The organism is Lachnoclostridium sp. An169 (assembly GCF_002160525.1).
GTDB classification, from domain to species: Bacteria; Bacillota; Clostridia; order Lachnospirales; family Lachnospiraceae; genus Mediterraneibacter; species Mediterraneibacter cottocaccae.
Map to the genome: position 1 here is coordinate 1 of NZ_NFKT01000034.1, position 48,097 is coordinate 48,097.

Sequence of the window (48,097 nt, forward strand, 5' to 3'; positions counted from 1 at the left end):
CCCACGGGCAATGTCACATTAGTACAACATTACCCGAAAGAAATACCCGTGATATTTTTCTCTTTATCAACCCTGATTTCTTTAATAGCGGATCGCCAGAGAGTACGCTTTTCTTCACGGGTAAGCGAATTATAAATATCTTTGAAATCTGACTGCAAAAATCTTTCAACGCCGGACAGATCAGGAGGCGTTTCCTCAACCGGATCGGGTATCTGCTGTAAGGCAGCAGTATATATTTCAAAGTCCTTTTTATACTCTTCAAGGTCAATCAGATCGTTCACATACAATTCTTTCAGACGTGTCAGCTTGCCTTTGATGGCTGCAAGGTCCGTCCGATCGGCGCGGCGCTTCTTCCGGGCCGCCTTTACTTCCCATTCAAGTTTACAGCGGTCGATCTCTTCTGCGAGATGATCAAATAGCCACTGTTCCACGCGATCTTCCCGGACAGAACCGTTATGATCACACCGGCCGCGCTGGAAATACTGATTGCAGCGGTAATAGTAATAATCACGCGTCATATAGCCTACAAGTTTATGTCCGCACTCGTGGCAGGTCAAAATAGAAGTAAATATATAGATCTTGCCGGACGGAGCAGAACGGGAGTTCCTGCTTGTAAGGACCTGCACACGGTCAAACTGTTCTTTACTGATCGCAGCAGGGCAGAAGTTTTCGTTATACCGTCCGTTCCTGTCATATACGCCGATAGCCAGTTTATCATGGAGCATACGGCGGAAAGTAGCGTCACACCAGTTCACGCCGTATTTCTCACGGATATATTTGATCGTCGCCCGCTGGGAAACGCTTGATTCATAATAATCAAAAGCGTCCTGCAAGATCGCCACTTTTTCCGGTATGAGTTCCAGGCGCTTTTCTTCATTTACCCTACACCAGAACGGGCAGCTGCCGGAAACAACGGTTCCATGAGCAATCTTACTGTCAAACACAACAGCGATCCTTTCTCCGTCGATATCAGCTTCATTCTGAGCGATCGAAAGTTTAATATTGATGTACAGCCTGCCGTTCGCTGTCGTAGTGTCGTATTCCTCGTCTGTACACATCCATTCACAGTTATGTTCTTTCAGAATTTCCGTGACCTTATAAAAGTCAGCCACGGACCGAAACCAGCGGTCCAGGCGGCAGAAAAGAAGCACGTCCACTTCATCCCGCTTCACAGATTCGATCATCCGAAGAAATTCCGTCCGCTTATGAAGGTTCTTCCGGGCGGTTTTCGCTTCATCTATGTATATCCCGACGATTACCCAGCCGCGTTCAAGAGCATACGCCTTTAAACGTTCCAGCTGTGCCGTGACGGAGAGACCTTTTATTTTCTGTTCTTCCCCGGAGACACGCACATAAAGCGCGACACGGATAAGCTGGCGGGAAACCTCTTTATTTTTCATAGTCAACACCTGCAATTTCCTTTAATTTCCCGCCCGCATTTGATATAATGACAATGCAGACGGTATGTTGTATCTGGTATGATATATCTTTGCACAGCGGCGGCAGTATTCCCAGTACGGCCGTCGCAATTCATTTAATCAATAATATAACGGTCATAGTATCTTAAAATCAGTTCTCTGTTGTCATATACAGTAGTCGGATATGAAACATATCTATATTTCCTACATAAGCGTCGCGAAAGGTCGGGCAGTTTATGGACAAGATAAGACAACATCGCGAGTTTCGTAGTAGAAGAATTCAGTTCAATGTCAATAGGATAACGATAGGTAGACAGCGAAGTAAACAAGTCCCCTCTGGAGTAATGTTTATCTAAAATCCTAAAGTAGTCAGTTTCGGATTGAGCAAGCCTTAACAGACCGAGTTCTGAAAACAATGAAATGTCAATACCAGACTTAACCCTGAACAATCCACATCCGGGATTGTTATGCAAAAGAAATAGAAAATCAGATAAATCAGGGTAAACCAAACTGTCAATAGCACTCTTTAAATCTTTAGGTATTCCAGAAATATCCCATGAAGAAGTAATAATATTTAATTCAAGAGCGAGCCTATACATGTGCTTACACGGAACTTTCCTAGTAATAAAATCAGAGCAAGTGCAACCAGACAAAGTAGTTTTATATATTTTATTTATATCCTTTGAACTACGAATTTTCATGCAAAATCTCTTTTTGTCAAGAGAAAAGACAGAACCTATTTTATCAATAGATAAAGCCTGCAAGAAACGAGAAAATTGTTCATCAGAACAATGAAAGTCCGTGCCGTACCCGTTAATAAATTTATCAGAAGCGGAAGAAAATTTTTCAGCAAAAGCAGCCTGCTTCTGCAATTCATATTCACGCCCCGAACGTTCAAAATCATCAAGCGTCGAATTGATTTTTGAAATAAACGATTTTAAATCCATATAAATTTCTCCATTTTATAATACCCGGCAGAGAAGAACCCTGCCGGGTTTTTCAGTGGTTAACAGCCTTATCACTGCCGGTATCTTCCGCCGGATCGTCTCCGGTAGTATTCGAGGCAGATAAGCCCGCGTTCTGTGCAGAACCGGAGCGACTTTTTATATATGCCGCCTCTGCCTCTTCAACCGCGGAAGGTGCCGCGGTTTCAGTGCTGGCGGCAAGATGTTTCTTGAAATGCTCAACAAGCTGTCTTCTTACGTCCGGTTCCAGTTCAAAATACGCTTTTACAATATTAAGTTCCAGATCGGTTGCACCGCGGTTCCTCAAAAAGTCGTCAAGGTTAAAAGTTGGTTCTTCTATGTACATAGGTTCCGCGCCGGTCCGCAGCCATTCTTCATTAACGTTATAAGCCATGCTTATTGATTTAATAGCCCGATCAGTAACAACCGCTCCGTCCTGCTCAAGACCGCTTATTCCGGTTTGCGCCATTCCTAAATCCTTTGCAAATTGCCGCTGATTCAAATGAAGAACTTCTTTTCTCAAATACCGTATACGTTCATTGATGGTCAATTATTTTCGCCTCCTTTCTTCAATGTAATTTTAGAATAACGCTGAACGTTCAAAAAGTCAATATAAAAATCAAAAATGACTTGACAATGAACGCTGAACGTTATATATTAGACTCATAAGAACGGCAAACGTTCAAATAATTACCGACAGACGGTAAAGGAAGGAGGGGAAAGTGGAAAACCAGATCATAAGAACAAAGATCGTACAAAGGGAAAACAACAAAGAAACCTGTGCGGCGCTGGAAATGACAGAAGAAGAGTTCCAGAAGATCATAAGCATATACGGAAAAGGGGAACCCACGATAAGGGAACTCAAACCATACAGCGAACGGCTACAGGAGGCACAGAAAGCAGCACTTCCGGGAGAAGAACTGAAAGAACAGAACTTTGAAACGGTGGACACTGACGGCTTTGAAAAAACCGTGATCCTTTTGTGGGGATGGATAACAACCCTGCAAAGAGAACTTACGGGAGACAAGGGCCTGCGGATCGAAATTAAATACGATCCGAAAGCCCTAAAGACTCAACTTGCAGTATACACACCTACGAAAGACGTGTCAGACGGCAAGCAGACGGGATTTTGAGGTTATCAATATTATCCCCATCCTCAATGAAGAACACACAGGATTGAAAGCTGTCATTCCAGTGAACGCCGTTATAGGTAAGTTCTTCAAGACGGGAAAGCAAAGACGCTCTTTCATCCGCGGAAAGCGAGGAAAGATCAACCCTATATTCATGCAAAGGCATATTCACACCCCCTTTCATACTGGATTATCAGCTGGCGGGCCGATAAGTCCAGTATAGCAGGGGAGAAGAGGGAAAGAAAGAAATATCATACCAGACGCGCCGCCGCTGGGAACGGCAGCGCACAGCAGACCGGGAGCCGGACGGGGCAGCAGGCGGGAAACCTGCGGGGCGGGTCCGATTCCCGCCCGGTCAGATCAGGGGGAGCCACACCCACAAAATACGCATTGCGAAAGGGGCAGCGGGCGCGCCAGCTATAAAGCGCGTAGTCGTTCAACAAGTTTTACCACTTTTTAATGAGAAAAGGGAACCGCAATGCGGAAAGGAGGAAAACGGCATGGCTGAAAGAATGGAAACAGTAATTGACAGGAAGAACACGGAAGAAGCAGCCGAAATTCTTTGCTTTGTGCAGGGGCTTGAAGAAGAAAACCAGAATGATTTTTTTCAATTTTTGCAGGGCGTGAAATACGGGCTGAACCTTGCAAAGAAAAAGAGTGAGGCGGCGAAACTTGCGTAGTAAGCACCCGCCCCGCGCGGGTGCGTCATTTTAAGGAGGGAAAGGCGCATGGAAAATGGAACAGTCGAACCGATCGTGAACGGGTCTTTCCCGGCACAGAGGTTTTTTGACACGCTGGCGCTGATATTATCGCGCCGGGAGAATATGGAAATCACGGTAAGGGTAACGAGCCTGCCGGAAGAACAGGGAAAACAGCAGCAGAAAGAGGCTGTTTAAATAAAAACATACCAGATACAAGGAGGAAAACACAGTGGAGATCAAAAAGAAAGCAGTGATCGTAAAGGATGAAGCAGGGCTTCCGAACTACATGACCATGTTTTATATGACACCAGAGGACCGGCAGCAGAACCCGGAAGGAGCGCCGGAAATGTTCAAGATCGGACATTATGCAGGGAATACCCGTCTTGCTGTCCTGATCTCACAATATACAAACGTGGTGCTAAATGATATTCCGGCTTCCCTGCCGTACCAGAAGCCAGTGGAAGGAATGACCTTTGATCAGGCAATAGAGGCTTGCATGAGAAAAGGCGAGAACTGGCATTTAATGACAAACACAGAATGGGTTTATCTTCTGGAAGAAGCGGACCGGTTGCGCCATACGATCGGGGGAAATACAAATTACGGGAAGGACGCAGACAACCCGGAGCAGAAAGCATGGTGTTATGACGGATATACCGTATTAACGGGAACGGAACCGGTGGAGTGGAGCCACGACGGAACCGCAGAAGGAGTTTTCGGGCTGAAAGGGAACTTCTGGGAGTGGGTTTCAGGTCTGCGGCTTGTCCGGGGAAATATCGAGTACATACCGCACAATAATGCGGCGGTCTGCGATTTAAGACCGGGGGCGGCTATGTGGAAAGCTGCCATGTACGAAGGAAAACGCCTGAAACTGATCGCAGACAACGGAGAAGTGAAGCTGACAACGGGAGAAAGAAAAGACGGTTGGACAGGCTGTCATATGTCAGAAATGAAGCTGGAAGGATTGGAAGAAGTACCGGAAATTGCCTATAAACTGGGAATCGTTCCCCGGAACTGGCAGAGCAGGAAAGATGGAATATGGACGGACAGCGAACTTGAAGAGGCAGTGCCTATCCGCGGTTCGAGTTTCCGCAACACCAGCTACGGCGGAGCCGCCGCGCTGAACTTGAGCAGCCCGCGGTCGAGCAGCAGCAGCGGCATTTCGTTCCGCTCCGCTTTATGGTTGGATGACTGGGAACTGATCACTGACATACTGGAACGGAACGCGTAAGCGGTCCGAAAGAAGGGATAAATGAAAAGCCCTTTGCACGGGAATACAAAGGGCTTTTCATTCGTCAACATATATAAATACACATAAATATTATACCATGTTGACGGCGTGAAAGCAAGCATGAACAGGGCGTTTTTCAAGCGTTTTCCCTGAAAATGTTGACCGGGAAGGACCCGGTAAACGGGCTTGTATGGGGTATTAACATTCCTACGAAAGAGAGAAATATAGAAATCATAGGATATAGCCGCACATGGTATAGAGACAGAGAGGAAGGGGGATAGAACACCCTCTTGCATGATACCCCTTTACGCTTCAACAGGTAGGACAGGAGCGCAGATGTTTTACAGGGAAAAGAAGACAGACTGCGGCGCTTACCGGGAGGCAGACATAATACCGAGAACAGATAATGCAGAAAGGGCGGTAAAAGGAAAGAGAGGGAAGAAGAGGAAAGCCACAGAGCCAAAGCAAAAGGACCTGAACGACAAGAACGCAAAGAGATACCTTGTACAGTTGGGGAATGGCAATTTCGGAATAGGCGATCTTCATGTTTCCTGTACATACAATGCAAAGAATTTACCGGATAGCGTCGAAGAGGCAGAAAGAATAGTGAGTAATTACCTGCGGCGGATAGCGTACAGAAGAAATAAACTGGGGCTTCCACCGCTGAAATATATCCTTGTGACGGAATATAAGTTCGCAAAGGACGGAGAGCAGATCAAGAGAATACACCACCACATAATCATGAACGGCGGGCTATCCCGTGACGATGTGGAAATGATGTGGACAAAAGAGCGCATAAACTGGCGGAAGGTGGAGAAAGACCCGCAGTACAAAGTAAGCCCGTTGGGGTATGCAAATGCGGACAGGCTACAGCTGAATGAAAACGGGATTGAAGCCCTATGCAAATACATCACGAAGGACCCGCAGGGGAAGAAACGGTGGTCAAGCAGCAGAAACCTTGAAAGACCGGTGGAGCAGCCGCCAGCAGATCATAAATACAGCCGCGCACAGGTGGAACGTCTGGCGAAGTCGGATGATTACGGAAAAGAATTTTTTGAAAAGCAGTTCTCCGGGTACACAATCACGGAGATAAAGCCGGAGTATTACGAAGAAACCGGGTGGCACATTTACTTGAAGATGTGGAAAAAGAAAAAACCAGAGCGAAAAGGAGGAAGAAAGAGAAATGAGGGTAACAGAAGAGGAAGCAAGAAAAAGAAGAAGACGTAAGATCATGCGGGCAATCTGGAAGCGTTATCAATACACGCTTATGCTTGCGATCGCTGTCATTGCGGCGGTTGTAATCGCGGCGATTGTGATACTTGCAGGAGGAACCGGGAAAGAGGCGGAAAAGGTTCAGGAGAACACTACAGCGGCGGCAGAAGCAAAGGATATTGCGATTGACCCGGAAGAGGGCGGCGACGCGGCAATGATGGACCCGGATAATTTCATTGAACCGTTCAACCGTATGTCCTGCGACTGGGGAGCCGGAGACACCGACGGGCTGACATTGTACCAGATACCGGAAGAATACAAGCGGACCGGCGGGAAATTTCCGCAGGTAGTACAAGTATATACATACTGCCTCTGCCGGGAATATGAGATTGATTATAACGTCATTCTTGCCATGATCGAGGTGGAAAGCGGGTACAAATGGAGCGCTGAAAGCGGGAGCGCCTATGGATATATGCAGATCGTACCGGAATACCACACGGAAAGAATGGAACTGTTGCACGTTGCGGATATTACGGACCCTTACGGAAATATTCGGGTTGGAATAGATTATTTTGCAGAATTGGTCTGGAAGTACGAGTGGAGTTATACAAAGGCTCTGACGGCGTATAAAAACGGGGAATATGGGGCAGAGACAGAGTATTTCAGCAAAGGGGAAGATACCTGCGAATATGCGGAAAGAGTAATGGAGATCGCAGACAGGATAAGAGACAGGGAGGCGTAACGATGGAAACGGGAATGAATTTAGGTCAGATGATGAAAGCGATAGTACCCAGTGACCGGGTTGTTGTGATCAATGCGGCAGGGCAGGTCATTTACAGAGGTTTTGCGGCGAACTTTGAACATACCGGAATAAGTGACGGAAGACCCGTAAAGTCTTTCGGCCTGGGAATGGAGACATACAGGAAGACGGAAACCATGTTTGACTGGAAAAATGTCAGGGAACTTCCCAGACAGGTTCCGGTTGAGCAGATGGAAGAATACAGCACGAAAGATTTAAGCCACATTATCTACACCAGAATTATTTTAGAGAATTGAGGGAACGGGAATGAACATAGGGCTTGTGGACGTGGATTCACATAATTTCCCGAACATTCCGCTTATGAAGCTGTCAGCATATCACAAGAGAAACGGGGATTGTGTGGAGTTTGCCAGGGAAGGAATAATATATGACCGCCTGTATATGAGCAAGATTTTCACAGAGAGCAGAGAACCGGAAGGACTGGAAGCAAAAGAGATCATCAGAGGCGGGAGCGGGTATGATCTGGAAAACAGGCTGCCGGAAGAGATCGAACACACTTACCCGGACTACGGGCTTTACCCGGAACTGACAAAAGACACGGCGTATGGAATGTTGACAAGGGGTTGCCCGCGGAAAGACCACGGTTTCTGTATCACGCCAGAGAAAGACGGATGTATCAGCAGGAAGACAGCAAACTTGAAGGAGTTCTGGAACGGACAGAAAAATATTATCCTGCTTGACCAGAATTTACTTGCCTGTAAAGACAGATCGGATTTACTGGGGCAGTTAAAAGAATCCGGGGCAAGGGTAGATTTTCAGGGAGGAACGGACGTTAGATTTCTGAACGGGTCATTGATAGAGGAATTAAGGGGAATTAAAGTAAAGGATTTTCATTTTGCCTGGGATAACCCGAAAGAAGACCTGAAAGAAAAGTTCCGGCTCTTCAAAGAAAGCAAAATAAAGAGCGTTGACAGAATCGGCGTGTATGTACTCACAAATTATTGGAGTTCCGTAGAAGAAGACCTGTACAGAGTATATACGCTGCGGGAAATGGGCTTCCTTCCGTATGTGATGATCTACGATAAACAGAAGTTTGTAAATCAATACGGGAAATGGCGGGCAGGGGTTGAAAGGACATACACGCGGGAACAAATGATTCACTTTAAAACCTGTCAGCATATGCAGCGTTGGAGTTCTTCCCGATCAGTGATTAAGATATGCCCGGACTTCAACGATTATGAACCGTATGCAAAATGGAAACGGTCAGGCTGTCCGGTTCCGGGGGATAAAAAATGACGAAGACAAAGAAAAAAATAAAAATGACAAAGGAAGACCGGGAATATTTTAAGCAGGGAATGAAGACGGCGAACCCGATAGAATTTTTAATGATCACGGATTTCTTGAATGAAGCAGAAGAACTTTTCACAGCAGAAGATTTAAAATTCATGCACTCATGCGCCGGGAAGCGCGCGGAAAGACTTTTAAAGAATGTTGTGGAAAACCTTTCGTTTGAAGATAAACCAGATACAACAGGAGGCGAGTTCTTATGACCAGAGAACAGGCGCAAGAGAAGCTGAAAAAGCTGAAAGCCCTTGCGGAAAGGGGAGTGGGAGGGGAGAAAGAAACCGCAATGAAGCTGCACCGGGAACTGATGAAAAAATATGAAATTGAGGAAGAAGAGATTCTTTCAGAAACCTTGAAAGTTCATTGGTTCGGATACAGAACGGAATTAGAAGAAATTCTGCTACTTAGAATTTTTTATAAAGTGACTGGGAGCAGAACATATCATGTGTACACAAAGAAATATAGCAGGAGAAAGAAAAGAGGCTGCGAGTGTACAGAGATCGAAGCGGCGGAAATAAAGTTGCTGTTTGAGTTCTACAGGAACGAACTGAAAAGGGAATTGGAAACCTTCATAGCGGCGTTTATCAGCGGGAACAGGATTTACCCGGATAAGACGGCCCGCTGCTACGAAGAAAGAAAAGACGACGACAGAGAACCGACACCGGAAGAAATGCGGCAAATGAAAAAGGCACAGTTTATGGCACTTATGATGGATAAAAGGAAGCCGCCGCGGGCAATGATCGGGGAATATGAGGAAGAAGGAGAAGAATAGAAGATGATTAAGAAAATCAGAAGAAGACTGAAAAAAGTGACCAAATCGGACATATTACGGCTGATGAAAAAAGCGGTAATGGCAGCAGGCAAGGCGCTGATCTATACGTTTTACGCAGTGGCGATCATGAACGTTATTCTGAACATGGTATTCATTACCTGCCTGACAATCCTTGAATGGATGGGGAAAGTCGTGATCATGCCAGATTATTTAAGGATTGACGGATATTTCACGGCGGTCATTATGCTTGCGGCAGTGGTTGTTATGCACCACAGAAGAAAAGCCGAAGAGGAAGAAGCAGAAATGATCAGGCAGAGCGAAGAAAGGCAGAAAAGAGCGATCGAGGAGGCAAAGATCAATAACCAGAACTGGAAAACGTGGTTCAGAATACAGATGATGAAAAACATAAATTATTTCCGGGTAAACAATCAGCTGACCGTAAGAGAAGAAAGGAAATTCAGAAGAATTGTAGATTACACAATAAGGGAACTTGACAAGGAGGCGAAGGAAAATGGAAAAAGCGCAGAAGCCGAAATGCATGAAAAGCGATAAACCCACACTGACCGGAAACCCGCCGCTGATGTTCCTGAATAGTTTCTTTTGTCCGGTATGCGGGAAGCACCTGTTTTCCTATTACGACGGAGACTTGAAGAGAAAAGACTATAAATTCAGAATTTCGCAGGATTGGAACTATTGCAGTAAATGCGGAACCCGTCTTGATCTGGACAAATGGAAAGAACAACCCGGCAGCAGGGCGGAAGAGGAAATAGACTGGGAGGAATGAAAGTGCGGTTCATTGATTTTTTCGCCGGAATAGGCGGGTTCAGAAGAGGGATGGAGCAGGCGGGGCATAAATGCGTTGGTTTCTGCGAATTTGATAAGTTCGCTGTTGCAAGCTATACGTCCATGCACCTACTTACTGATCAGCAGAGAGAAAAGCTGAAAGAAATTCCATCGAAGAAAAGACAGAAGGAGATTTTAAAAGATGAATACAGAAACGGAGAATGGTACGCAAATGACATTAGAACAGTGGTTGCCGCAAGCCTGCCCGCCGCAGACTGTTGGTGTTTCGGGTTCCCATGCCAGGACATCAGCGTTGCCGGAAAGCAGGCAGGATTCAACGGACACCGTTCTTCTCTGTTTTTCGCAGTTACAGGGCTTATTAGAGACACAGAAGAAGAAAATCGACCCAAATACCTGTTTATTGAGAACGTGGAAAACCTACTTAGCATTAACGGGGGGGGCGATTTCCTCAAACTTCTCATTGAGTTGGACGAGATCGGGTACAATGCGGAATGGCAGGTTGTCAACAGTAAAGATTTCAGAGTACCGCAAAACAGGAAGCGGGTGTTCATTATCGGACATCTTAGAGGAAAGCGTACCGGAAAAATACTTCCTGTCACGGGAGCAGGTGGAGAAAATAGCATTTCAATAATCGGACACCGGGAGGGGTACAGAAGAAATACACAGGTATTTGCACAAGACGGAATCACAGAAGCATTAAGCACCTGTCAGGGCGGCGGTAGGGAACATCACATTGCAATCCCGTTTTGTATCGACATGAATTACGGGGCGGGAATACATGAAACAGAGAGAGCAAGAGCATTACAGGCAAGATATTACAAAGGAATCAATAAGAGGTCAGGAGAAAATTCTTGCGTTGCAATCCCCGTACTGACACCGGACAGGATAAATAAAAGACAGAATGGCAGGAGGTTTAAGGAAGACGGAGAACCGATGTTCACACTTACCGCACAGGACCGGCACGGGGTAGCGATAGGAATTATTGATACACAGGGCAGGAAAGGAAAGAAAGCGGAGCCAAAGGGAATATGCCCGACACTACGAAGTGAAACACACGGAAATATACCGCAGGTGTGCATAGACATTACAGGAGAACCGGAAGGGCAGGAAAGAGAACAGGGGATTTTTGTTGAAATGCCGGAAGGCTTCGTGGTCTATGCGGTTTGGAGTGAAAAATATCATTGCTATCTGGCAATAAGAAAATTAACGCCGCGGGAGTGCTTCCGGTTGCAGGGGTGGGAAGACGAATACTTTGATCGGGCAGAATTTGTCAACAGTGACAGTCAGCTTTACAAACAGGCGGGGAACGGCGTGACAGTAAGCGTGATTAGAGCGATCGCAGAAAAGATGAAGGAGCAGGAGGAAAGAGCATGACACCAGAAGAAGCAAAAACCATATTTAAAGATTATTTCGGGTACATACAGAGGAAGGGGGCAAAGGAACTTCTGAAATGGATTGATCAGAAAGGATTTTTTGAAGCCCCGGCAAGCGCCGGACACCACGGAGCATATGAAGGAGGGCTTGCAGTCCATTCCGTGAACGTATTCCGCAGGATTTTAAGGATTTCAGATCATGAAAAGAAGAAACACCAGGAATACAACATAGAGACGCTGGCAATCGTGAGCCTGCTTCATGATCTCTGCAAGATGGACGCTTACACAAAGCAGGAAGACGGAACATACCGGGCAAGCAGGAAGTTCCCGGCAGGACACGGGGAAAAGTCAGTTTTTATTATTCTTCCGTTCATGGAACTGTCAGAAGAAGAAATTCTGGCGATCAGGTGGCACATGGGAGCCTATGACTTCTGCGCCAAAGGCGGAAGTTATGACCTGAACAATACCTTCAATCAGAGCCGCCTTGCGGTAATGCTTCACATTGCGGACATGGAGGCGACGCACTTTGACGAGAGGGAGGAAGACAGGCAATGAGTTACTACACCCGGCAGCAGGCAAGAAGGAGAAGCGAAGCGACGGAGCAGGAAGCGTTGATTACATGGTGCAGGATATTTGAAAACAGATACCCGGAATTAAAGATGATCTATCATATTCCAAACGGCGGCAGCAGGAATCAGCTGGAAGCGGCAAATTTAAAGCGGCAGGGGGTAAAAGCCGGAGTGCCGGACTTATGCCTGCCAGTTCCAAAAGAAGGGTATCACGGGCTTTACATAGAAATGAAATACGGGAAGAACAAGCCGACAGACAATCAGGAAGAATGGCTGGAAAGCCTGCGGCAGTATGGATATAAAACGGCAGTCTGCTACGGGGCAGACGAAGCAAGGGAAACCATAAAACAATATATCGGATGGAGGGAGACGAATTGACAGAAGAGGCGTTCAAGAAAGCGGAAAGAATCAAAGAGAACATAGACGAACTGGAAGACTTCATGTTCTGGTGTTCCGGCAGGAGAGAGGGCAGAAGAAAGATACCTGCAAGAATAGTTGTGTTAAAGCGGAAGATGATAGGCGGATTGAAAAGTAAAGAATTTACTATTTCGGAGAGATTGCAGCAGAGAATTTGTGATTGTGTGGAAGAGGAATTGAAAGAACTTAGAAAGGAACTGGAAAGTCTATGACACTGAAAGTCTATGAAAGCAGAAAAACAGTCACAGTAAAAGACCTGATCGGGATTCTTTCAGACCTTCCGCCGGAAGCGGCAGTGATCAACAGTCAGGAAAAGAATATAAAAATCTATCCGGGAAGAGACACAAAGACCGGGAAAGAAATTGTGATGATAGGTTGAGAGGTAAGGCATGAACAGCATGGAAAGGGAAATGAGGAAGCATATCCCGCATTACGGGCAGATGAAGAAAGTCGCGTCTACGATCGGAACAAAGAAACAGCGGACCGGTAACAGGAAGAAGAAAAGCAGATTAACGGAGATCAGCAGGGGAAGCGGAAAACCCGTACTCTGCCAGGGCGTAGGAGTTACCAGGGCGGCAAGGAAACTGTTTGAGTATGAGGAAACCGGACTGACCGCACAGGAGATCAGGGCGTTGCAGGAGAGGGAGAGAAACCTGACAGAACGAATTAAGAAGCTGGAAAGCTGGGAATGAAGGAGGCGGAAGCATGGGGCCGGAAAGATGTTTACTCTGCGGGGAACCGATACCGGAAGGAACACAGGTTTGCCCGGTGTGCATGGAGAAATACACAAAAGGGGAACTGGACGCACAAGTAGCACAGGAATTAAGAGACATTGCAGATATATTAAGCATTACGGCAAATACGGACGGAAATATAAAACGCTCAATGGAAGCGCTACTGCGGATTGCAGATAGGTTAAGCAGGAGGCAAGGGAAATGAGAAAAGACAGAAAGAAACCAACATATCTTCCGAAAGTCGCATTTGTCCGGCTTCACACAGGCGGGAAGGAAGTAAAAGAGTATCAGCAAGAGTTAAAAGGGCAGGGGTTTACATACAGGCAGTTTGAACACATGAAACGTTCGGATGAATATTGGAACGGACTGGAATTATGGGTAAGTATGTGGAACTATGACAATCACGAAAGCTGGCATTTATGGAACTGGAAAAAAGAAGATGATAGCAGGGTTATGCTAGCAATGTACGAAGCGGAGCAATACAATCCATTCCGCGGATACGAAAATAATTTTGAAAAGTTCAAGGCTGACTGGGAAGCGGGAACGTATGACCCAGGTTGCACCTATTCTTTTCCGCTGGAAGTAGTTGAAGTTCTGGAAGTGGTGCAGGAGGAAGAAGACAATACAGACCCAGAGGAAGTGAAAAAAGCAGTAAAGCAGGCAAAGGAAGCGGAGTATCAGAAACGCCGAAGACAGAGAATGAAAAAGAGAAACAGACATAGGAAAAGAAGTTGGAAACGGTGCGAAGTTCCAGATTGTAAAAATTGCCCGTTTCCGTTATGTGAAAATTGAAAGGAGAAGAAAGGAATGGGAAAGCGTAAGAACAGGCATTGCCAGAGCAAGCAGGAAGTTTTGCAGAGAGTATGGGAAAAGAAAAGAGGGCAGCAGGAACACCCGGCGAAAAGACAGCTGCGAACCATAAATCAGGTCAGACCGGCAATAGAGCGGGCAAGAAAGCAAATGCAGGAGAAAAACAGGAGGGAAAGCAGAAATGACGTGGAGTAGTATTGCGGAAGTATTTTCTGAAATATTGGCGGCCATATGGGTAGCGGTCAAGTTCGCATTTGCAGGAATCGGGATTCTGGCTTTCATAGGAATGTTGGGAATTATTTATATCCTGCTGCGGGAATTGTCCTGGTATGTAAGAGGGCTGTTAAAAGAGAAATTGAAGGAGGAAAAGAAAGACAATGAAGACAAGAGCATTTAACGCAGTATGTCCGCTGGAAATCGGGGATATGGTGGCGGTTACGATGGAAGAGAATGGAAAGAAGACGGCGTACTACATGCCGCAGGGAATAGTAATTGAGATCAACAGAGCCGCAAAGGTTCAGAAAGTGACGGACATTGCGGCGGTGCATTACTGCCGGAGTGGGAAGGTATGCTTCCTGTACGAACTGGACAACAGCGGAAGGTATGAAAGTCTCATGGTAAAAGTTCCGGTAAAGCAAATGTCGGATGAACTGGAACGCCGGGGAAGATAGTATGTCTGAAAGTTCCATTCATAGAGATTGACGGAGAAAAGATCATGGAATTTGAGAAAGGAAAAAGAAGCAAAGTACCGGGAGCCGCAGAGGGGCAGCAGGCGTAAAATCTGCGGGGCGGGTTCGATTCCCGCCCGGTGTATTACTGGGAAAATAAAAATCATACCAGATACAAGGAGGACAAGCCATGAAAACATTATCAATCATTAACCTTAAAGGCGGGGTAGCGAAGACCATTTCAAGCGTGAATATGGCACACATACTGGCAGCAGTACACGGTTATAAAGTTCTTCTGATCGACAATGACAAGCAGGGGAACGCCAGTAAGATTCTGAACCGGCACAATTACAGCAGGCCGGGAGTTGCGGAGATCATGACGGATCGCAAGGTTGACATGAATAAAGTTATCCAGAAGACAGATTATGAAGGTCTGGACATTGTGACAGCGAATATGACGCTGCTAAAGGCAAACTTAGAGGTTTTGCTTGATCAGCAGCGCCCACAGCAGATCAGATTTAAAAAGGCGTTGGAGCAGGTGGCAGGGAAATATGACTTCTGTATTATCGACAATGCGCCGGATATCAATATCAGTACGATCAATGCGCTTGTAGCCTCTGATGATGTAATGATACCCGTAACGATAGATGATTTCGCACTGGACGGGCTGGCAGAATTAAAAGAGCAAATCGACAATACAAGGGAAGACTTAAATCCGAATCTGACACTGAAAGGCTGTTTCGTGACACAATTCGACAGTTCCAATGAAGCGGACCGGCAGGGGGAAGAATACCTGCGGAGCATGGCGGAATACCCGGTATTTGAAACCCATATCAGAAGAACACCGAAAATGAAACCCAGTACCTTTGCGCGGGAACCGATCATTTTATATTCAAGCCGCTGCGGAGCCGCACAGGATTATAAAAAACTGGTAGAAGAATACCTGAAAAACTGACCGATTCGGACATATAGGGAGGAAGAACGATGGCAGGAAAATTTAATCTGACAGAACTGTTGAACCAAAGATCAAAGGAAAAAGAAGCAGAGCAGGAAGCCGGAAAACAGGAAGAAAAAATGGAAATTGAATATGTGGACGTTTACGATCTCATACCGTCAAAAGAAAACTTTTACCATGTAGACGAAAGATTAAAGAAGAATATTGAGATCATGGGGCTGTTGCAGCCGATACTTGTAAAAAGGCCGGTAGGCGGAAAATATGAAGTGATCGCAGGACACAGAAGAAGACTGGCGCTCATTGCGCTTGTGGAAGAAGGGAAAGAAAAGTTCCGGCAGGTTCCGTGTGTATTTAAACAGGAAAGCGCCGTGGACAGGCTGGCGCTTATCATGGCAAACGGTTTCAGAGACAAGACAGACTGGGAAAAGATGATAGAAACCGTAGAGACGGAACGCCTGGTTCTGGAACTGAAAAAAGAAAACCAGATCAAAGGAAACACGCGGGAAATGCTGGCAGAGGTTACGGGAGTGACAGAGGCACAGCTTGGCCGGTATAAATCCATATACAACAACCTGATACCGGAACTTCTGGAAGCGTTCAAGAACGACAATATTATTATTTCCGTAGCGGTAGAACTTTGCGGATTACCGGAAGAATGGCAGGAAAAGGCGGCAGAACGTGTCAGAGAAGGAGAAAAACTATCCCTTGCGGACGCAAGGCAGATGAAACGGCAGGAGGAAGAAAGCAGACAGATTCCTGGACAGATGGACATGGACACCTGCATGAATCCGCCGGAAGAGGAAGAAAAAGAAGACAGAGGGCAGCAGGAAGAAGAGAGAAGCCAAAAGAGCGAAGAAGCGTACATAGACCCGCAGCCGGAAGAGATCACATCTCTTTGCTATTCCTGTATGAATTATGAGACTTGCCATGAAAAGAAAGCGACGGTCCGGGAGTGCAACGCATACAAAAACCGCCGGGAAGCACAGAAAACAGAGGAAGAAAGATACAGCGAAGAGCAGGCGGCAATAGACCGGGAGACAGAAAGGAAACTGCGGGAAATGCGGCAGGAAGAAAAGATGAATCATCTTCCTTCCGACCAGGCACAGCCGGAAGAGAAAGTACATGAAGTGAAACTGGCCGCCATGTACTATGACGATGTAAAAGACGGGAAAAAGACATTTGAATTAAGAAAAAATGACCGGAATTACAAGGAAGGGGATAAATTGCATATGCTGGAATTTAAAGACGGCAGGCACACGGGAAGAACAATATCCGCAGATATTGTGTATCTTATGGAAGAGTACACGGGCCTAACAGAAGGGTACTGCATACTGGGAATACGAGTGACGGCGGCAGATTAGGAGGCGCAGGCGTGGGAGTAATGGCAGAAATTATAGAAATATTGGAAAAAGAGAAGATAGACACAGAGAGGGCAACGCCGGAAACGGTGCTTGCCCTTGCGGTGCGTAATGGAAAAGAAAAAGAGGGGCAGGGGGTTAAAAATGAGAAACGATAGAACGGAGGGTAAGGCAATGACGGCAGGGGAAATGAACAGAGAAAAAGTTGTAAAGCTGCTGAAATTATTCCCGGAGATTGATTCAGAAATTTCCGTAAGGCGGGGCATATTAAATGACCTTGAAAGATATTACGATACGAGCGGCGCAATCAATTATGACGGTATGCCGCACGGAATAAACCATATTTCAAACCCGACGGAAAAGACGGCTTTAAATGTGCCGGATTTTGTGCGGAAGGAAATTGAAAAATACACGGCAGAGATCGCAGAACTGCAAAAAGTGAAAGTAGAAATCCTGAAAGAAGTATCACGGCTTTCGCTAAAGCAGAAAAATATTGTTTTCGGTTTCTATTTCCATTCTATGAAATGGGAAAAGGTGGCAAGCCGGACGCATTACAGCGAGAGACAGTGCAAGAATATCAGAGACGCAGCACTGGACAGGCTGTTGTGTTTATTCAGGAAAAATACGGCGCTGACACGGTATGAAATAAAGGAATGAAAGAGTTTGCACGTTATTGCACTTTCTTTCCTGATATAATAGATAAGCAAAACGAAAATACGCGCATTTTTTAAACTTCCGCAAAAATCGGAAGACAGGATTTTAAAAACAAACGAAGAGAGGCGGAGGCATGGGAAGAGCAAGGAACCCGGAAAGGGATAAATCTTTACAACGCTTTCTGGAAAGCGGCGGGAAAATAAGCCTTGATGAACTGGCAGAGGCGGCAGGAGTACCAAAATCCAGAATAAGCAAGTGGAAATCAGAGGATAAATGGACAGAACAATTACGGGGGCGGCCTAAGAAAAAAGGAGGGCAGCCGGGTAATAATAATGCCAGGGGGAGAACCCCGGCGAAGGACGGGAATAAAAACGCCGTTACTCATGGGGCGTACGCAAAAGTGGGGTATGAGGATATACCGCCGGAGAAAGCAGAAGAAATAAAACGCCTGGGAGAAAAGGAAGCAGAGAACGGAGCAGACAGGCTCATGATAGAAGAACTGCAAAGCCTGATGATCAGAAAGGAATATCTTGAAGGACAGCTGAAATTATACACAGCAGAAGAAGTACAGGGAAGCTACTACATAGATAAGGTGGTGCATATGGTAGTGCCAAAGAGTGTAGAAGAGATTGTGCAGGAGCAGGACAGTGGCATAGAAGGACAGCAGGCAGAAGACCCGGAGGGCGGAAAAGAGCGGTTGAAAACTGCAATGAAAACAGTGATCAAGTCCAGCGCCTTTGACCGGGCAATGAAGATAGAGGCAGAGTTGAACAGGCTTCATGGACGCATTATAAAGCAGATCGACAGCATGAAGTCTTATGAAATGGAAAACAGAAGATTGAAACTTGAAGAACGAAAGTATCAATTAGCAAAGCAGAAGCTAACAGGGCAGTATGATATTGACGACGAAACAGGAGAAATCATTGACGAGATCATTGACGACGACTGACCGAAACGCAATCGGGGGATAGGTTCTTTCAGCGATTTTTGACTACTGCGGGTACGGCGACGCCCGACGCTTGCCTAGCCGCAAAATAGATTTTTTCGCTTCCGATTCCCCGGCAAATTTTTTTGTAAGGGGGTGTTTTTTTGAAGTTGTACACGTCGGCTGCCGTTGCAAGGCGACTGGATATGACGGAACGCAATGTAAGAATGTTAAGAGACAAAGGCGTTTTGACGGAGTACAGGCCGGGGCTGTATAACATAGACGAAGCAACGAGGCAGTATATCAATTTTTTGCGCAAGAAGAACCCGGAGGCAGAAGAAAAGGTAGATTACAACACGGAACGGGCAAAATTGGTCAGAGCGAAGAGGGAAGCGCAGGAACTGGAACTGCAAATGAGGAAAAATGAAGTACACACGTCAGAAGACGTGGAACAAGTCATGTCCGATATGCTGATCAGGTTTAAAACGCGGCTGATGGCAATTCCGGCAAAATTAAGCCCGATTATGGCAAAGAAAACAGATCAGACAGACATATTCCAGACGATGAAAACGGCGGTAGATGAAGCATTGGAAGAACTTTCGGACTTCAATACAGCTTTTGGGGAGGAAAGCAAAAAGAATGAGGAATAACACGAAAGCATTATTTGAAAAAATATTCAAAGTATTACAGCCGCCGCCGGACTTAAAATTGTCGGAGTGGGCGGACGAATACAGAAGATTATCTTCCGAAGCGTCGGCAGAGCCGGGAAGGTGGAGAACATCGAAAGCGCCGTATCAACGGGAAATCATGGACGCAATTACAGATATGACGGTAAAAAAGGTTGTGGTAATGTCTGCGGCACAGGTGGGAAAAACCGACGCAATGATTCTAAATCCGATCGGCTATTACATACACTATGAGCCGTCGCCGATCATGGTTCTTCAACCGACAATCCAGATGGCGGAAGCGTTCAGCAAAGACCGCCTTTCCCCGATGATCAGAGATACACCCGTAATAGCAGAACGGATAAACGATAAAAGCAGGACGAGCGGGAACACAATTTTGCAGAAAATATTCCCAGGAGGTCATGTTACGATGGTAGGGGCAAACAGCCCGTCGTCTCTTGCTTCACGTCCGATCAGGATATTGCTTGCGGACGAGATAGACCGATACCCGGCAACGGCGGGTTCAGAAGGAGACCCGCTGTTTCTTGCTGCGAAACGTCTTACAACATTCTGGAACCGCAAAGAAGTTGATGTTTCCACGCCGACAATTAAAGGACTGTCACGGATTGAGGTAGAATACCAGAACAGCAGCCGGGGAGAATGGAACGCGCCGTGTCCGTGCTGCGGGGAATTGCAGCCGTTAAAATGGGCGAATGTGGTTTTTGACAAGGACAATCTGAATGAAATAAATTATGTCTGCGAAAAATGCGGAGCAATTTCAAGTGAAGTGGAGTGGAAAGAAGGGTTCAAAAACGGAAGGTTTGTGCATGAGGACCCGGAAAATCCGGTAAAAGGTTTCCACCTGAACACGCTTGCTTCCACTCTGGCTACATGGCGTGAGGTTGTGGAAAAATTCCTTGTGGCAAACGAGGAAAAGAAGAAGGGGAACATTGAACTTCTGAAAGTGTGGACAAATACAGAACTGGGGGAAACATGGGAGGAAGACGGGGAGCAGGTAGAGGAAGACGAACTGATCAAGAGAAGGGAAAAATACAACTGCGAAGTGCCGGAGGAAGTATTGTATCTGACGGCAGGGGTTGACACGCAGGACGATCGTTTTGAAATCGAAGTTGTGGGATGGGGTCCAGAGTATGAAAGCTGGGGTATAAAATACGCCGTTCTTTACGGAGATAACAGCGATTTGGAAAAGCAGGTATGGAAAGACCTTGATACCTTTCTGGCACAGTCATTTGAAAAGCCGGACGGAACAAAAATGAAAATTACTTGTACCTGTATCGACAGTGGAGGACACCGGGCGAATCAGGTATATAAATTCTGCAAGAAGCGGTTCAACAGAAAAGTATTTGCAATCAGAGGTTCCAATGACAGTACGGCGGCGTATATCCAGAAACCGACGAAAAACAACCGGGAGCAGGCATATCTTTTCACACTGGGAGTTGATACAGGAAAATCATTGTTACTGCAACGGTTAAAGGTTGAGGAAGAAGGACCGGGATATTGTCACTTTCCAAAAGACGAACAGGGAAAGCCATACTCCCCGCGGGGATATGATGAAAAGTTTTTTGCAGGAATTACGGCTGAAAAGCAGGTTTTGACATATCGGAAAGGAAGGCCGGTATTTGAATGGAGACTGCGGGATTTAGGACAGCATAAAAGAAACGAGGCGCTGGATTGCCGGAACTATGCGACGGCGGCGATTGAAATTACCGGGCTGCCGCTGAAAAAACCAGAGCCGGAAGAAAGTAAGCCGACAGCGGCAAGGAAAAGAAAAAGAAGAATTAACAGAGGAGGCGTTATTTAATGGCAGGAATTAACAAAGAGACAGCGCAAAAACATTTAGACGCATGGCTTGAAGCAGAAATGGCGATTACGACAGGGCAAAGCTACACGATAGGAAGCAGAGTTCTTACGCGTGCCAATTTAACAGAGGTCAGAAACGCCATAACATACTGGGAAGATAAAGTAAAAAAGATTGAGAACATAGAAAAGAACGGCGGAAGAAATAAGATCAGGCGGGTTGTGCCGCGGGATTTATAAAAAGATTGCCCGGAATTGCCCGTTTTGCCTGTTTACTTCCCCCTATTGCCCGAAAAATAATGATAATATATAAACTGCGAAAAGTAGGAAGAAGCACCTGGAAGGGTGCTTTTTTCACGCCAAAAAGCAGGAAGGAGGCGAAAGGTTGAACGGACTTGCAAAAGCGATTGACAGGGCGATTGCAGCGGTAGCGCCGCAAGTGGCACTGAAAAGAACTGCCGCACGTCATAAGATGGAAATTCTGAACAGCGGTTACAGCCATTACGGGGCAAGCACTTATAAAAAGTCGCTGATCGGCTGGAATTATGCGGGAGGGTCCGCCAGAGAAGATATAAACGACAATCTTTCTGTTTTGCGGCAGAGGTCGCGTGATTTGTACATGGGAGTACCGATTGCGACAGGGGCAGTAAAGACAATGCGGACAAATGTTGTAGGGCGGGGATTGATGTTAAAGCCAACAATCGACGCGGAGGCATTAGGAATCAGCCCGGAAGACGCAAGGGAACTGGAAAAGAAAATATCGAAAGAATGGGCTTTATGGGCGGAAAGCCCGGATTGCGATATGGCAAGGCTTGACAATTTTTACGAATTGCAGCAGCTGGCGTTTTTGAACTGGCTTGCGTCAGGAGATTGCCTTGCGCTGTTGCCAGTAAAGCAGAGGATAAATCAGCCATACGATCTTAGAATACAGCTGATCGAAGCGGACCGGCTGTCAAGCCCACATAACTATGATACCTATGATAATCAGATTGTCGGAGGCGTTGAGGTAGATAAGGACGGCGAAGTGATCGCATATCACTTTTCAAAGCACCACCCGCTTTCTTATGCAGACGAACAGTACGAATGGCAGCGGGTAGAGGCGTACGGGAAAAAGACCGGGAGAAGAAACGTCCTGCACCTGATGAACCGGGAACGTATTGACCAGAGAAGAGGCGTTCCGTTCCTTGCACCAGTCATTGAATCCCTAAAGCAAATGGGAAGATACACAGACGCTGAACTTGTGGCAGCGGTTGTATCTGGAATGTTTACGGTATTTATCGAGAAAGAGAATAACAGTGATGATGAACCGATCGGAAGCGCCATACCAGAGGAAGTGCAGATAGACGCAGAAGACGAAACGACGCTTGAACTTGCGCCGGGAGCAATTCTTGACCTGGGAGAAGGGGAAAAGGCAAACGCAATCAATCCCGGAAGACCAAACGCAAATTTTAGCGGGTTCGTGGAAGCAATCTGCCAGCAGATCGGAGCAGCGCTAGAAATACCATATGAACTACTTGTGAAGCGGTTTACAAGTAGCTATACAGCCAGCCGTGGCGCACTGGAAGAAGCGTGGAAGATGTTCCGAATGTACCGGACGTGGCTTGCAACGGATTTTTGTCAGCCGATCTATGAAGAGTGGCTTTCGGAGGCGGTGGCGAAAGGGAGGATTTCAGCACCGGGATTTTTCAGTGACCCGCTTAGAAGGAAAGCATATTGCCGCGCACAGTGGAACGGACCGGCAAGAGGGCTTTTGAATCCGGTTCAGGAAGTGAACGCAGCGGCAACAAGGGTTGAAAATGGATTTTCAACAAGAAGCAATGAAACTATGGAAATGGCAGGGGGCGACTTCTTCACGAACTGCGAACAGTTACGGCAGGAAGAAGCGGCATTAAAGGAGGTAAAGGACATTGCCAGCAAACAGAAACAATCAGGGCAGCAGGAACCAGAACCAGAGCCGGGAAATGGAAAACAGCGACCAGACCAACGGGAAGGGGAACCCATTCGGAGTGACGGAAAATAAGTTCTGGAATTTCATTCCCGCAACCGGAACAAAGCCGCCGGAACTTTTGCTATACGGAGCGATCAGCAGCCGGGAAAGCTGGTGGGAAGACAGGGTAACACCTGCGGCGTTTAACAGGGAACTTGAAGAACTGGGAGACGTACCGGAAATTATTGTCAGAATCAATTCGGGAGGCGGAGACGTATTTGCCGCCAATGCGATCTATACAAGGTTAAAGGACCATTCCGCAAAAATCACAGTAAAAATTGACGGATGGGCCGCTTCCGCCGCCACAATTATTGCAATGGCAGGGGATACCATAAAGATTGCCAGGAACGGTGTTTTTATGATACATGACCCGGCAATGACGGTATGGGATACCTTCCGGGCAGAAGACTTTGAGAAGATGGCGGAAGAACTGAAAGTCATAAAACAGTCGATTGTAAACACATATACCATGAAAACAGGAAAGCCGGAGCAGGAAATTTCAGACCTGATGGCAGAAGAAAAATGGTGGACAGGAGACGAAGCTGTTGAAAATGGATTTTGCGATGAACTTATGTTTGAGGAAAGCAGCACGGTTATAGAAAATGCCAGCAGGATTGTTGTAAATGCCGTGCCTATTGATATTTCGCAGTTCAGAACAGTACCGAAAGCGTTGTTAAACAGCCCGAATCATACGGGAGGTATAACAAATAAAAAGCCAGAAGAAAAGGAGGAAAAGCAGATGGAACCGAAAAACACAAACCCTGCGATCACAACAGAAGACGCATTAAAAGCCGCATACCCTGATCTTGTGGCAAAGATTGAAAATGCGGCAAGAGCAGAGGAAAGACAGAGAATCAAGGCAATCAAGGATATGGCCCCAAACGGGTATGAAAGTATTGTAGAAGACGCAATGTTTGAAAATCCGATCAGTGCGGAAGCCGTAGCAGTAAAGATCATTGCACAGCAGAAACAGCAGGGAGGGGTATACCTGGCAAACAGAAAAGAAGACGCAGAGGACAGCGGCGTGAATAAAGTCGGCGCTGCGGCGGCAGTGACGGGAGCAGAGGAAGAGGACCCGTTTAATGCTGCGATTGATAAATTATTCCCGGAAAAGTAAGGAGGTAGGAAGCAATGTATGAGATCGAAACAAGAAGCCATGAACCCGTGAATTTGTTTGCAGGGGATTTCCCGACGGTCACGGAAGAAGGAGTGGCAGGGGCGGCAATCGCAGAAAGAACACCTGTAACGAAAGATTCAAACGGGAAAATTGTTGCAGTAGCGCCAGCAGGAGCAGGAGGAACACCGCCTGCGACAACGGGAGACGTGATCGGAATTACTGCGGCGACAGCCGAAAAAGACGGACCGGTTGTGTACTATCTCACGGGAGAATTTTTTGCAGACGCAATCAATCTTCCGGAGGGAATTGAAATTGCCGACATTAAAGACCCGCTTAGAAAAATTTCAATCTTTTTAAGATAAGGAGGAAGAAAGATAATGCCAAACGAAGTAAGCATTTACGAACCGCGGACAATGGGAAGGATTGTAACAAAACTTCCGCCCGTGAGAACTTTTTTTAGAGACACATTTTTCAGACATGAAGAAACATTCAACACAAAGTCAGTTGATGTTGATTTCGTAAAAGGAACAAGAAAGGTTGCGCCGTTCGTACACCGGGTAATTGGCGGAAAAACCGTACCAAACACAGGGCATGAAACGAAGACATACACGCCGCCACTGGTAGCGCCGGACAAGATCACAACGGTTGACGATCTGCTGACAAGAAGACCGGGAGAAAGCCTTGTGTCAGGAAGAAGCCCAGCAGAACGCGCAGTTCTGAAAATGTCAGACGATTTCAGAGAACTCAGAGACATGATTTCACGAAGAGAAGAACTCATGTGCGTTCAGTCTATTTTCACGGGGAAAATTCCGATCATCGGAGAAGGACTGAACGAGGAAATTGATTTCGGTTTCACAAATACAGAGACAATCTCAGCAGCAACAAAGAAATGGAGCAACGCGGGTTCTGACCCGATCGCAGACCTGAAACGCTGGCACAAGCAGGTACAGAAGACCGGCTTCACAAACTGTAATGCCTGCGTTATGGCGGATGATGTTGCAACTGCTTTTGTGGGGCATGAAAAAGTACAGAAAGTGCTTGATGTAAGAAACTACAATCTTGCAGTAATTCAGCCGAGACAGCTTCCGAATGGCGTTACTTACGTCGGAACTATCCACGAGTTGGGGCTTGACATTTATACATACAATGAGTGGTATCTTGACGACTGGACAGAACCGGCGACACCGGAAGAAAAACCGCTTGTGCCGGACGGTATGCTTGCACTGTTAAGCACTAACGCAAATTATTCCATGTATTACGGAGCAATCACACTGATCAACGAGGAGACAAAAGAGTTCACAACTGTTGAAGGAAAATATGTACCTGATACATGGGTAAAGAGAAAACCGGCAAGACGGTTCTTGCAGTTACAGTCAGCGCCGCTTTCCGTACCGCATGACGTTGACAGCTGGTTCACGGCAAAGGTGCTGTGATGGATTTTAAGGCGCAGATCATAAAAGACCTTAAAGTTTTCAACAATCCAGCAGAGTTCGCGGCAATGGTCAATATGTGGTATGACGGGAAAACCTATACAATACCAGCCGTCATTGACCATGAAGCGGCAGAAGAAAGGAAAAGGCTGAAAGATGATCACGCAGAAGGGATAAACAGCATAGAAGCGCTATTATATATCTCTCATGCTGATTTAGGTTTTGTTCCAAAACGAGGAATGGAGATAGAACTTGAAGAAGCAGGAGCCGTAAACGTCTATACGATCGCAAAAAGCGAATACGAAGACGGGGAAATCATTCTGGAACTGGGGGCGTATGCTGAATGATCGAAATAACAGCAGAAGCGGTGGAAAGAGTGGAAGCGATATTGGCAGGAGTGCCAAAAGGAGCAGAACGCGCGTTGTCGAACGCAATTAACCGCGGAATTTCCAGAGTTAAAACGGGAGCCGTAAAAAGGGTAAAAGAAATATACACGGTACAGACCGGTGCTTTCAACGAAGCGACGAGAATAAGAGTAAACAAAGCCAGCACGGGAAACCTTGTTGGTTTTGTTTCTTTTGCCGGGTACAAGATTCCGTTGTACAAATTCAAAGTAACGCCGACAGCACCGGGGGTAAAGAAACAGGTACGGGCGGCAGTGATGAAAGGAGGAATGACACCTTATGAAGACGCTTTTATTGCACAGATGGGGAGCGGACATATTGGAGTATTTGAACGAACTGGCGCTCAGGGAATTGCAAGCAGATTAGCAAGAGCGAAGAAGCCGAACAAACACACTGAAACAATAAAAGAGATACCGGGATTAGCAGCGGCGCAGATGGTAGGAAATGCGAAGGTTATTGAAACTCTGGAAGAAGAAGCGCAGCAACTTGTCAATCAGCGATTAGAAAATGAAATAGACCGGCTGTTGAGCGGTTACGGAGGTTAAGAGCATGACACCTATTATTTTATTGGACCGGCTGGAAGAATTTGTAAAAAAGGTCACGGGAGATATTAAGCTGCAAGTGAAAGTCAGAAATTTGAACCCGGAAGAAGAAAAGGAACGCGCGGCGAACGTGTACAAAATGAGGCTTCCAAAAAAAGAAGATCAGGTTCAACAGATTCCATACATCCTTTTACAGTTCATCAATGGAAAGGACGACAAAAAGGAAAAGGAACCGGAAGAAAGCATGTGCGCCGTCAGGATTGTAGTTGCAACATATTCGGAAGATGGCGGACAGGGGGCATATGACCTTCTGAACGTGATATTGAGAATACGGAGCGAACTTGAAAAGGCGGGAATTATAGGAGGACAGTTTGTGCTTCAAAAACCGCTGGAATATATCGTATATCCAGACAGCACAGAGCCTTATTACTTAGGAGAAATGATCACAAACTGGTCAATACCAACAATCAAAAGGGAGGTAGAAGAAATATGGCAGTAAGAAGCGCGCAGAAAGCCGCAGAAACGGAGGAAAAGGCAAAAGCCGAGAATACCACGGTAAAAGCGGAAAAAGCCGAAACTGGGGCGGATAAGAAGGCGGAGGGAGCGGAAAAAGCAACGCTGGTTTATATCGGCCCGCAGCTTCCGAAAGGAAAGCTGAAAACAAATAAAATCATGATCGGAACAGAAGAGGAAATTAAAGCAGAACTCAAAGAGGTGCTGTCAGAATATCCGTTAGTTGAAAAAATGCTTGTTCCGGTTGAACAGCTGGCAGAAAAGAAAGACCGCGCAAAAACGCCGGGAAATATCATGAACAAATATTATTCAGATATTATGGCGACGATCGCGGCGAATGAAGCAAAGGAGGCATAAAAGATGGCAACAGTTACACATGGCATAGGAACATCTAAGCAGGCAACGAGCGTATCAACGCCGAACGTAGCAGCCAGCGGGATTGTTTTTGCCGTAGGAGCCGCACCGGTCCAGACCGTTGGCGGGAAAGTAAATGAAGTGATTATGGCGAACTCATACGAAGAGGCCGTATCTGCTCTGGGATATTCTGACGACTGGGAGAAATACGGACTTTGCGAAGTCGTGTACACAATGTTTCAGTTGTACCAGCAGTCGCCAGTCTTCCTTGTGAATGTACTGGACCCGGCGAAGCACAAGAAGCAAACAACAGAAAGCTATACACCGGAAAATAACCAGATCAGACTTCCGCTTGAAGCGATCGCAAGCAGTATAAATATTGCAGAAAAAACAGCGGGCGAAGATTATGAAGTGTTTTACGACGAAACGGCTTGCGTAATTGAGTTCGCGGAAGACGTGACGACGGAAACGTCAGTAACGTTCGACGAAGTGGACACAACAAAACTGGCAAAAGCCGACGTGATCGGAGGATATGAGGTTTCGACACACAAGAACAAAGGGCTTGAACTGATCGACGACGTTTTCGCGAAATACACAGAAGCGCCCGACCTCATTATTTGTCCGAATTGGTCAAAAGACAGCGAGGTTGCGGCTGTAATGTCGGCAAAAGCAGAGAACATCAACGGGATGTTTGAGGCACACGCAATCATTGACGTTGACACAGCGGCGACGGGAGGCGCGACATATTATTCGGACGTTCCGGCGTGGAAGAAGTCAAAGAATATTATGAAAGCAAACGAATTACTGTGCTTCCCAAAACTGAAACTGGGAGATAGAGCGTTCAACTATTCTTCACAGCTTGCCGGACTGATCGCACAGACGGACAACACGGAAGCGCTGGGAGGAGGAACGCCGTGTGAAAGCGCGTCGAATAAAACTTTGCAGGCAGATAGCATGGTTCTGGAAGATGGAACAGAAGTTGTTCTGGATATTCAGAAAGCGAATTATCTGAATGACAACGGAGTAATTACAGCGCTGAACTTCTATAATGGCTGGGTAAGCTGGGGGAACTGGTCAGCTTGCTATCCGGCAAATACAGACCCGGTAGACTACTTCTACTGCATTTCAAGAATGTTCAAATGGGTTGCGAAAACAGTAACTCTTTCCTACTGGAATTATGTTGACAGAAAACTTACAAGAAGACTGATCGACACAATTTTACAGGGAGTAAACGACTGGCTGAACAGCCTGACAGCAGAAGAAATCATTCTGGGCGGAAGGGTAGAAATGAGAGAGGACGAAAACACAACAACCTCACTCATGGCAGGAAAAGTGAAATTCCATGTATACATTACGCCGCCGTCTCCGATGGTGCAGATGGAGTACACGCTGGAATACGACGTGTCTTATCTGCAAAATTTACTGGCAGCATAAAGGAGGGATAAAAAATGCCGAAAATAGATGAGATTATCACTAATTACGCGGTGTACGAAGACGCGACAGAGTATCTTGGAACGTCGGAAGTAACGCTGCCGGAGATCACAAACCTTGCGGAAGAGATCAGCGGGGCCGGTATCGCAGGAAATGTAGAGGCTGTAATTATCGGTCATATCGAAGCTATGACGCTGACACTGAATTTCAGGACAGTTACAGAAAACACAATCAAGCTGGCGGAACCCAGAGTTCACAAGCTTGACCTGAGAGCGGCACAGCAGGAGCAGAACACAAGGACAGGGCAGACGGAAGTTAGATCGGTAAAGCATATCTTAAAAGTGCGTCCGAAAAAACTTGCGCCCGGAAAACTTGCAGCCGCTTCCGCGTCTGATGCTAACGGCGAGTACGCTGTTACATATTACGCAATCTATATTGACGGAAAGAAGAAACTGGAAATTGACCAGCTGAACTACATTTTCTATGTCAATGGAAAAGATTACTTGAGCGAGGTCCGCAAGGCGTTAGGGAAATAATAAAAACTCTTGACTTTTGTCCGTACATATACTATGATTTATGTACGGACAAAAGAAAGGAGGATAATAGAAGTGTCGCCGAGAACAGGAAGACCAACTGAAGATCCCAAAAGCAAACGCTTTGAGTTGCGAATATCGGAGCGGGAAAATGAAATGCTTGAGTTCTGCATAAAGGAAACAGGCATGAGCCGAGCGGATATTATCAGGCGCGGAATTGAGTTGGTGTACAGAGAAATAACAAAAAAATAAAGAAACGGCGCGCCGTCCAAAGCAAACACCGTTTCTTTAACCAGAAGTTTCTTTCCGCAGTATATTTTATCACGGAAGGACGCTTCTTTCAACAATTTTAGAAAGGAGAACGTCTAATGGAGATTAAGCACATTCGGGAAAAAGAGGCAAGAGAAATGTACAGTGATTATTACCTGACAGCGGGGGCAGACAAATTCTACATAAGAGAAACACTTGCATTGAATTTATACAATAGTTATACAATGGGATTCACAGAAATAGCGAAGATTATATGCAAACGTGAATTAGTAAAACTTTTGGGTATTTGCGCCGCTTGGTACAAAGGGAAAATAAATAATGATACGTATGTAAATGAATTGATAAGATTCAAGGTAAAAAAGAGAAAATTTAAAAATGCCAAAACGAATTGATTTAACAGGAAAGCAATTTAATTTCCTAAGAGTGATTGAATATTCTGGAAATACAAGACACGGAGAAGCGTTATGGCTGTGTGAATGCAAATGCGGAACGAGAAAAAACATACCGGGAAGCAAAATAAGAAAGGGAGAAATTAAAAGCTGCGGTTGCATGAAAAAAGAATTATCAGGAATAGCAAACGTAAAGCACGGAATGAAGAAAACACGCATTTACAGGATATGGCAAGGAATTAAACAGAGAACAACAAATCCAAATAATGGAGAGTTTTCAGAGTACGGAGGAAGAGGGGTTGATATTTGTGTAGAATGGGCAAATAGTTTTGAGAGTTTCAAGCAGTGGTCTTTCGAAAATGGATATTCTGACAATTTAACGATAGACAGAATAAACAATCAAAAAGGTTATTACCCTGAAAATTGTAGATGGATAACTATAAAAGATAATTGCAGAAACAAAAGAAATAATCTCCGTCTAACACTTAAAGGAGAGACAAAAACAATAGCAGAATGGGCAGAGATTACAGGAATAAATAAAGCAACTTTACGAAATAGAATTATAAAAATGGGATGGAGTGCAGAAAAAGCACTAACAACAAAAGTTGGAAATCAGAACAAAAAGCAACCGTGAAAGGTTGCTTTTTTAATACAAAAAAGGAGGAATAGAACATGGAAAACATGAACAAAACAGCACAGGGAACCGCAGAGATCGTGGAAACACAGGTTTCGGAAGAAATCACAAAGGCACAGGAAACCGGAACTGTTGACATGGGAAGCAAACCGGAAAAAGAAAACGAAGGAAGCCTGAATTATACGCACCACTTCAAGAACCCGGTTGAGATCGAGGGAAAACAGTACAAATCAATGACTTTTTACTTTGAACGGCTGACAGGAGAAGACATTGAGGCGATCGAGGCGGAGTTACAGGACCAGAACAAGTATGTTCTTACGCCGGAGATTTCTTCAACGTTTCAGAGTATGCTTGCGGCGAGGGCAGCAGGCGTGGCAGCGGATGAAATCAGAAGACTTCCGATGCGTGACTACATGAAGATTAAGAATAAGGCAAGGGATTTTTTAATGGCTGCGGGCTATTAAAAATAAATCCCGCACAATATATACGGAAACAGGCTTACAGAATGGCAAGGGCTTCACATACACCCGTTCCATACTGGCTGTCACTTCCCGTCCGAAGCTTCTTCCGCTGGATAAATGCGGCGAATGAAGTAGAAAAAGAGGACGAGGCGGAAAGAAAAAGGCTGGTTAAGAAAACGTAGGGAGGTGGGAGAACTTGGCAGGGTCGCGAAAGGAATTTGAGTTACTTTTTCAGCTGAAAGCGTCGCTTGGACCGAATTTCAACAGTACATTCAAAAAAGCAGTAGAGACACAGAAACAGCTTCAAGAAAGTGTTAAAAACGTAAATTCCTTACAGTCTAAAGTAGATGGTTATACTAAGACTTCAACAGCGATAGATCAGCAGCGGGAAAAACTGGCAAGACTGCAAACAACACATGAAGAACTGTCGCAGAAAATCCAGAAACATAAGGGCTACGTAGAACAGCTTAAAAAGAAAATGGAAGAAACCGGGGACGCTTCCGGGGAATTAGAAGTACAGCTGATCAGAGAAAAAAACGAAGTTGATAATACCACCGAAAAGCTGAAAAAGAATGAAAGCCAGATACGACAGACCACTGCCAGAATATCAGATCAGGAAGCAAAGCTGGACAGCTTGGGGGCAGAACTGCGGCAGGCAGGAGTTGACACGGATAATTTAGGAGAATCAAACAACCGCCTGAAAAAATCCTATGATCAGCTGAAAAACTCACAAGAACAGCTTGCAAGGCTGAATACAGAACAAGCAAAAATTAAAGAAAGCATTTCAGGTACGAAGTCACAGCTGACGGGAACCGTGGCGACGATTGCCGCAATGGGAGCGGCTATCTATGCAGGTCCAGTTAAAGCCGCCATGAGTTTTGAAAGCAACATGGCAGAGGTCGCAAAGGTTGTGGACTGGCTGAAAGACGATACCGGGGCGATTACAAAAGAGTACACAGAGTTAAAGAACGAAATTCTTGACCTAAGTACAAAAATCCCTATGACGGCGCAGGAAATCTCACAGATTATGGCCGCCGCCGGACAAAGCAATGTTGCCGCAACAAACGCCGAACTTGTGAAGTTCACGGAAGACGCGGCGAAAATGGGGATTGCCTTTGATATATCAGCAGAACAGGCCGGAGAGTGGATGGCGAAATGGCGAACATCGTTTAAGATGTCGCAGGAAGAAGTTATCACGCTTGCGGACCAGATCAACTACTTAGGAAATACTTCTGCGGCGGGCGCGTCGGAAATATCAGCTATTGTAACGAAGATCGGTCCGCTGGGAGAAGTGGCCGGTCTATGTTCCGGGGAAATCGCAGCGCTTGGCGCAAGTCTTGTGGCGGTTGGCGTAAACGAAGATGTGGCGGCAACCGGAATCAAAAAGGTCATGACAACCATGACGGCAGGTTCAGCGGTCACGGAACGTCAAAAAGCCGTCCTGGACAGTCTGGGGCTGTCAGCTACGGAACTTGCACAGCGTATGCAGACGGACGCACAGGGGGCGATTCTGGACTTCCTGAAAGCGGTACAAAGACTGCCGGAAGCAGAACAGGCGGCAGCACTGAAAAACTATTTCGGGGAAGAAGCAGTGGCGGCGATTGCGCCATTGCTTACAAACCTTCCGTACCTGGAAGAGCAATTCAGGAAGGTCGGAGACGCTTCCCTGTATGCTGGAAGTATGCAGGGAGAATATGCGGCAAGAGCGGACACGACAGAAAATAAAGTACAGCTTGCGAAAAACGCAATACAGAACCTTGTCATAACGCTTGGAGACGTATTCCTTCCGGTAGTCGGAGAAGCGGCGGAAAAGCTGACGGAGATCATCACGAAGATTGCCGACTTTGCGAGGGAAAACCCGGAACTTGTAAAGACCATAACAAAAGTCGTTGGCTCTTTAATGCTGTTGAGGACGGCGGGGCTTGTCGGGAAACTTGGATTCCTGGAAATACAGAGCGGAGTAAAGACCGTACAGAAGATACTGGCGCTCTTTAAGGGAAACACGGCGGCGGCAGCGGCAACAAGCGTAGGACTTGGAACAAAACTGCGGACCGTTGGAAGCGGAATACTGACATACTTCAAAAACGTAGGCGGCGCGATGAAAGGCGTTGTTACTGCGGTAGGAAACGCCTTGTCAGGAAACGTCATTGTTTCTAAAATATCCGGTTTCGTAAGTTCCATAGCCGGAACGCTGTCAGCAGGGTTCAGCGGACTTGCCGGGAAACTGGCGGGAGTGGTTACGGGGGCAGGTTCTAAACTTGTAACCTTATTTCTGAATCCGTTTACGAACATAGGCGGGAAACTTGCCGGGGCGCTTTCTGGACTTGGCGGAATTATCGCAAGGTCGCCGCTGGGAACGATAGGAACTTTTATTGCTTCTGGATTCAGCAAGATCGGAACTTTATTTGCGCCGATTGGGAAACTTCTGACAACGGCGCTTGGACCGCTGGGTAAACTAGGAACAACCTTGTTAGGTCCGTTGGGAGGAATCGCCGGAAAATTCCTTCCAGTAGTCGGAGTGATAACCGCAGTTATTACAGCGGTACAGCTTTTAAGACAGAACTTTGATCAAGTCAGAAACGCAATCGGAAATATTTTCGGAGAAACCGGACTTGCTATTTTCGATAAAATCGTACAGATTGTAACGAATGTCGGGGAGACAATCAAGAACGTTTTTTCCGATGGGAATTTAGGCGCGGCGAGAGACAAGATCAATGAGATTTTCGGGGAAAGAGGCGTAGCAGTCTTTGACACATTTGCGGGCGTGTTCCAGAAAGTAGTAAGCGCCGCAGGCGAGTTTGTCAATTTTGTTACGGCGAATATCGTACCCGTGGTTGAACAGGTACTTAATTTACTTGTGACAACCATTATTCCGGGAATTATCAGCGGAATACAGGCGGCAGCGCCAGTGATCATGCAGATTTTCCAGTCAATCGCTGACTTTATCGGGGGTATTATCCCGATCATAGGAAGTTTTATAGCCGGAATTATGCCGATCATCAGCCAGGTAATCACATTCCTGCAAACGTATGTACTTCCAGTGATAAGCCAGATTTTCAATTTTATTGTATCAACCGTGCTTCCATTCATAGCACAGGGAATACAGCAGGTAGGCTCTATCATAACGACAGTATTACAGGCGGTGCTTCCGATTGTACAGACTGTATTTCAAACGATATGGAGCATAATTCAGCCGATTTTGCAGCAGATTTTATCTACAGTTCAGGCGGTGCTTCCGAATGTGCTTCAAATTTTCCGAACTGTATTCACTACAATCGGTTCATTGGTGCAGTCTATAACGCAGATTTTCTCCGGGCTGATACAGTTCATACAGGGCGTATTTACCGGGAATTGGTCGGCTGCCTGGAACGGAATCAAAAACGTCTTCCAGGGCGCTTGGGATGGGCTGGTTTCAATCGCAAAAGGCGTGATAAACGGCGTGATCGGCGTTGTAAACAGCGCAATTTCAGCACTGAACAGTATAAGGATTCCTGATTGGGTTCCGGTTGTCGGCGGAAAAGGTATCAATATCCCGACATTGCCGACATTTGCAAAGGGAACCAAAAATACGCCGGACACCTTTATTGCAGGAGAAAAAGGCCCAGAGTTGATCACAAATGCGCCGGGAAGAGTGGTTTACACGGCGCAGCAGACGAAGAATATTTTCCGGGCGCAAAACGCAGCCGCAAAAGCGGCGGAAGCAGCAACGGCGGCAAATGTCACAAATATAACCACAAACAATACAAACCAGAACGGGCCGGGAGTGCTGAATACATATAACAGTACCATGAAACCGCCGATTGTGGAGCAGCCGCCGGAAGTCGTGCGGACTGCCGGACAGGGAGGCGGAACGACGGAGATCAACATAAACAACAGCCCAACGGTAATTGTGAACGGAGATCAGCCGGACGATCTGGAAGAAAAACTGGAAGCAAACAACCGAAAACTGTTACAGGAGGTAGAAGACCTTCTGGACAAAAAAGAAGATGATGAAAGGCGGTCACGGTATGAGTAAGAAAACCTATACGACGGTATCAGGGGATATGTGGGATAAGATCGCATATGAACAGATGGGGTCTGTCCTGCACACTGACAAATTGATTCAAGCAAATATCGACTATGCCGCCCTCTTCATCCTTCCGGCCGGGATAGAATTATCTATCCCGGAACTGGAAGAGGAAGAGAATATGGAACTTCCACCGTGGAAAAGGGGGCTGCTGATATGAGCGACAAGAACCTTGCAAGGCGCGTGGAATTACGGCTGACATTTAAAAACGTCGATGTGCCGGAAGACTTAAACCTGCATTTGGTAAGTGCCAGTTACACGGACGAGGAAGAAGACAGCACAGACGATTTTCAGTTATCCTATGACGACAGAGAAAGGAACCTGCTGGGGGAATGGCTGGTTATAAAACCGACATTTGTAAAAACAACGAAGCAGGTAACAAAACAGGTAAAAAAGACCATATCAAAAGAAAATGTGGTCAATTATGTTGTAAAAAGGGGCGATACCTTATGGGCGATCGCTACAAGATACTTGGGAGCGGGAACAAAATACCCGCAGATTGCACAGGAAAATAATATACCTAACCCGGATTTGATCTATCCAGGGCAGGTGTTCAAAATAACAATCGGGAAAAAGACGGAGACAATTACAGAAAACGTAACGGAGACGGTGGAGACAATGGAACGGGTAAGGAACCCGAAACTTGTTTCTGCCGTTTTGGTTCAGAAAAATTGGAACGATACAGGAAAAGACGTGACGCTTGACTGCGGAACATTTGAGATTGACAGTATAGACGCGTCGGGTCCGCCCACAAAAGTTTCTGTCAAAAGCACGTCAATTCCGTACACTTCCGCCCTGCGGATAGAAAAGAAATCGAGGGCATGGGAGAAAATAACGCTGAAAGCGATCGGACAGCAGATTGCAAAGGAAGCAGGGCTGCAACTCATGTATGAAGGAACAAATAACCCGACATACAGGAGGAAAGAGCAGGTTCAAATTTCAGATATTAAGTTCCTGCAAAAGTTATGTAAGGCGGCAGGAATGGCACTGAAAGTAACGGCAATGATGATTGTTATTTATGACGCTGCGGAATATGACGATAAACCGGCCGTAAGAACCTTTGAATACGGGAGCAGCGACATTATTTCTTATAAACTGGGAACAAGCCTGACAGATACGGCATATACAAGCTGTCATGTGTCATATACGGACCCGGACACCAAAGAAACCATAGAATATACATACACGCCGGACAGCAACACAGGAACCGGGCAGACGCTTGAAGTCAATGAGAAAGTAACAAGCACGGAAGAAGCAAAAGAACTGGCAAAGAAGAGGTTAAGGGAAAAGAACACGCAGGAATATACAGCCAGTTTAAAGGTGGTCGGAGACGTTTCGCTTGTGGCAGGCGTAACCGTGAAGCTGAAAGGATTTCAGATTTTCGACAGAAAATATAAGGTCACACAGGCGAAACACAGTTTGATAGGGAGCGGCTACACGGTGGATTTATCATTGAAACAGGTATTGGAGGGGTATTGATGGCAGACCTTACAGAATTAAAAAACATTGTCAGGAAAGGAATTGTCCAGAGCGTAGACACAGGAGCCATGAAAGCCCGCGTAAAGTTCCCGGATAAAGGCGGAATTATATCAGGAGATTTACATATTCTGGCAAGACCGCGGGCGGTTGTTCCGGGAGGAAATGACAGGTCGGGAAACAGGACGGCAGGAACAAGCCTGACATATGATAAAAACGATACCGCAAGAACAGAAAGTCACAGCCATGCGGCATATATTACAAACTGGACGCCAACAGTAGGAAGTATGGTGCTTTGCCTGATGATACCGGACGGAGACGGGGAAGGGTACATTCTGGGAGGGATACAGTAATGGCAAAAATCGGAAGTTTTGGAGAACTTGCCTTTTCCGTATCTGATCAGACGGTAAGAACATTTGATGGTATGAGTTGGAATATCTCCGGGAAATATTCCACACATGACAGGCATTTAAAATCAGACCTTCAGGAGTTTTTAGGACCAGAGCCGGAAGACATTTCTTTTTCTATGGTTTTTTCCGTGTTTCTGGGAGTAAACCCATTGACGGAGATTGAACGCCTGCGGTCATATGTCAAAACAGGAAGAACGGAAAGGCTGATCATAGGAGGAAGGGTCTACGGCGATTATAAATGGGTAATACAGAAAATCAGCGCAGAACTACAGAGGTTCGACGGGAAAGGGAACCTATGGGCGGCGCAGGTAAAAGTAACGCTGAAAGAATATCCGAAAAGGTAGGGTGGTAAGCATGGAAATTATACGGGGAGACGGAACGCTTCTGAATGACATAGACCTTGCGCCAGAAAACGCACATCAGGAAGTGTTGCAGAATATCGCCGTAATTTTGGACACGATACAGAAGGAAGCCCCGATGTTACGGGATTTAGGGATTCCGGGGGATATTTACGGCAGACCTCTTCCGGTAGTGGAAAATATTTTAGTCGGATATATTTATGACCAGATTGAAACATACGAGCCGCGGGCCTTACTGGGAAACATTACGTTTGAAGTTGACCATATGACCGGAAAGATTACGCCGATTATTGAATTGCAGGGGGTAAGAGAAATTGAGCAGTGAAAGAACGTATCCTGACATAAAATTTCTGGAAACAGATACAGAAATCATAGAAAGCAATATGATAGCACTGTACGAATATCTGGTTCAGCAGACACCGGGAAGAGAACATTATAAATGTTATCCAGGTTCCCCGGAAAGGGTATTTATAGCATGGATGGCAGCAATCGTGGTACAGCAAAGGATTTTGATAGAAGATACAGCGAAAAAGAACGTTCCGCGTTATGCAGAAGGAGAGTACCTTGACAGTCTGGCGGAGTTATTCAAAGACATTGAACGGCTTCCGGCGACACCGGCAGTAGCAACATTCAGGTGTTACATATCAGAGGCACAGCCACAAAGCGTCATTGTGCCGCAAGGAACCCGGATTACATTTGACGGGAATATTACGTTTGAGACAACTAAAGAACTGGAAATAAAAGCAGGGCAGACATACGGAGACGTAACGGGCCAGTGCCAGACACCGGGAACAGTAGGGAACAACCTTGCGCCAGGGCAGGTAAAAGAAATCGTGGACGTATATGATTATTATTTGAAGGTTGAGAACACCACCACAACAACAGGAGGGGCAGAGGAAGAAAACGACGCAGATTATTATGAGCGTATGAGGGAAAGCATGGAGAGTTTTTCAACAGCCGGTCCGGTCAACAGCTATATCTATCATGCAAAATCAGTAAGCGCGGCGGTGGCAGACGTGACAGCTACAAGCCCGGAACCGGGAGAAGTGGACGTGCGGGTGCTGCTACAGGATAGCACACAGCCGACAGAAACCGTATTGAAGCAGATTGAAGAGGCACTAAACGCAGATGATGTAAGACCCCTGACAGACGTTGTGACGGTTTCAGCGCCGGAAGCAGTAGAATTTGAAATTGACCTGACATTCTACACACAGAGAAACTCACAGGCAAGTTCAAGCGTAATTGAGGAAGACGCACGGGCAGCAGTGGAAAACTATATCAGCTGGCAGACAAGCAAAATGGGGCGGGATATTAACCCGTCTTATTTGATTCAACAGCTGATGGGGGCAGGAGTAAAAAGGGTAGAGGTAAGGAAGCCAGTATTTACGACAATCGAGGAAACAAAGGTTGCCACATTAAAAAGAAGCACAATGAACGTACTGAATGGAGGCGTTGAAGATGCCTGATCAGAAAAGAATAAGGTCGCCCGGAAACGATATTTACAGCACAAAGTTTTCTGATTATCTTCCGGGCGCACTGAAAAAGGACCCGAAAATAAAATCACTTGCAGAGGCAGTAACAGAGCAGCTGTTGGAAGTGAGCGACAGCATGGAACTTGTGCTGATCTATTCCAGGATAGATGAACTTCCGGAAGACCTTGTGGACATTCTGGCCTACGATATGCACATTGACTGGTACGACTATTCCTATCCGCTGGAAGCAAAGAGAGATATGCTGAAAAACAGCATAAAGGTTCATAAGAAAATGGGTACAAAGTATGCGGTTGAAAAGGCTCTTGGCGCACTGTACCCGGAAAGCGAAGTAGAAGAATGGTTCCAGTACGGAGGACAGCCGCACCACTTCCAGGTAATTTGCGACGTATCGAAAAACCAGATACAGGCAAGTTATCAGGATATAGTCAACGCAGTGAAGATGTATAAACGGCTGTCGTCACATATGGAGGAAGTGACATACCAAAGCCGGATTTACTGCACAATTCAGACCCACGCAGATTGCTTTATATACATGACCCCGCTAACCGGAAGACTATCAGCAGGAACGTTCCCACAAAGGAACGTGAAAGGAATCCTGCATAACGGGCAGATCGTAATTGAAACAGATTCAGAAGAATTTGGTTACAGAACGCCAGCGGCAGGAACCATACCGGGAAGAAATACCATATTCAGGGGAACCGGGGCGGAAATATCCGCTGAAACAGATTCAGAGGGAAATATTTTCACGGTTCCGGCAGCAGGTACAAGCCCGGGAAGAAATATCATTTTCCGGGATTCAGAAACAAGAATTGAAGCCGACACGGAAAAAGAAGTCTTCCTGTACGAAGCCAGTGTGACAGGGAAAGAAAAAGCCGGAACACAGCCGGGGAGGAATACTGCTTTCCGTTCTTCTGACGCACAGATTGAGGCAGAAACAGCCTTTTACACCTACGGGTATAGAAATACACCAACAGGGAAGAAAAGGGCGGGAATGGAGCCAGAAAGAAGCGTCAGAGGGGCAAACGACAGCAGACAGGTGGAAGGAACTGTAAAGGCAGAAGTTTTCCATCATGAAAGCAAACTATGTGGGAGCAAAAGGCGACTATAAAGGAGGTGGAAACCATGCTGACACAAACCGCAATCAATGATTTTAAAGACTTCCTGGACAGCATTATTGCGTATGGGAAAGTTACAGTAAACGGAACACAGACACAGGTTCCTATACACCGGAGAGAGCGGCTTTCAGACGGGCGGGTTGCGGTGTATATGAATATTACGCCGCAGGTAAGCGGAACCGCAACAATTCAGAGAGTGCAGCTGTATAACAAAAACAGCGAGTTGTGGGCAGACAAAGCGGAAAATATAAAGCTGTCAAATGTGACAGAGGGCGCTTTATACCGTTTTGTATTTAAGTTTGTAGAACAGGAGGTGTAAAGGAAAATGTATGAATGGAAATACTGGATTGATCACGTCACAGAATTTGAAGACCGGTATGAGGAAACCGAAAATGACGACGGAACCGTAACGCATACCCCGGTTGAAGGGGAAGTGATTCAGCAGGGAACACCGCAGAACGCCGAAAACTTTAACCATATGGAAATGGGGATTGTGAACGGAGCGGAACTTGCAGCGCTGCTTGCAATCGAAGCGATTCACACGCGGCAGATGTTGGAGGATTTGAGCGGAGAAGCGATCACTGTAACGCTTACAAACAGTCAGACATACCCGTTCAATAATTCCATAAAGACCGTGCCGCTTTCAAAACAGAGGAACCATACAGACTATACCGTAAGCGCAGAGGTTATGGAATATTCAGGCGGATTTGTCGGGGATATTGAAATAACGGACAAGCTGGCAAACGGTTTCAAAGTCGCACATACAGGGAGCGCAACAAGCGTGAAACTGAAAATCCATGTGAAAGGCGGTTTTTACTAATGGCAAATGTGATCATCAAAAGAGAAGAAAGAAAACAGCATGAAGCGTATGTGATGAAGTCTTTCGGCGTGCAGGGAAGAGGAACGCCGGAGCAGAGGGAAGCTGCGGAGGTTATCGCAGCAAGGACCCGTGAGATTGTAAAAGGAGGGAAACGGTAATGGCGAAAGCAAGGAAAGCTGAAATCAATGTAGTCGAAAAAACGCCGGGAAACCACATTGCATATGTGGTAGACGGAAACAAGATCACGTTCGGGGAAGATGAACTGACAATCAACCTGGAAGCGAAGGAAAGAGACTATGAAGTAACACTGGACATTTGTATTGATACTGACGGGGGAATTGTGATCGGAACAGGCGGAAATGCACAGAAGTACGCTGCGGAGATCATTATTCCGGCAAGACGGTATGACATGATTGAGAGCGCAGAGGAAGACGAGATGGGAAATCCCAGGACGGTTCCAATGCCGATTGATTTTGATATGTCACTTTGCACACTTGTTTTATGGGGAATGGAGGTATAAAGAATGAGCAATTTTGATGATATGGCCCTTGCAGTAGCTTCCTACGGGGCGAATAACAGAGTGATCTTTGATGATCTGGGTATGCCGTCTATTATGGTCGGTGTTCCGAAAATGACATATGGAGACATTATCACAGGCGGAGGCTCTTCTGTCCTTCCGTGGTGGAAGATGAACGGGGAAGAAAAAGAAGTGATCTGGGTATCGAAGTTCATCAATACGGTTGTGAACGGACGGGCCTACTCACTGGCAATGAAAGACCCGCACTGTTATGTGAATTTTGACAGCGCATTGCAGTATTGCCGCGCAAAGGGGAACGGATGGCATTTATTACAGAACGGAGTATTTGCGGCGCTTGTATTATGGGCAGAGAAAAACGGAACCATTCCCCGCGGTAATACGAACTGGGATAAGAGTTATGAAAAATCGTGGGAACGCGGCGTAAATACATATAAGGACCCAGCCTATGAAGATGGAAGAGGCGGAAGAACTGCAACGGGTTCCGGGCCGGTTACATGGAACCATGACCATTCCCCGGCGGGAATCTGCGATCTTTGCGGAGATACCTGGGAATGGGTATCAGGAATGAGACTGAATGACGGAGAATTTCAGATCATCCCGGACGGAGACGCAATGAAAAATGATTGCAGCATGGCAGCAGGCAGCACGGAGTGGAAAGCAATCATGCCGGACGGTTCCCTTGTAGCGCCGGGAACTTCTGGAACACTGAAAATCGACGGAACTTCTGCGACAGGTACGCCGCGCATTAACACCACAAGAGAAGTTATCACAACCGACGACAGCGACAGCTATTTCAGAAATCAGTATTTCAAGAATGTTGTTGCGAAAGAAGGAGTTGACATTCCGAATATCATGATTGCCGCCGGACTTGCGCCAGCAGAGGGCATGACTTCTCCGGGTTGTTATTATGCGCGGAACAACGGGGAACGCCTGCCTTTCCGCGGTTCGAGTTTCAACAGCACCAGCGGCGGCGGAGCCGCCGCGCTGCGCTTGAGCGGCCCGCGGTCGAGCAGCGGCAGCGTCATTTCGTTCCGCTCCGCTTTTGTGGAATAACTGAAAACTGGAAACTGATACACTGAAAGGGCTTGCGACAGCAAGCCCATATAAAAAAATGACAAGGTGGAGAAAATGGCAGAAGAAAAAGAAGAAAGCCTGCCGGAACTGGAAGCGCCGAGGGATAATGCAACAGAAAATGACTTCAAGACGAAAAACAAAGTCTATGACCTTATGCTGTACATAAACCCGGAACTTGAACAGTTCCCGCGCGCACAGAGGCGGCTTGCAGACGAGATAAGGACAACAATGCTTTCTATTCTGCGGTTGGTAGTAACTCTGGAAAATAAGCATTATAAAAAGACCACTTTAGGAGATTTGGACAATGAAGTTGACGTACTGCGACACCTTGTAAGGCTTGCCGCAGACCCGGCGCTGACAAGAAGTAAAAAGCCGTGTCTTCCGTTGAGAAAATATGAAAATATCTCAAGGAAAACCAATGAGATTGGGCGGATGATCGGTGGCTATTATAAATCATTGAAGAAATAAGCGGGCAGGTGTCCGCTTTTTCTATTGGGGAAAAGCCGTTATAGAGGACTTTTGCAGTGCCTATCCGCGGTTCGAGTTTCAACAACACCAGCAACGGCGGAGCCGCCGCGCTGAACTTGAACAACCCGCGGTCGAACAGCAACAACAACATTTCGTTCCGCTCCGCTCTACCCCTACTTGCCAGAAGTCCGGTCCACAAGTGGGCCGGTCCAGCGCGTTTGGGTTAAAGGGGTTTTTCTCCATTCCAAAGGAACCGGGGAACCGGAACCGTAGGAAAAAGATTGAATTGCCGTGAAGACAGTTAGTACCCGCACAGCCGGAGAAAGTCAGCGAATAAGCTGAATAATATGTCACGTTTGAAACGGAAGAACCGGAGTAGATTTGCACGGCGAATAGAAAAACAGGAGGTTAAGGCTTGAAGAAGATTAAGAATTTATTCCCGGCGATCTATGATTTTGAGAATCTTTTTTACGCATATAAAGCGGCAATCAAAGGGAAGAGATACAGAGCGGATGTGATGAAGTTCACGGACCGGCTGGAAGATAACCTGATTATCCTACAAAACGAATTGATCTGGGGAACGTATGATGTGGGAAGATACAATATTTTCTATGTGTACGAACCGAAAAAGCGCCTGATCATGTCATTGTTATTCAAAGACCGGGTAGCACAGCAGGCGATATACAGGCAGCTAAACCCACTCATAGAAAAACGGTTTATTCATGATAGTTACGCTTGCAGGGTAAAGAAGGGAACACATAAGGCTATTGACCGCCTGCAATATTGGTTAAGGCAGACAGAGCGAAAACCAACAAGATATTACTACCTGAAATTAGATGTATCGAAATATTTTTACAGAATTGACCATGACATACTGAAAAGAATTTTATCTGACATGATCGACGATAAACCGCTTCTGGACCTACTGGCGAAGATTATAGACTGCGAAGATACAAAGTTCGGTCTGCCGATGGGAGCGGATATAGGAGACGTGGCATTTGATGAAATGCTTTCAGATGTTGGGCTTCCGATCGGGAATCTTACATCACAGATGTTCGCAAACCTGTACCTGAATGAACTTGATCAGTTCTGCAAACATAAACTGCACCTGCATTATTACATACGCTACATGGACGATATTATCATACTTCACAATGATAAGAAGGAATTGGAGCGTATTAAACGGGCGATCGCTGACTTTCTGGGAGATAAGCTGAATTTGCAGTTAAATAAGAAAACCTGTATCAGACCGGCAAGCATGGGAATAGAGTTTGTCGGTTATCGTGTATGGTCCACACACAGGAAACTAAGGAAGAAGACTGCAAAGAAGTTAAGAAAGCGCCTGAAATACCTGTTTCACGCATACGCAGTGGGAGAGGTTGACAAAGAAACACTTGAAAGAAGTGTAGCTTCATACCGGGGAATTTTAAAACATTTCAACAGTTACGGTCTGCGGCAGAAATTGAATGAAATGTACAAGAAGGAGGTACAAAAGGAGTGGAACCATTTATAAAAGTGTTCGGGGAAATATCGCTGGCGACAGCTGTTTATTTTATTGCCGCAGCTGTTTTCTTATGGGCTGTCTACAGAAAATGCAGAAAAGAGATCATTAAGCAGTATGCGAAAAAAAAGAAAGAAAAAGAGCAGCTGCAAAGAATACTTGCACAGGTAGAGCAGTACCCGAAGTGGCGGGAGCAATCCATTGAAATCCAGAAGCAGTACAATAAAGAAATTGCAGAACTGAAAGAAAGACAGGAAAAGAACATCCAGAACGTGAAAGAACTTCAAGAAGAATTAAACAGGCGGGAGGCAAGCAGTTTGAGAAATCAAATGCTGACACTGTACAGGTATTATTCTTCAACAAAGAAAAATCCCATGCAGGCATGGTCAAAGATGGAATCCAAAGCCTTTTGGGATATGTACGAAGACTATCGGAGGGCAGGAGGAAACGGGCATATGGAAACAGTAGTAAAGCCGGTCATGAATACTCTGGAAGTAATAGAAATGAAAGATACGGAAAGATTGAAAGAACTTATGGAAACAAGGGCATAGGAGGACAGGAAGAGTGAAAGAAATTTTATGTTTTGCCGCAGGTTTTGCGCTTGCGGCAATTATTATGATTATCCTGAACCGGAAAGCAATCAGGGCGGCGAGAAAGAAAAGAAAACAGGAAGTACAGAAGGACCCGGAAAAGAAGATACAGGCAACTAAAATCATTGTATTTTCAATCATGGTCACTTATTACGCCGCCTTTATCGTGGCTGTATGGGTTGTGATCGCACGGGATATTTACCAGTTATCATCCCTTCTGACATTCACAGGCGGCGTGTCTGCTTTTGCGGTAGCGTTCTACTGTTGGAAGTCAAAGGCGGAAAATCTTGAAAAAATCAAGAAAAATAACCCGGAGATCATAGCAAGCCTGACAGATTTTTCGGGAATGAGTTCACAGTGAGGTATAAAAGAATGAACAGTGCATTAAAAAGTGAAGTCGTGGCGGCAGCCGCGGCTATTATTTTCGGGAACGAAGGAAATTACACTTCTGTAAATGCAGACGATAACGGGGCATTAAGCGTGGGGAAAGTGCAGTGGCACGGAAACCGCGCTTTATCTCTGCTCAAAGAGATCATCGAAGAAGCAGGACAGACAACAGCAACGACAATCTTAGGCGCTGATTTATGGAAGGAGATCAAAGAAAGTTCCGATTGGACAAGAAGGACCGTAAACACGGACGAGAAGAACCGGATTGCAAAAATATTGGGAACAACTGATGGAAAAGCGGTTCAGGACGAACAGGCAGAGAAAGACATAACAGAATATGTGGAACACGGTATCAAGATCGGGATTGAGGACACGCAAAGCCTAGTATATTTTGCAGACCTTGAAAATCAAGGAGGCGCGGGGGCTTCCGGCAGAGTAGGAAAGACGGCAGTGGCAAAAGCCGGGGGAGCCGCCAGGGTAACACTTGCTATTCTTCACGCTGCGGCTCTGGCCGATAGCGTGATGGGTAGATATACAACCCGCAGGAATGAAACGTATGCAGCGGCGGCAGCGTTATTCAATGCGGAAGAAAATCATCAAACAGGAGGTAACGTATTCATGAATGAAATGCAGGTAAGACAGAATGTAGTAAGCACAGCCAGAAAGTATAAGGGCTGTAACGAAGCGGACGGGTCGCACAGGAAAATCATCGACGGGTATAACAGTCATAAGCCGCTTGCCAGAGGTTATGCCGTCAAATATACGGACGCATGGTGCGCGACGTTTGTTTCCTTCATTGCAATTCTGCTGGGATACACGGATATTATCCCTACAGAGTGCGGGTGCGAACAGCAGATCAATCTTTTCAAACAGAAAGGCAGATGGCAAGAAGACGGAACCGTAAAGCCGCAGATTGCGGATGTAATTTACTACAACTGGGATGATGGAACACAGCCAAACGACGGGTACGCAGACCATGTGGGATATGTGGCCGAAGTAAACGGAAACACAATGAAAGTGATCGAAGGAAACTATTCTAACGCCGTAAAAGAAAGAACGCTCACAGTAGGAGCGGGAAATATCCGGGGGTATGGAAAACCAGATTACGCAAAGAAGGCAACTTCCGGCGGAAGTTCCAGTTCAGGAAGCACATCTTCCGGCGGTTCCGGTAATGCGTCAAGCGGGGAACAGACCTACACCGTGAAGAAAGGAGACACACTTTCCGGTATTGCCGCAAAATACGGAACCACATATCAGAAATTGGCAAGCTACAACGGAATTGCAAACCCGAACAGCATTACCGTTGGTCAGGTTATCAGGATTCCGGGAAGCGGAAGCGCCTCTTCCGGCGGTTCCAGTAATGCGTCTGGCGGAGAACAGACCTACACCGTGAAGAAAGGAGACACACTTTCCGGCATTGCCGCAAAATACGGAACCACATATCAGAAGCTGGCAAGCTACAACGGAATTGCAAACCCGAACAATATTTCTGTCGGTCAGGTTATTAAGATTCCGGGAAGCGGAACAAGGACATACACAGTAAAGAGCGGCGACAGTTTGTGGGCGATCGCAGAAAAACAGCTGGGAGACGGCACAAGATACAATGAGATCAAGACATTAAACGGGCTGAAAAACGATACCATCCACGCCGGACAGGTATTGAAACTGCCAAACGCATAATAAAAGACAGAGAAAAGAAAGGAAGTACAGATCATGAATGAGATTATTTTTCTTGCGATTCAGTTAGCAGTAACCATAGGGGCTTTTCTTGTGGGAAAATATGTTCTGCCGAATATTCCAACAAGCGCCTCTGAAAAGCTGGAAGAACTTTCCGGATGGGCGGCACAGTTTGTAGTCTGGGCGCGTGAGTTCATGCAGGGCAGCACCGGAGAAGAGAAGATGAACAAGGTTGTTGAACTTATGAAGGAGATTGCGGAAGAATCAGAAATTGACGTGACGGAAGATCAGCTGAAAGCAATCGTTCAGAACGCATATGAAGCAATGAAAGCCGGAGAAGCCCAGGTAAACGCAACCGTGGCAGCACAGACGGCAACGCCTGCGCCTACAGTGGCGATTTATAACAATATGGCAGGAGCCGCAGAAGAGACAGAAGAAATGGACCTTGTGGCTACGGACGAAGTACCGGAAGGAGCCACGGAGCCGGACGAAAACGGGAACGTGAAAGTTTTCAACGAAAAGATGGAGCAGGTCGGAACAATCACAGAAGAGGAAGCAAAGAAAGCAGAAGAAAAAGCGGTACAGGCGGCAACGCATATTAAAGTAGAAATCAACCAGCCTGCAACGGAAAAAAAGTAAAAAAATACTCAGTAGGCATTGCACCTGCGGGGTATTTTTGATTTCAATTATGCATTTTCGTTTTCGATTACTCATTTCAGGAATAAAACCCCGGAAGCAAGCCTTCCGGGGTTTGTTATACTAATGATACATAACCCAC

66 protein-coding genes and 1 tRNA gene are annotated in these 48,097 nt (G+C 46.2%); 64 read left to right on the forward strand and 3 right to left on the reverse strand.

What is annotated here, in order from left to right:
- Window positions 1–29: 29 nt before the first annotated feature.
- The 3 genes from B5F07_RS18200 to B5F07_RS18210 all read right to left on the reverse strand — a co-directional run bounded on the left by B5F07_RS18200 (window position 30) and on the right by B5F07_RS18210 (window position 2,933).
- Entirely contained in the window at window positions 30–1,400 is a 1,371-nt protein-coding gene (locus B5F07_RS18200; RefSeq protein ID WP_087162636.1) for a recombinase family protein, read from the reverse strand.
- Between the two features lie 134 nt (window positions 1,401–1,534).
- Complete coding sequence (locus B5F07_RS18205) at window positions 1,535–2,365, reverse strand: SWIM zinc finger family protein (RefSeq protein ID WP_087162637.1); 831 nt, start codon at window positions 2,363–2,365, stop codon at window positions 1,535–1,537.
- Window positions 2,366–2,417: 52 nt separating this feature from the next.
- Window positions 2,418–2,933 carry a helix-turn-helix domain-containing protein gene (locus B5F07_RS18210; protein WP_087162638.1) on the reverse strand — a complete coding sequence of 172 codons (516 nt, stop codon included), beginning with the start codon at window positions 2,931–2,933 and terminating at the stop codon, window positions 2,418–2,420.
- Window positions 2,934–3,105: 172 nt separating this feature from the next.
- On the opposite strand from B5F07_RS18210, the gene B5F07_RS18215 reads away from it, so the two are divergent.
- From B5F07_RS18215 to B5F07_RS18505, 64 genes are all read left to right on the forward strand, one after another.
- On the forward strand, window positions 3,106–3,516 hold the full coding sequence (locus B5F07_RS18215; protein ID WP_087162639.1) for a hypothetical protein: 411 nt from the start codon (window positions 3,106–3,108) through the stop codon (window positions 3,514–3,516).
- A gap of 497 nt (window positions 3,517–4,013) precedes the next feature.
- Complete coding sequence (locus B5F07_RS18220; protein WP_087162640.1) at window positions 4,014–4,193, forward strand: hypothetical protein; 180 nt, start codon at window positions 4,014–4,016, stop codon at window positions 4,191–4,193.
- Window positions 4,194–4,241: 48 nt separating this feature from the next.
- Complete coding sequence (locus tag B5F07_RS22885; protein WP_191404300.1) at window positions 4,242–4,409, forward strand: hypothetical protein; 168 nt, start codon at window positions 4,242–4,244, stop codon at window positions 4,407–4,409.
- Between the two features lie 34 nt (window positions 4,410–4,443).
- A complete protein-coding gene (locus B5F07_RS18225) occupies window positions 4,444–5,442 on the forward strand; it encodes an SUMF1/EgtB/PvdO family nonheme iron enzyme (RefSeq protein ID WP_087162641.1) in 999 nt (332 codons plus the stop codon).
- A gap of 336 nt (window positions 5,443–5,778) precedes the next feature.
- Window positions 5,779–6,669, forward strand: coding sequence for a rolling circle replication-associated protein (locus B5F07_RS18230; RefSeq protein ID WP_087162642.1), 891 nt, complete (start codon window positions 5,779–5,781; stop codon window positions 6,667–6,669).
- Window positions 6,626–7,396: a lytic transglycosylase domain-containing protein gene (locus tag B5F07_RS18235; RefSeq protein ID WP_087162643.1), complete on the forward strand. Its 771-nt coding sequence runs from the start codon at window positions 6,626–6,628 to the stop codon at window positions 7,394–7,396. The genes B5F07_RS18230 and B5F07_RS18235 overlap by 44 nt, the downstream gene beginning before the upstream one ends.
- Window positions 7,397–7,398: 2 nt before the next feature.
- The gene (locus tag B5F07_RS18240; RefSeq protein ID WP_087162644.1) at window positions 7,399–7,710 is read left to right on the forward strand and encodes a hypothetical protein; all 312 of its coding nucleotides are present in this window, start codon (window positions 7,399–7,401) and stop codon (window positions 7,708–7,710) included.
- A 10-nt stretch (window positions 7,711–7,720) separates the two neighbouring features.
- Window positions 7,721–8,710 carry a hypothetical protein gene (locus B5F07_RS18245; protein ID WP_242972584.1) on the forward strand — a complete coding sequence of 330 codons (990 nt, stop codon included), beginning with the start codon at window positions 7,721–7,723 and terminating at the stop codon, window positions 8,708–8,710.
- A gap of 23 nt (window positions 8,711–8,733) precedes the next feature.
- Window positions 8,734–8,964, forward strand: coding sequence for a hypothetical protein (locus B5F07_RS18250; protein ID WP_140398050.1), 231 nt, complete (start codon window positions 8,734–8,736; stop codon window positions 8,962–8,964).
- Window positions 8,961–9,530: a hypothetical protein gene (locus tag B5F07_RS18255; protein ID WP_087162646.1), complete on the forward strand. Its 570-nt coding sequence runs from the start codon at window positions 8,961–8,963 to the stop codon at window positions 9,528–9,530. Before B5F07_RS18250 ends, B5F07_RS18255 begins: the two co-directional genes overlap by 4 nt.
- 3 nt (window positions 9,531–9,533) lie before the next feature.
- Complete coding sequence (locus B5F07_RS18260) at window positions 9,534–10,082, forward strand: hypothetical protein (protein WP_087162647.1); 549 nt, start codon at window positions 9,534–9,536, stop codon at window positions 10,080–10,082.
- A complete protein-coding gene (locus B5F07_RS18265; RefSeq protein WP_087162648.1) occupies window positions 10,042–10,314 on the forward strand; it encodes a hypothetical protein in 273 nt (90 codons plus the stop codon). The genes B5F07_RS18260 and B5F07_RS18265 overlap by 41 nt, the downstream gene beginning before the upstream one ends.
- Complete coding sequence (locus tag B5F07_RS18270; protein WP_087162649.1) at window positions 10,311–11,708, forward strand: DNA cytosine methyltransferase; 1,398 nt, start codon at window positions 10,311–10,313, stop codon at window positions 11,706–11,708. The genes B5F07_RS18265 and B5F07_RS18270 overlap by 4 nt, the downstream gene beginning before the upstream one ends.
- Window positions 11,705–12,262 (forward strand): HD domain-containing protein, encoded by a 558-nt coding sequence (locus B5F07_RS18275; protein ID WP_087162650.1) that lies wholly within the window; start codon window positions 11,705–11,707, stop codon window positions 12,260–12,262. Before B5F07_RS18270 ends, B5F07_RS18275 begins: the two co-directional genes overlap by 4 nt.
- The gene (locus B5F07_RS18280; protein WP_087162651.1) at window positions 12,259–12,654 is read left to right on the forward strand and encodes a VRR-NUC domain-containing protein; all 396 of its coding nucleotides are present in this window, start codon (window positions 12,259–12,261) and stop codon (window positions 12,652–12,654) included. The genes B5F07_RS18275 and B5F07_RS18280 overlap by 4 nt, the downstream gene beginning before the upstream one ends.
- Complete coding sequence (locus B5F07_RS18285) at window positions 12,651–12,905, forward strand: hypothetical protein (protein ID WP_087162652.1); 255 nt, start codon at window positions 12,651–12,653, stop codon at window positions 12,903–12,905. Before B5F07_RS18280 ends, B5F07_RS18285 begins: the two co-directional genes overlap by 4 nt.
- Window positions 12,902–13,072, forward strand: coding sequence for a hypothetical protein (locus tag B5F07_RS22680; protein WP_162613172.1), 171 nt, complete (start codon window positions 12,902–12,904; stop codon window positions 13,070–13,072). Before B5F07_RS18285 ends, B5F07_RS22680 begins: the two co-directional genes overlap by 4 nt.
- A 10-nt stretch (window positions 13,073–13,082) precedes the next feature.
- Window positions 13,083–13,385: a hypothetical protein gene (locus B5F07_RS18290; protein WP_087162653.1), complete on the forward strand. Its 303-nt coding sequence runs from the start codon at window positions 13,083–13,085 to the stop codon at window positions 13,383–13,385.
- Window positions 13,386–13,398: 13 nt separating this feature from the next.
- Window positions 13,399–13,632 (forward strand): hypothetical protein, encoded by a 234-nt coding sequence (locus tag B5F07_RS18295; RefSeq protein WP_087162654.1) that lies wholly within the window; start codon window positions 13,399–13,401, stop codon window positions 13,630–13,632.
- Between the two features lie 131 nt (window positions 13,633–13,763).
- The gene (locus B5F07_RS18300) at window positions 13,764–14,219 is read left to right on the forward strand and encodes a hypothetical protein (protein ID WP_242972585.1); all 456 of its coding nucleotides are present in this window, start codon (window positions 13,764–13,766) and stop codon (window positions 14,217–14,219) included.
- Window positions 14,220–14,234: 15 nt separating this feature from the next.
- Window positions 14,235–14,432: a hypothetical protein gene (locus B5F07_RS18305; RefSeq protein WP_087162655.1), complete on the forward strand. Its 198-nt coding sequence runs from the start codon at window positions 14,235–14,237 to the stop codon at window positions 14,430–14,432.
- A complete protein-coding gene (locus tag B5F07_RS18310) occupies window positions 14,419–14,634 on the forward strand; it encodes a hypothetical protein (protein ID WP_087162656.1) in 216 nt (71 codons plus the stop codon). The genes B5F07_RS18305 and B5F07_RS18310 overlap by 14 nt, the downstream gene beginning before the upstream one ends.
- Window positions 14,615–14,908, forward strand: coding sequence for a hypothetical protein (locus B5F07_RS18315; protein WP_087162657.1), 294 nt, complete (start codon window positions 14,615–14,617; stop codon window positions 14,906–14,908). Before B5F07_RS18310 ends, B5F07_RS18315 begins: the two co-directional genes overlap by 20 nt.
- Window positions 14,909–14,982: 74 nt before the next feature.
- Window positions 14,983–15,050, forward strand: a tRNA-Leu gene (locus B5F07_RS22685).
- A gap of 45 nt (window positions 15,051–15,095) precedes the next feature.
- A complete protein-coding gene (locus B5F07_RS18320) occupies window positions 15,096–15,860 on the forward strand; it encodes a ParA family protein (protein WP_087162658.1) in 765 nt (254 codons plus the stop codon).
- 29 nt (window positions 15,861–15,889) lie between these two features.
- Window positions 15,890–17,221 carry a ParB/RepB/Spo0J family partition protein gene (locus B5F07_RS18325; RefSeq protein WP_242972586.1) on the forward strand — a complete coding sequence of 444 codons (1,332 nt, stop codon included), beginning with the start codon at window positions 15,890–15,892 and terminating at the stop codon, window positions 17,219–17,221.
- Window positions 17,222–17,232: 11 nt separating this feature from the next.
- Complete coding sequence (locus tag B5F07_RS22890) at window positions 17,233–17,376, forward strand: hypothetical protein (protein WP_191404312.1); 144 nt, start codon at window positions 17,233–17,235, stop codon at window positions 17,374–17,376.
- Window positions 17,363–17,875: a sigma-70 family RNA polymerase sigma factor gene (locus B5F07_RS18330; RefSeq protein WP_242972587.1), complete on the forward strand. Its 513-nt coding sequence runs from the start codon at window positions 17,363–17,365 to the stop codon at window positions 17,873–17,875. The genes B5F07_RS22890 and B5F07_RS18330 overlap by 14 nt, the downstream gene beginning before the upstream one ends.
- Before the next feature lie 130 nt (window positions 17,876–18,005).
- Complete coding sequence (locus tag B5F07_RS18335; RefSeq protein ID WP_087162659.1) at window positions 18,006–18,821, forward strand: phage terminase small subunit-related protein; 816 nt, start codon at window positions 18,006–18,008, stop codon at window positions 18,819–18,821.
- Between the two features lie 140 nt (window positions 18,822–18,961).
- Window positions 18,962–19,447, forward strand: a complete 486-nt coding sequence (locus tag B5F07_RS18340) for a hypothetical protein (RefSeq protein WP_087162660.1) — start codon at window positions 18,962–18,964, stop codon at window positions 19,445–19,447.
- The gene (locus B5F07_RS18345; protein WP_087162661.1) at window positions 19,437–21,284 is read left to right on the forward strand and encodes a phage terminase large subunit family protein; all 1,848 of its coding nucleotides are present in this window, start codon (window positions 19,437–19,439) and stop codon (window positions 21,282–21,284) included. Before B5F07_RS18340 ends, B5F07_RS18345 begins: the two co-directional genes overlap by 11 nt.
- The gene (locus tag B5F07_RS18350) at window positions 21,284–21,520 is read left to right on the forward strand and encodes a DUF6148 family protein (protein ID WP_087162662.1); all 237 of its coding nucleotides are present in this window, start codon (window positions 21,284–21,286) and stop codon (window positions 21,518–21,520) included. Before B5F07_RS18345 ends, B5F07_RS18350 begins: the two co-directional genes overlap by 1 nt.
- 145 nt (window positions 21,521–21,665) lie before the next feature.
- Window positions 21,666–23,300, forward strand: coding sequence for a phage portal protein (locus B5F07_RS18355; protein WP_087162663.1), 1,635 nt, complete (start codon window positions 21,666–21,668; stop codon window positions 23,298–23,300).
- Entirely contained in the window at window positions 23,188–24,384 is a 1,197-nt protein-coding gene (locus B5F07_RS18360) for a head maturation protease, ClpP-related (RefSeq protein ID WP_242972588.1), read from the forward strand. The genes B5F07_RS18355 and B5F07_RS18360 overlap by 113 nt, the downstream gene beginning before the upstream one ends.
- Before the next feature lie 14 nt (window positions 24,385–24,398).
- A complete protein-coding gene (locus B5F07_RS18365) occupies window positions 24,399–24,746 on the forward strand; it encodes a hypothetical protein (protein WP_087162664.1) in 348 nt (115 codons plus the stop codon).
- 15 nt (window positions 24,747–24,761) lie between these two features.
- Window positions 24,762–25,817: a major capsid protein gene (locus B5F07_RS18370; protein WP_087162665.1), complete on the forward strand. Its 1,056-nt coding sequence runs from the start codon at window positions 24,762–24,764 to the stop codon at window positions 25,815–25,817.
- Window positions 25,817–26,161 (forward strand): hypothetical protein, encoded by a 345-nt coding sequence (locus tag B5F07_RS18375; RefSeq protein ID WP_087162666.1) that lies wholly within the window; start codon window positions 25,817–25,819, stop codon window positions 26,159–26,161. The genes B5F07_RS18370 and B5F07_RS18375 overlap by 1 nt, the downstream gene beginning before the upstream one ends.
- Entirely contained in the window at window positions 26,158–26,763 is a 606-nt protein-coding gene (locus tag B5F07_RS18380) for a hypothetical protein (RefSeq protein ID WP_087162667.1), read from the forward strand. Before B5F07_RS18375 ends, B5F07_RS18380 begins: the two co-directional genes overlap by 4 nt.
- Before the next feature lie 4 nt (window positions 26,764–26,767).
- The gene (locus B5F07_RS18385; protein ID WP_087162668.1) at window positions 26,768–27,259 is read left to right on the forward strand and encodes a hypothetical protein; all 492 of its coding nucleotides are present in this window, start codon (window positions 26,768–26,770) and stop codon (window positions 27,257–27,259) included.
- Window positions 27,250–27,630: a hypothetical protein gene (locus B5F07_RS18390; protein WP_087162669.1), complete on the forward strand. Its 381-nt coding sequence runs from the start codon at window positions 27,250–27,252 to the stop codon at window positions 27,628–27,630. Before B5F07_RS18385 ends, B5F07_RS18390 begins: the two co-directional genes overlap by 10 nt.
- A 3-nt stretch (window positions 27,631–27,633) precedes the next feature.
- Entirely contained in the window at window positions 27,634–29,061 is a 1,428-nt protein-coding gene (locus B5F07_RS18395) for a phage tail sheath family protein (protein ID WP_087162670.1), read from the forward strand.
- Between the two features lie 14 nt (window positions 29,062–29,075).
- On the forward strand, window positions 29,076–29,594 hold the full coding sequence (locus tag B5F07_RS18400) for a phage major tail tube protein (RefSeq protein WP_087162671.1): 519 nt from the start codon (window positions 29,076–29,078) through the stop codon (window positions 29,592–29,594).
- 365 nt (window positions 29,595–29,959) lie between these two features.
- Entirely contained in the window at window positions 29,960–30,253 is a 294-nt protein-coding gene (locus B5F07_RS18405) for a hypothetical protein (RefSeq protein WP_087162672.1), read from the forward strand.
- Complete coding sequence (locus B5F07_RS18410) at window positions 30,237–30,884, forward strand: hypothetical protein (RefSeq protein WP_087162673.1); 648 nt, start codon at window positions 30,237–30,239, stop codon at window positions 30,882–30,884. The genes B5F07_RS18405 and B5F07_RS18410 overlap by 17 nt, the downstream gene beginning before the upstream one ends.
- A gap of 38 nt (window positions 30,885–30,922) precedes the next feature.
- Window positions 30,923–31,348 carry a phage tail assembly protein gene (locus tag B5F07_RS18415; RefSeq protein WP_087162674.1) on the forward strand — a complete coding sequence of 142 codons (426 nt, stop codon included), beginning with the start codon at window positions 30,923–30,925 and terminating at the stop codon, window positions 31,346–31,348.
- 193 nt (window positions 31,349–31,541) lie between these two features.
- Complete coding sequence (locus B5F07_RS18420; RefSeq protein WP_087162675.1) at window positions 31,542–35,360, forward strand: phage tail tape measure protein; 3,819 nt, start codon at window positions 31,542–31,544, stop codon at window positions 35,358–35,360.
- On the forward strand, window positions 35,353–35,571 hold the full coding sequence (locus B5F07_RS18425) for a tail protein X (RefSeq protein ID WP_087162676.1): 219 nt from the start codon (window positions 35,353–35,355) through the stop codon (window positions 35,569–35,571). Before B5F07_RS18420 ends, B5F07_RS18425 begins: the two co-directional genes overlap by 8 nt.
- Entirely contained in the window at window positions 35,568–36,890 is a 1,323-nt protein-coding gene (locus tag B5F07_RS18430) for a LysM peptidoglycan-binding domain-containing protein (protein WP_087162677.1), read from the forward strand. Before B5F07_RS18425 ends, B5F07_RS18430 begins: the two co-directional genes overlap by 4 nt.
- A complete protein-coding gene (locus B5F07_RS18435; protein ID WP_087162678.1) occupies window positions 36,890–37,240 on the forward strand; it encodes a hypothetical protein in 351 nt (116 codons plus the stop codon). Before B5F07_RS18430 ends, B5F07_RS18435 begins: the two co-directional genes overlap by 1 nt.
- Window positions 37,240–37,641, forward strand: coding sequence for a phage tail protein (locus B5F07_RS18440; protein WP_087162679.1), 402 nt, complete (start codon window positions 37,240–37,242; stop codon window positions 37,639–37,641). The genes B5F07_RS18435 and B5F07_RS18440 overlap by 1 nt, the downstream gene beginning before the upstream one ends.
- A 10-nt stretch (window positions 37,642–37,651) precedes the next feature.
- A complete protein-coding gene (locus B5F07_RS18445; RefSeq protein WP_087162680.1) occupies window positions 37,652–37,981 on the forward strand; it encodes a hypothetical protein in 330 nt (109 codons plus the stop codon).
- Window positions 37,971–39,122, forward strand: a complete 1,152-nt coding sequence (locus B5F07_RS18450; RefSeq protein ID WP_242972589.1) for a baseplate assembly protein — start codon at window positions 37,971–37,973, stop codon at window positions 39,120–39,122. The genes B5F07_RS18445 and B5F07_RS18450 overlap by 11 nt, the downstream gene beginning before the upstream one ends.
- A complete protein-coding gene (locus tag B5F07_RS18455) occupies window positions 39,115–40,257 on the forward strand; it encodes a phage tail protein I (RefSeq protein ID WP_162613173.1) in 1,143 nt (380 codons plus the stop codon). The genes B5F07_RS18450 and B5F07_RS18455 overlap by 8 nt, the downstream gene beginning before the upstream one ends.
- A 14-nt stretch (window positions 40,258–40,271) precedes the next feature.
- Window positions 40,272–40,583 carry a hypothetical protein gene (locus tag B5F07_RS18460; protein ID WP_087162682.1) on the forward strand — a complete coding sequence of 104 codons (312 nt, stop codon included), beginning with the start codon at window positions 40,272–40,274 and terminating at the stop codon, window positions 40,581–40,583.
- Between the two features lie 6 nt (window positions 40,584–40,589).
- Window positions 40,590–41,084, forward strand: coding sequence for a hypothetical protein (locus B5F07_RS18465; RefSeq protein WP_087162683.1), 495 nt, complete (start codon window positions 40,590–40,592; stop codon window positions 41,082–41,084).
- The gene (locus B5F07_RS22895) at window positions 41,084–41,242 is read left to right on the forward strand and encodes a hypothetical protein (protein WP_191403440.1); all 159 of its coding nucleotides are present in this window, start codon (window positions 41,084–41,086) and stop codon (window positions 41,240–41,242) included. Before B5F07_RS18465 ends, B5F07_RS22895 begins: the two co-directional genes overlap by 1 nt.
- Entirely contained in the window at window positions 41,242–41,604 is a 363-nt protein-coding gene (locus B5F07_RS18470; protein ID WP_087162684.1) for a hypothetical protein, read from the forward strand. Before B5F07_RS22895 ends, B5F07_RS18470 begins: the two co-directional genes overlap by 1 nt.
- A gap of 3 nt (window positions 41,605–41,607) precedes the next feature.
- On the forward strand, window positions 41,608–42,675 hold the full coding sequence (locus B5F07_RS18475; protein WP_087162685.1) for a hypothetical protein: 1,068 nt from the start codon (window positions 41,608–41,610) through the stop codon (window positions 42,673–42,675).
- A gap of 75 nt (window positions 42,676–42,750) precedes the next feature.
- Window positions 42,751–43,164, forward strand: coding sequence for a diversity-generating retroelement protein Avd (avd, locus tag B5F07_RS18480; protein ID WP_140398051.1), 414 nt, complete (start codon window positions 42,751–42,753; stop codon window positions 43,162–43,164).
- 415 nt (window positions 43,165–43,579) lie between these two features.
- Window positions 43,580–44,677 (forward strand): reverse transcriptase/maturase family protein, encoded by a 1,098-nt coding sequence (locus B5F07_RS18485; RefSeq protein ID WP_087162686.1) that lies wholly within the window; start codon window positions 43,580–43,582, stop codon window positions 44,675–44,677.
- A complete protein-coding gene (locus B5F07_RS18490) occupies window positions 44,662–45,216 on the forward strand; it encodes a hypothetical protein (RefSeq protein WP_087162687.1) in 555 nt (184 codons plus the stop codon). The genes B5F07_RS18485 and B5F07_RS18490 overlap by 16 nt, the downstream gene beginning before the upstream one ends.
- 13 nt (window positions 45,217–45,229) lie before the next feature.
- Window positions 45,230–45,616 (forward strand): hypothetical protein, encoded by a 387-nt coding sequence (locus B5F07_RS18495; RefSeq protein ID WP_087162688.1) that lies wholly within the window; start codon window positions 45,230–45,232, stop codon window positions 45,614–45,616.
- 11 nt (window positions 45,617–45,627) lie between these two features.
- Window positions 45,628–47,322 (forward strand): LysM peptidoglycan-binding domain-containing protein, encoded by a 1,695-nt coding sequence (locus tag B5F07_RS22690; protein ID WP_162613174.1) that lies wholly within the window; start codon window positions 45,628–45,630, stop codon window positions 47,320–47,322.
- 33 nt (window positions 47,323–47,355) lie between these two features.
- Entirely contained in the window at window positions 47,356–47,958 is a 603-nt protein-coding gene (locus B5F07_RS18505) for a phage holin, LLH family (RefSeq protein ID WP_087162689.1), read from the forward strand.
- The last annotated feature ends 139 nt before the right edge of the window (window positions 47,959–48,097 follow it).

Excerpts from the sequence above, each read along its gene's own strand:
- B5F07_RS18200 (WP_087162636.1), bottom strand. The coding sequence starts at position 1,400 with ATGAAAAATAAAGAGGTTTCCCGCCAGCTTATCCGTGTCGCGCTTTAT.
- B5F07_RS18205 (WP_087162637.1), bottom strand. The coding sequence starts at position 2,365 with ATGGATTTAAAATCGTTTATTTCAAAAATCAATTCGACGCTTGATGAT.
- B5F07_RS18220 (WP_087162640.1), top strand. The coding sequence starts at position 4,014 with ATGGCTGAAAGAATGGAAACAGTAATTGACAGGAAGAACACGGAAGAA.
- B5F07_RS22885 (WP_191404300.1), top strand. The coding sequence starts at position 4,242 with ATGGAAAATGGAACAGTCGAACCGATCGTGAACGGGTCTTTCCCGGCA.
- B5F07_RS18230 (WP_087162642.1), top strand. The coding sequence starts at position 5,779 with ATGTTTTACAGGGAAAAGAAGACAGACTGCGGCGCTTACCGGGAGGCA.
- B5F07_RS18235 (WP_087162643.1), top strand. The coding sequence starts at position 6,626 with ATGAGGGTAACAGAAGAGGAAGCAAGAAAAAGAAGAAGACGTAAGATC.
- B5F07_RS18240 (WP_087162644.1), top strand. The coding sequence starts at position 7,399 with ATGGAAACGGGAATGAATTTAGGTCAGATGATGAAAGCGATAGTACCC.
- B5F07_RS18245 (WP_242972584.1), top strand. The coding sequence starts at position 7,721 with ATGAACATAGGGCTTGTGGACGTGGATTCACATAATTTCCCGAACATT.
- B5F07_RS18250 (WP_140398050.1), top strand. The coding sequence starts at position 8,734 with ATGACAAAGGAAGACCGGGAATATTTTAAGCAGGGAATGAAGACGGCG.
- B5F07_RS18255 (WP_087162646.1), top strand. The coding sequence starts at position 8,961 with ATGACCAGAGAACAGGCGCAAGAGAAGCTGAAAAAGCTGAAAGCCCTT.
- B5F07_RS18260 (WP_087162647.1), top strand. The coding sequence starts at position 9,534 with ATGATTAAGAAAATCAGAAGAAGACTGAAAAAAGTGACCAAATCGGAC.
- B5F07_RS18265 (WP_087162648.1), top strand. The coding sequence starts at position 10,042 with ATGGAAAAAGCGCAGAAGCCGAAATGCATGAAAAGCGATAAACCCACA.
- B5F07_RS18270 (WP_087162649.1), top strand. The coding sequence starts at position 10,311 with ATGAAAGTGCGGTTCATTGATTTTTTCGCCGGAATAGGCGGGTTCAGA.
- B5F07_RS18275 (WP_087162650.1), top strand. The coding sequence starts at position 11,705 with ATGACACCAGAAGAAGCAAAAACCATATTTAAAGATTATTTCGGGTAC.
- B5F07_RS18280 (WP_087162651.1), top strand. The coding sequence starts at position 12,259 with ATGAGTTACTACACCCGGCAGCAGGCAAGAAGGAGAAGCGAAGCGACG.
- B5F07_RS22680 (WP_162613172.1), top strand. The coding sequence starts at position 12,902 with ATGACACTGAAAGTCTATGAAAGCAGAAAAACAGTCACAGTAAAAGAC.
- B5F07_RS18290 (WP_087162653.1), top strand. The coding sequence starts at position 13,083 with ATGAACAGCATGGAAAGGGAAATGAGGAAGCATATCCCGCATTACGGG.
- B5F07_RS18295 (WP_087162654.1), top strand. The coding sequence starts at position 13,399 with ATGGGGCCGGAAAGATGTTTACTCTGCGGGGAACCGATACCGGAAGGA.
- B5F07_RS18300 (WP_242972585.1), top strand. The coding sequence starts at position 13,764 with ATGAAACGTTCGGATGAATATTGGAACGGACTGGAATTATGGGTAAGT.
- B5F07_RS18305 (WP_087162655.1), top strand. The coding sequence starts at position 14,235 with ATGGGAAAGCGTAAGAACAGGCATTGCCAGAGCAAGCAGGAAGTTTTG.
- B5F07_RS18310 (WP_087162656.1), top strand. The coding sequence starts at position 14,419 with ATGACGTGGAGTAGTATTGCGGAAGTATTTTCTGAAATATTGGCGGCC.
- B5F07_RS18315 (WP_087162657.1), top strand. The coding sequence starts at position 14,615 with ATGAAGACAAGAGCATTTAACGCAGTATGTCCGCTGGAAATCGGGGAT.
- B5F07_RS18320 (WP_087162658.1), top strand. The coding sequence starts at position 15,096 with ATGAAAACATTATCAATCATTAACCTTAAAGGCGGGGTAGCGAAGACC.
- B5F07_RS18325 (WP_242972586.1), top strand. The coding sequence starts at position 15,890 with ATGGCAGGAAAATTTAATCTGACAGAACTGTTGAACCAAAGATCAAAG.
- B5F07_RS18330 (WP_242972587.1), top strand. The coding sequence starts at position 17,363 with ATGAGAAACGATAGAACGGAGGGTAAGGCAATGACGGCAGGGGAAATG.
- B5F07_RS18335 (WP_087162659.1), top strand. The coding sequence starts at position 18,006 with ATGGGAAGAGCAAGGAACCCGGAAAGGGATAAATCTTTACAACGCTTT.
- B5F07_RS18345 (WP_087162661.1), top strand. The coding sequence starts at position 19,437 with ATGAGGAATAACACGAAAGCATTATTTGAAAAAATATTCAAAGTATTA.
- B5F07_RS18350 (WP_087162662.1), top strand. The coding sequence starts at position 21,284 with ATGGCAGGAATTAACAAAGAGACAGCGCAAAAACATTTAGACGCATGG.
- B5F07_RS18365 (WP_087162664.1), top strand. The coding sequence starts at position 24,399 with ATGTATGAGATCGAAACAAGAAGCCATGAACCCGTGAATTTGTTTGCA.
- B5F07_RS18370 (WP_087162665.1), top strand. The coding sequence starts at position 24,762 with ATGCCAAACGAAGTAAGCATTTACGAACCGCGGACAATGGGAAGGATT.
- B5F07_RS18375 (WP_087162666.1), top strand. The coding sequence starts at position 25,817 with ATGGATTTTAAGGCGCAGATCATAAAAGACCTTAAAGTTTTCAACAAT.
- B5F07_RS18380 (WP_087162667.1), top strand. The coding sequence starts at position 26,158 with ATGATCGAAATAACAGCAGAAGCGGTGGAAAGAGTGGAAGCGATATTG.
- B5F07_RS18385 (WP_087162668.1), top strand. The coding sequence starts at position 26,768 with ATGACACCTATTATTTTATTGGACCGGCTGGAAGAATTTGTAAAAAAG.
- B5F07_RS18390 (WP_087162669.1), top strand. The coding sequence starts at position 27,250 with ATGGCAGTAAGAAGCGCGCAGAAAGCCGCAGAAACGGAGGAAAAGGCA.
- B5F07_RS18395 (WP_087162670.1), top strand. The coding sequence starts at position 27,634 with ATGGCAACAGTTACACATGGCATAGGAACATCTAAGCAGGCAACGAGC.
- B5F07_RS18400 (WP_087162671.1), top strand. The coding sequence starts at position 29,076 with ATGCCGAAAATAGATGAGATTATCACTAATTACGCGGTGTACGAAGAC.
- B5F07_RS18405 (WP_087162672.1), top strand. The coding sequence starts at position 29,960 with ATGGAGATTAAGCACATTCGGGAAAAAGAGGCAAGAGAAATGTACAGT.
- B5F07_RS18410 (WP_087162673.1), top strand. The coding sequence starts at position 30,237 with ATGCCAAAACGAATTGATTTAACAGGAAAGCAATTTAATTTCCTAAGA.
- B5F07_RS18415 (WP_087162674.1), top strand. The coding sequence starts at position 30,923 with ATGGAAAACATGAACAAAACAGCACAGGGAACCGCAGAGATCGTGGAA.
- B5F07_RS18425 (WP_087162676.1), top strand. The coding sequence starts at position 35,353 with ATGAGTAAGAAAACCTATACGACGGTATCAGGGGATATGTGGGATAAG.
- B5F07_RS18430 (WP_087162677.1), top strand. The coding sequence starts at position 35,568 with ATGAGCGACAAGAACCTTGCAAGGCGCGTGGAATTACGGCTGACATTT.
- B5F07_RS18435 (WP_087162678.1), top strand. The coding sequence starts at position 36,890 with ATGGCAGACCTTACAGAATTAAAAAACATTGTCAGGAAAGGAATTGTC.
- B5F07_RS18440 (WP_087162679.1), top strand. The coding sequence starts at position 37,240 with ATGGCAAAAATCGGAAGTTTTGGAGAACTTGCCTTTTCCGTATCTGAT.
- B5F07_RS18445 (WP_087162680.1), top strand. The coding sequence starts at position 37,652 with ATGGAAATTATACGGGGAGACGGAACGCTTCTGAATGACATAGACCTT.
- B5F07_RS18455 (WP_162613173.1), top strand. The coding sequence starts at position 39,115 with ATGCCTGATCAGAAAAGAATAAGGTCGCCCGGAAACGATATTTACAGC.
- B5F07_RS18460 (WP_087162682.1), top strand. The coding sequence starts at position 40,272 with ATGCTGACACAAACCGCAATCAATGATTTTAAAGACTTCCTGGACAGC.
- B5F07_RS18465 (WP_087162683.1), top strand. The coding sequence starts at position 40,590 with ATGTATGAATGGAAATACTGGATTGATCACGTCACAGAATTTGAAGAC.
- B5F07_RS22895 (WP_191403440.1), top strand. The coding sequence starts at position 41,084 with ATGGCAAATGTGATCATCAAAAGAGAAGAAAGAAAACAGCATGAAGCG.
- B5F07_RS18470 (WP_087162684.1), top strand. The coding sequence starts at position 41,242 with ATGGCGAAAGCAAGGAAAGCTGAAATCAATGTAGTCGAAAAAACGCCG.
- B5F07_RS18475 (WP_087162685.1), top strand. The coding sequence starts at position 41,608 with ATGAGCAATTTTGATGATATGGCCCTTGCAGTAGCTTCCTACGGGGCG.
- avd (WP_140398051.1), top strand. The coding sequence starts at position 42,751 with ATGGCAGAAGAAAAAGAAGAAAGCCTGCCGGAACTGGAAGCGCCGAGG.
- B5F07_RS22690 (WP_162613174.1), top strand. The coding sequence starts at position 45,628 with ATGAACAGTGCATTAAAAAGTGAAGTCGTGGCGGCAGCCGCGGCTATT.
- B5F07_RS18505 (WP_087162689.1), top strand. The coding sequence starts at position 47,356 with ATGAATGAGATTATTTTTCTTGCGATTCAGTTAGCAGTAACCATAGGG.